General features: G+C 68.2%; 56 protein-coding genes and 1 pseudogene (2 of these 57 running past the window's edge). 15 read left to right on the forward strand and 42 right to left on the reverse strand.

The window, feature by feature from the left end; translation table 11 throughout:
* The 5 genes from ACY5J6_RS00805 to ACY5J6_RS00825 all read right to left on the reverse strand — a co-directional run.
* Positions 1-597, reverse strand: partial view of a carbohydrate ABC transporter permease gene (locus ACY5J6_RS00805; protein ID WP_462845533.1) — the 5' portion only. It extends 246 nt beyond the left edge of the window; 597 of the gene's 843 nt are visible here — the first part of the coding sequence; the start codon lies at positions 595-597; its stop codon lies off the left edge, out of view.
* On the reverse strand, positions 594-1,469 hold the full coding sequence (locus tag ACY5J6_RS00810; protein ID WP_462845534.1) for a carbohydrate ABC transporter permease: 876 nt from the start codon (positions 1,467-1,469) through the stop codon (positions 594-596). Before ACY5J6_RS00810 ends, ACY5J6_RS00805 begins: the two co-directional genes overlap by 4 nt.
* A 156-nt stretch (positions 1,470-1,625) precedes the next feature.
* Positions 1,626-2,915, reverse strand: a complete 1,290-nt coding sequence (locus ACY5J6_RS00815) for an ABC transporter substrate-binding protein (protein WP_462845535.1) — start codon at positions 2,913-2,915, stop codon at positions 1,626-1,628.
* Positions 2,916-3,041: 126 nt separating this feature from the next.
* On the reverse strand, positions 3,042-4,022 hold the full coding sequence (locus ACY5J6_RS00820) for an asparaginase (protein ID WP_462845536.1): 981 nt from the start codon (positions 4,020-4,022) through the stop codon (positions 3,042-3,044).
* Positions 4,019-4,300 (reverse strand): DUF309 domain-containing protein, encoded by a 282-nt coding sequence (locus ACY5J6_RS00825; protein ID WP_462845537.1) that lies wholly within the window; start codon positions 4,298-4,300, stop codon positions 4,019-4,021. The genes ACY5J6_RS00820 and ACY5J6_RS00825 overlap by 4 nt, the downstream gene beginning before the upstream one ends.
* A 22-nt stretch (positions 4,301-4,322) precedes the next feature.
* Between ACY5J6_RS00825 and ACY5J6_RS00830 the strand changes: the two genes are divergently transcribed.
* Genes ACY5J6_RS00830 through ACY5J6_RS00840 form a run of 3 tightly spaced genes read left to right on the forward strand, consistent with a single transcriptional unit; the run spans position 4,323 to position 6,416 of the window.
* Entirely contained in the window at positions 4,323-5,120 is a 798-nt protein-coding gene (locus ACY5J6_RS00830; protein ID WP_462845538.1) for an ABC transporter substrate-binding protein, read from the forward strand.
* Entirely contained in the window at positions 5,107-5,742 is a 636-nt protein-coding gene (locus ACY5J6_RS00835; RefSeq protein ID WP_462845539.1) for an ABC transporter permease, read from the forward strand. The genes ACY5J6_RS00830 and ACY5J6_RS00835 overlap by 14 nt, the downstream gene beginning before the upstream one ends.
* A complete protein-coding gene (locus tag ACY5J6_RS00840) occupies positions 5,739-6,416 on the forward strand; it encodes an ATP-binding cassette domain-containing protein (RefSeq protein WP_462845540.1) in 678 nt (225 codons plus the stop codon). The genes ACY5J6_RS00835 and ACY5J6_RS00840 overlap by 4 nt, the downstream gene beginning before the upstream one ends.
* A gap of 123 nt (positions 6,417-6,539) precedes the next feature.
* Here the strand turns inward: ACY5J6_RS00840 and ACY5J6_RS00845 are convergent, their stop codons facing one another.
* Genes ACY5J6_RS00845 through ACY5J6_RS00865 form a run of 5 tightly spaced genes read right to left on the reverse strand, consistent with a single transcriptional unit; the run spans position 6,540 to position 9,101 of the window.
* A complete protein-coding gene (locus ACY5J6_RS00845; RefSeq protein WP_462845541.1) occupies positions 6,540-6,938 on the reverse strand; it encodes a hypothetical protein in 399 nt (132 codons plus the stop codon).
* Between the two features lie 2 nt (positions 6,939-6,940).
* On the reverse strand, positions 6,941-7,225 hold the full coding sequence (locus ACY5J6_RS00850) for a hypothetical protein (protein WP_462845542.1): 285 nt from the start codon (positions 7,223-7,225) through the stop codon (positions 6,941-6,943).
* Between the two features lie 9 nt (positions 7,226-7,234).
* Entirely contained in the window at positions 7,235-7,510 is a 276-nt protein-coding gene (locus ACY5J6_RS00855) for a hypothetical protein (RefSeq protein WP_054637992.1), read from the reverse strand.
* A 2-nt stretch (positions 7,511-7,512) separates the two neighbouring features.
* The gene (locus ACY5J6_RS00860) at positions 7,513-7,989 is read right to left on the reverse strand and encodes a YbaK/EbsC family protein (protein ID WP_462845543.1); all 477 of its coding nucleotides are present in this window, start codon (positions 7,987-7,989) and stop codon (positions 7,513-7,515) included.
* On the reverse strand, positions 7,986-9,101 hold the full coding sequence (locus ACY5J6_RS00865; protein WP_462845544.1) for a M20 family metallopeptidase: 1,116 nt from the start codon (positions 9,099-9,101) through the stop codon (positions 7,986-7,988). Before ACY5J6_RS00865 ends, ACY5J6_RS00860 begins: the two co-directional genes overlap by 4 nt.
* A 200-nt stretch (positions 9,102-9,301) precedes the next feature.
* Here ACY5J6_RS00865 and ACY5J6_RS00870 point away from each other — a divergent pair, with 200 nt between their 5' ends.
* Entirely contained in the window at positions 9,302-10,900 is a 1,599-nt protein-coding gene (locus tag ACY5J6_RS00870; protein WP_462845545.1) for a 30S ribosomal protein S1, read from the forward strand.
* 94 nt (positions 10,901-10,994) lie between these two features.
* Here the strand turns inward: ACY5J6_RS00870 and ACY5J6_RS00875 are convergent, their stop codons facing one another.
* The 10 genes and pseudogenes from ACY5J6_RS00875 to thrS form a co-directional block, all read right to left on the reverse strand.
* Positions 10,995-12,257: a cytochrome b gene (locus ACY5J6_RS00875; protein WP_462845546.1), complete on the reverse strand. Its 1,263-nt coding sequence runs from the start codon at positions 12,255-12,257 to the stop codon at positions 10,995-10,997.
* A gap of 9 nt (positions 12,258-12,266) precedes the next feature.
* Complete coding sequence (locus ACY5J6_RS00880; RefSeq protein WP_462845547.1) at positions 12,267-12,896, reverse strand: QcrA and Rieske domain-containing protein; 630 nt, start codon at positions 12,894-12,896, stop codon at positions 12,267-12,269.
* A 10-nt stretch (positions 12,897-12,906) separates the two neighbouring features.
* Positions 12,907-13,389 (reverse strand): cytochrome C, encoded by a 483-nt coding sequence (locus ACY5J6_RS00885; RefSeq protein ID WP_462845548.1) that lies wholly within the window; start codon positions 13,387-13,389, stop codon positions 12,907-12,909.
* A gap of 12 nt (positions 13,390-13,401) precedes the next feature.
* Positions 13,402-13,791 carry a c-type cytochrome gene (locus ACY5J6_RS00890; RefSeq protein ID WP_462846474.1) on the reverse strand — a complete coding sequence of 130 codons (390 nt, stop codon included), beginning with the start codon at positions 13,789-13,791 and terminating at the stop codon, positions 13,402-13,404.
* A pseudogene (locus ACY5J6_RS00895) lies at positions 13,786-14,502 on the reverse strand (c-type cytochrome); the annotation flags it as partial. The gene ACY5J6_RS00890 and the pseudogene ACY5J6_RS00895, both read right to left, overlap by 6 nt.
* A 78-nt stretch (positions 14,503-14,580) precedes the next feature.
* Entirely contained in the window at positions 14,581-15,348 is a 768-nt protein-coding gene (locus ACY5J6_RS00900; protein ID WP_462845549.1) for a sugar phosphate isomerase/epimerase family protein, read from the reverse strand.
* A 54-nt stretch (positions 15,349-15,402) separates the two neighbouring features.
* A complete protein-coding gene (locus ACY5J6_RS00905; RefSeq protein ID WP_462845550.1) occupies positions 15,403-16,599 on the reverse strand; it encodes an ABC transporter substrate-binding protein in 1,197 nt (398 codons plus the stop codon).
* 48 nt (positions 16,600-16,647) lie between these two features.
* Positions 16,648-17,835 carry an ABC transporter substrate-binding protein gene (locus ACY5J6_RS00910; protein ID WP_462845551.1) on the reverse strand — a complete coding sequence of 396 codons (1,188 nt, stop codon included), beginning with the start codon at positions 17,833-17,835 and terminating at the stop codon, positions 16,648-16,650.
* A gap of 10 nt (positions 17,836-17,845) precedes the next feature.
* Complete coding sequence (locus ACY5J6_RS00915; protein ID WP_462845552.1) at positions 17,846-18,610, reverse strand: PaaX family transcriptional regulator; 765 nt, start codon at positions 18,608-18,610, stop codon at positions 17,846-17,848.
* Complete coding sequence (gene thrS / locus ACY5J6_RS00920) at positions 18,610-20,589, reverse strand: threonine--tRNA ligase (RefSeq protein WP_462845553.1); 1,980 nt, start codon at positions 20,587-20,589, stop codon at positions 18,610-18,612. Before thrS ends, ACY5J6_RS00915 begins: the two co-directional genes overlap by 1 nt.
* 334 nt (positions 20,590-20,923) lie before the next feature.
* Here thrS and ACY5J6_RS00925 point away from each other — a divergent pair, with 334 nt between their 5' ends.
* Positions 20,924-23,218, forward strand: a complete 2,295-nt coding sequence (locus ACY5J6_RS00925; protein WP_462845554.1) for a hypothetical protein — start codon at positions 20,924-20,926, stop codon at positions 23,216-23,218.
* A 131-nt stretch (positions 23,219-23,349) separates the two neighbouring features.
* Here ACY5J6_RS00925 and ACY5J6_RS00930 read toward each other — a convergent pair whose 3' ends face one another.
* Complete coding sequence (locus ACY5J6_RS00930; protein ID WP_462845555.1) at positions 23,350-24,573, reverse strand: MFS transporter; 1,224 nt, start codon at positions 24,571-24,573, stop codon at positions 23,350-23,352.
* Between ACY5J6_RS00930 and ACY5J6_RS00935 the strand changes: the two genes are divergently transcribed.
* Together ACY5J6_RS00935 and ACY5J6_RS00940 are read left to right on the forward strand one after the other, a co-directional pair.
* A complete protein-coding gene (locus ACY5J6_RS00935) occupies positions 24,530-25,495 on the forward strand; it encodes a hypothetical protein (RefSeq protein ID WP_462845556.1) in 966 nt (321 codons plus the stop codon). The two genes, ACY5J6_RS00930 and ACY5J6_RS00935, sit on opposite strands and share 44 nt — an antisense overlap.
* Before the next feature lie 114 nt (positions 25,496-25,609).
* Positions 25,610-26,002, forward strand: a complete 393-nt coding sequence (locus tag ACY5J6_RS00940) for a hypothetical protein (protein WP_462845557.1) — start codon at positions 25,610-25,612, stop codon at positions 26,000-26,002.
* A 92-nt stretch (positions 26,003-26,094) separates the two neighbouring features.
* Here the strand turns inward: ACY5J6_RS00940 and ACY5J6_RS00945 are convergent, their stop codons facing one another.
* A complete protein-coding gene (locus ACY5J6_RS00945; RefSeq protein WP_462845558.1) occupies positions 26,095-26,295 on the reverse strand; it encodes a hypothetical protein in 201 nt (66 codons plus the stop codon).
* Between the two features lie 4 nt (positions 26,296-26,299).
* The gene (locus tag ACY5J6_RS00950) at positions 26,300-26,935 is read right to left on the reverse strand and encodes a hypothetical protein (RefSeq protein ID WP_462845559.1); all 636 of its coding nucleotides are present in this window, start codon (positions 26,933-26,935) and stop codon (positions 26,300-26,302) included.
* A 23-nt stretch (positions 26,936-26,958) separates the two neighbouring features.
* Between ACY5J6_RS00950 and ACY5J6_RS00955 the strand changes: the two genes are divergently transcribed.
* The 5 genes from ACY5J6_RS00955 to ACY5J6_RS00975 are packed head-to-tail and all read left to right on the forward strand — an operon-like array spanning position 26,959 to position 30,008.
* Positions 26,959-27,681 (forward strand): metallophosphoesterase family protein, encoded by a 723-nt coding sequence (locus ACY5J6_RS00955; protein WP_462845560.1) that lies wholly within the window; start codon positions 26,959-26,961, stop codon positions 27,679-27,681.
* Positions 27,648-28,457, forward strand: coding sequence for a DNA polymerase III subunit delta' (locus tag ACY5J6_RS00960; RefSeq protein WP_462845561.1), 810 nt, complete (start codon positions 27,648-27,650; stop codon positions 28,455-28,457). The genes ACY5J6_RS00955 and ACY5J6_RS00960 overlap by 34 nt, the downstream gene beginning before the upstream one ends.
* Positions 28,454-29,221, forward strand: a complete 768-nt coding sequence (locus ACY5J6_RS00965) for a PSP1 domain-containing protein (protein ID WP_462845562.1) — start codon at positions 28,454-28,456, stop codon at positions 29,219-29,221. Before ACY5J6_RS00960 ends, ACY5J6_RS00965 begins: the two co-directional genes overlap by 4 nt.
* Entirely contained in the window at positions 29,218-29,754 is a 537-nt protein-coding gene (locus tag ACY5J6_RS00970; protein WP_462845563.1) for a flavin reductase family protein, read from the forward strand. The genes ACY5J6_RS00965 and ACY5J6_RS00970 overlap by 4 nt, the downstream gene beginning before the upstream one ends.
* Positions 29,751-30,008 (forward strand): hypothetical protein, encoded by a 258-nt coding sequence (locus tag ACY5J6_RS00975; RefSeq protein ID WP_462845564.1) that lies wholly within the window; start codon positions 29,751-29,753, stop codon positions 30,006-30,008. Before ACY5J6_RS00970 ends, ACY5J6_RS00975 begins: the two co-directional genes overlap by 4 nt.
* Here the strand turns inward: ACY5J6_RS00975 and ACY5J6_RS00980 are convergent.
* Together ACY5J6_RS00980 and ACY5J6_RS00985 are read right to left on the reverse strand one after the other, a co-directional pair.
* Entirely contained in the window at positions 29,996-30,907 is a 912-nt protein-coding gene (locus tag ACY5J6_RS00980) for an ABC transporter permease (RefSeq protein ID WP_462845565.1), read from the reverse strand. The two genes, ACY5J6_RS00975 and ACY5J6_RS00980, sit on opposite strands and share 13 nt — an antisense overlap.
* On the reverse strand, positions 30,904-32,718 hold the full coding sequence (locus tag ACY5J6_RS00985) for an ABC transporter permease (protein WP_462845566.1): 1,815 nt from the start codon (positions 32,716-32,718) through the stop codon (positions 30,904-30,906). Before ACY5J6_RS00985 ends, ACY5J6_RS00980 begins: the two co-directional genes overlap by 4 nt.
* Before the next feature lie 39 nt (positions 32,719-32,757).
* Between ACY5J6_RS00985 and ubiE the strand changes: the two genes are divergently transcribed.
* Entirely contained in the window at positions 32,758-33,462 is a 705-nt protein-coding gene (ubiE, locus tag ACY5J6_RS00990; protein WP_462845567.1) for a bifunctional demethylmenaquinone methyltransferase/2-methoxy-6-polyprenyl-1,4-benzoquinol methylase UbiE, read from the forward strand.
* Here the strand turns inward: ubiE and ACY5J6_RS00995 are convergent.
* The 5 genes from ACY5J6_RS00995 to ACY5J6_RS01015 form a co-directional block, all read right to left on the reverse strand.
* Positions 33,459-33,911, reverse strand: a complete 453-nt coding sequence (locus ACY5J6_RS00995) for an arsenate reductase ArsC (RefSeq protein ID WP_462845568.1) — start codon at positions 33,909-33,911, stop codon at positions 33,459-33,461. The two genes, ubiE and ACY5J6_RS00995, sit on opposite strands and share 4 nt — an antisense overlap.
* Positions 33,912-33,935: 24 nt before the next feature.
* Complete coding sequence (locus ACY5J6_RS01000; protein ID WP_462845569.1) at positions 33,936-35,627, reverse strand: M3 family oligoendopeptidase; 1,692 nt, start codon at positions 35,625-35,627, stop codon at positions 33,936-33,938.
* Between the two features lie 502 nt (positions 35,628-36,129).
* A complete protein-coding gene (locus tag ACY5J6_RS01005; RefSeq protein ID WP_462845570.1) occupies positions 36,130-36,954 on the reverse strand; it encodes a hypothetical protein in 825 nt (274 codons plus the stop codon).
* A 78-nt stretch (positions 36,955-37,032) separates the two neighbouring features.
* Complete coding sequence (locus ACY5J6_RS01010) at positions 37,033-38,451, reverse strand: hypothetical protein (protein WP_462845571.1); 1,419 nt, start codon at positions 38,449-38,451, stop codon at positions 37,033-37,035.
* A gap of 69 nt (positions 38,452-38,520) precedes the next feature.
* Entirely contained in the window at positions 38,521-40,785 is a 2,265-nt protein-coding gene (locus tag ACY5J6_RS01015; protein WP_462845572.1) for a hypothetical protein, read from the reverse strand.
* 58 nt (positions 40,786-40,843) lie between these two features.
* Here ACY5J6_RS01015 and ACY5J6_RS01020 point away from each other — a divergent pair, with 58 nt between their 5' ends.
* Together ACY5J6_RS01020 and ACY5J6_RS01025 are read left to right on the forward strand one after the other, a co-directional pair.
* Positions 40,844-41,281, forward strand: coding sequence for an acyl-CoA thioesterase (locus tag ACY5J6_RS01020; protein WP_462845573.1), 438 nt, complete (start codon positions 40,844-40,846; stop codon positions 41,279-41,281).
* 21 nt (positions 41,282-41,302) lie between these two features.
* Complete coding sequence (locus tag ACY5J6_RS01025) at positions 41,303-41,641, forward strand: DUF1640 domain-containing protein (RefSeq protein ID WP_462845574.1); 339 nt, start codon at positions 41,303-41,305, stop codon at positions 41,639-41,641.
* On the opposite strand, the gene ACY5J6_RS01030 is transcribed toward ACY5J6_RS01025, so the two are convergent.
* From ACY5J6_RS01030 to murI, 12 genes are all read right to left on the reverse strand, one after another.
* Positions 41,625-43,877: an endonuclease MutS2 gene (locus tag ACY5J6_RS01030; RefSeq protein WP_462845575.1), complete on the reverse strand. Its 2,253-nt coding sequence runs from the start codon at positions 43,875-43,877 to the stop codon at positions 41,625-41,627. The genes ACY5J6_RS01025 and ACY5J6_RS01030 overlap by 17 nt on opposite strands.
* Positions 43,878-43,899: 22 nt before the next feature.
* Positions 43,900-44,238, reverse strand: a complete 339-nt coding sequence (locus ACY5J6_RS01035; RefSeq protein WP_462845576.1) for a hypothetical protein — start codon at positions 44,236-44,238, stop codon at positions 43,900-43,902.
* Positions 44,239-44,243: 5 nt separating this feature from the next.
* Positions 44,244-45,956, reverse strand: coding sequence for a glycoside hydrolase family 13 protein (locus tag ACY5J6_RS01040; protein ID WP_462845577.1), 1,713 nt, complete (start codon positions 45,954-45,956; stop codon positions 44,244-44,246).
* The gene (locus ACY5J6_RS01045) at positions 45,953-46,288 is read right to left on the reverse strand and encodes a HepT-like ribonuclease domain-containing protein (protein WP_462842702.1); all 336 of its coding nucleotides are present in this window, start codon (positions 46,286-46,288) and stop codon (positions 45,953-45,955) included. Before ACY5J6_RS01045 ends, ACY5J6_RS01040 begins: the two co-directional genes overlap by 4 nt.
* On the reverse strand, positions 46,285-46,572 hold the full coding sequence (locus ACY5J6_RS01050; protein ID WP_462845578.1) for a nucleotidyltransferase family protein: 288 nt from the start codon (positions 46,570-46,572) through the stop codon (positions 46,285-46,287). The genes ACY5J6_RS01045 and ACY5J6_RS01050 overlap by 4 nt, the downstream gene beginning before the upstream one ends.
* Positions 46,573-46,576: 4 nt before the next feature.
* Positions 46,577-47,896 carry a sugar ABC transporter permease gene (locus ACY5J6_RS01055; protein ID WP_462845579.1) on the reverse strand — a complete coding sequence of 440 codons (1,320 nt, stop codon included), beginning with the start codon at positions 47,894-47,896 and terminating at the stop codon, positions 46,577-46,579.
* Positions 47,897-49,213 (reverse strand): ABC transporter permease subunit, encoded by a 1,317-nt coding sequence (locus ACY5J6_RS01060; protein WP_462845580.1) that lies wholly within the window; start codon positions 49,211-49,213, stop codon positions 47,897-47,899. It lies immediately after the preceding gene.
* A gap of 59 nt (positions 49,214-49,272) precedes the next feature.
* Positions 49,273-50,466, reverse strand: coding sequence for a sugar ABC transporter substrate-binding protein (locus tag ACY5J6_RS01065; RefSeq protein ID WP_462845581.1), 1,194 nt, complete (start codon positions 50,464-50,466; stop codon positions 49,273-49,275).
* 97 nt (positions 50,467-50,563) lie between these two features.
* Entirely contained in the window at positions 50,564-51,595 is a 1,032-nt protein-coding gene (locus ACY5J6_RS01070) for an RMD1 family protein (protein ID WP_462845582.1), read from the reverse strand.
* Complete coding sequence (rdgB, locus tag ACY5J6_RS01075; RefSeq protein WP_462845583.1) at positions 51,592-52,203, reverse strand: RdgB/HAM1 family non-canonical purine NTP pyrophosphatase; 612 nt, start codon at positions 52,201-52,203, stop codon at positions 51,592-51,594. Before rdgB ends, ACY5J6_RS01070 begins: the two co-directional genes overlap by 4 nt.
* Positions 52,204-52,208: 5 nt before the next feature.
* Complete coding sequence (locus ACY5J6_RS01080) at positions 52,209-52,853, reverse strand: LOG family protein (RefSeq protein WP_462845584.1); 645 nt, start codon at positions 52,851-52,853, stop codon at positions 52,209-52,211.
* A 74-nt stretch (positions 52,854-52,927) separates the two neighbouring features.
* A protein-coding gene (gene murI, locus ACY5J6_RS01085) for a glutamate racemase (RefSeq protein ID WP_462845585.1) crosses the window boundary here: on the reverse strand, positions 52,928-53,629 show its 3' portion. It continues 72 nt past the right edge of the window; 702 of the gene's 774 nt are visible here — the last part of the coding sequence; its start codon lies off the right edge, out of view; its stop codon occupies positions 52,928-52,930.

Below are 53,629 nucleotides of genomic sequence, written 5' to 3' on the forward strand. Positions count from 1 at the left end.
GGTCACAAGCCCGGGTCCCGTGAGGGGGAGCATCACCTTGAGGAGGGTCTGGACGGGCGTGGCTCCGTCCACGTAAGCTGCTTCCTCCAACTCCCTAGGGAGGCCCCGGAAGTAGCCCACCAACACCCAGACGGTGAAGGGCAGGGTGAAGAGCAGGTAGGAGAGGATAAGGCCCAGGTGGGTGTTGAAGAGGCCGGCCTGCCTCAGGAGCATGAAGAGCCCGCCCAGCACGGAGATCTGGGGGAACATCGTCATGGCGAGCACGAGGTAGAGCACAGCGTTTTTAGGCGGGAAGGGGAGCCTGCCTAGGGCGTAGGCGGCCATCACCCCTAAGGTGAGGGAGAGAAAGGTGGCCCCTCCGGCCACGATGAGGGAGTTGAGGAGGTTGCGGCCAAAGTTCGCCTGCAGGAAGACGTTTTTGTAGTGGTCCAGGGTGAAGGGCAGGGGCAGAAGGCTGGGATTGGTGGAGAAGAGTTCTCCCGAGGGTTTAAAGCTGGAAACCACCGCCCAGTAAAAGGGGAAGACGCTGTAGACCACCACGAAGAGCACCAAGAGGTAAAAGAGCGACCTTACCAGGAAGCGGTTCAAGCGCTTCACTTTAGGGCCTCCTTCCCGATGCTACGCATGTAAAGGACCACGAAGGCAAAGATAAGCACCAGGATGGCCACGCTGATGGCGGAGCCATAGCCCAGATCCTGGAAGTCTATGAGGGTCTGGCGGTTGTAGACGGCCAAGGAGCGGGTGGCCGGGTTGACCCCGCTCATGACGAAGATGACGTCAAAGACCCGGAGGGCATCCAGGGTGCGGAAGATGAGGGCCACCACCAAAGCGGGGGTGAGGAGGGGCAGGGTGATGGTCCAAAACTGCTGCCACCTCGAGGCCCCGTCAATGCTCGCCGCCTCGTAGAGTTCCTCGGGGATGAGCTGGAGGCCGGCGAGGAGGAGGAGGGCCATGAAGGGGGTGGTTTTCCACACGTCCACGGCGATGATGGAGGGCAAGAGGAGCTCGGGCCGGGCCAGGAAGGCTACCTTCTGGGAGAGGAGGCCCAGCTTGACCCCTAGGATGTTGACGATGCCGTAAACATCGTGGAGCATCCACTGCCACATCTTGGCCGAGACCACCGTGGGGATAGCCCAGGGAATGAGGATGGCGGTGCGTACCAGGCCCCGGCCCCGGAAGTTGGAGTGGATGACCAGAGCGATGGCTAGGCCCAAGGCCGTTTCCAGGCTCACGGAAATCAGGGTGAACCTAAGGGTGTTCCAAAGGGCCTGGCGGAAGTCGGGGTCTTGGAGGAGGAAGAGGTAGTTTTCCCACCCCACGAAGGCGGGGGGCTCCACGAAGGCGATGTCGGCCTTGAAGAAGGACCAGTAGAAGACCTGGGCCAGGGGGTAGCCCGCCACCAGGACCACCACCAAGAGGGTGGGCAGGACCAGGAGCCAGGCCAAACGGACTTGTCGCCGGGTGAGCATGGTGTCCTAAGGATAAGCCGGGGGCCCTTCACACCCCTTTGGCGTGGACCCTTCGCCCAAGCCCAGGTGTGGAGGCCCTGCGGGCCTTTTTTACCAGGGCCCCCATACTGGCTTGGGCCAGCATGGGGTGGTATCAGGCCCCCCGGGAGCACCCTTTTATCGCAGGATGCGGCGGAGGCGGGCCTCGAGGTCCCTCACCGCCTGCTCGCCCCGCTTTTGCCCGGTGAGGGCGCTATGCACCTCGGTCCAGATGGCCTCGGACACCTGGTTGTACTTGGCCCCGGCCACGTCGGAAGGACGGGAGACGGCGTTTTGGAAGACGGGGAGGAGGTCTTTGAACCAGGGGTTCTTGGCCAGGACGTCCCGGTCGGTGTAGAGGGCGGGCCGGGTGGGCAGGCGGGAAAGCCGCACGGCGTTGTCCTTCTGCACCTCGTAAGAAGCGAGGTACTTTACCAGGTCGGCGGCCTCCTTGGGGTAGCGGCTGTAGGCGGAGACCATGAGCTGCCAACCGCCTAAGGTGGCGGCGTTGGGGGCATCGGCGGCGCTTTTGGGAAGCACCGTGACCCCGAACTTGCCGCGGATGGGGCTCCCCTCGCTCTGGCCCAGGGCGTAGGCGTAGGGCCAGTTGCGCATGAAGAGGCTGTTCCCCTGCTGCCAGACGTTGCGGGCTTCCTCCTCGGCGTAGCTGGTGACCCCTTGGGGAGCGATGGTACCCACCCAGCCCCGGGCCCGGTTCAGGGCCAAGGCGGCGTTGCCGTTGTTGACGCTGATGGTGCCGTCGGGTTCCACGAAGCGCCCGCCCTTGTGCGAATAGACCCACTCCAAGGCATCGCAGGTTAAGCCCTCGTAGGCCTTTCCCTGGAAGACAAAGCCCCAGAAGTCCCGGTTGCCCGCTTTCCGCTCCCCCTCCATCACCTTCTGGGCCATCTGCTCCAGCTCGGCCCAGGTGCGGGGCGGGTTTTTGTAGCCGTACTTCTCCAGGAGGTCCTTGCGGTAGTAGAGGATGCCGGCGTCGGTGAAGAAGGGAATGGAGGTGAGCTTGCCGCGGATGGTGTTGTTCTGGACGATGCGGGGGAAGAACTCTCTAAGCTCGTTTTCGGAGAAATACTGCTTGAGGTCGGCGGCGTGGGGAGCCACGATCCCCGGCCAGATCACGTCGATCATGTAGACGTCCACGTCCGGGCTCCTGGCCGCCCAGTACTGCTGGTAGAGGGCCAGGCGGTCGTTGGTATCCGCCGGGGAGTCGATGTACTCCACCCGGGTGCCCGTCTTCTTGCCCCAGGCTTCCACCATCTCCTTCATCCAGCGGCCGCCCTCCCCCACGGCGGTGGAGTCCCCGGCCACCCGGATGGTGGGACCCCCCTGGGCCCGCGCGACTATAGGCCCCAAAACGAAGCTGGCCGCCAGTCCAACCCCTGCCTTCTTGAGAAACTCCCTACGCCTCATGGGTCACCTCCTGTGGAAGCTTTTCCAAGGGGGATTCTACCCCTCTCCCCCACACCCGTCAACCCGGTGTGGGCCTGCCTAATAAATGGCCTCGTACCCTGGAAGGCGGCGAAAGCTGGAGCAACGTCAGAGCCAGGCGAGCTCGAGGCGGGCCTCGAGGTGGCCCACCCGAAGGCCCCGGTGGTTCTTCACCTCGGGCCGGTCCCAGGGGGTGGGGCCGGGGTCCAGCCCCAGGGTCCGAAGAAGGGCCACCACCATCACCTCCCGGGTCTGGGCCGAGCCGTCCTCCACCTTCAGGGCGAGGCCCAGGGGCCCCTTGGGGCTTTCCGGGAGGGCGAGGCCGTAGTACCCGTCCGCCCCCCGCTTGGCCACCAGGGGAAGGCGCTCCATGAGGAGGGTGTCGATGCTCCCCGGCCCGGCCACGAGCTCGGGGTGGCGGCGCATGGCCTCCCGCACCCGCCTTAAGGGTTCCCGGTAGGCCTTGGGGGCTTCCTCTGGGGCCGCCAGGAAGTAGAAGGCCCGGGCCGCCCGAGCCAGGGGCAGGGCGAAGGTGGGGACGCTGCAGCCGTCGGTGGCTTGGAGGGGTTCGGCCCCGGAAAGCTCGGCGAGGGTTTTCCGGTTCAGCGCCTGCACCGGATGGTCGGGGCGCTCGTACCCCTCGGTGGGGGCCCCCAGGGCCAGGGCCGCCGCCAACATCCCAGCGTGCTTGCCCGAACAGTTGTGGTGCAAAGGGGTGGGGCGGAGCCCCTGTTCCTCCAGCGCCCTCCGGGCCTCCCGGGAAAAGGGCGGGTGCACCCCGCAGACCAGGTGCTCCGGACCAAGGCCGAGCTTGGCCAGGAAGCGGGCGGCCACCTCCACGTGGCGGGGGGTGCCGTCGTGGCTGGCGGTGGCCAGGGCCACCTCCTCTTCCGTGAGGCCGAACCGCTCCACCGCTCCCGTGAGGAAGAGGGCCAAGGCCTGGAAGGGCTTGGCCGAGGAGCGGAGGTAGCCCACCAAGGCCGGGTTGCCGGCGTAGGCCAAAAGCCCCTCCCTCCCGTGGACGGCCAAGGACACCCGGTGCCGGTTTTCCACAAGCTTGCCGCGGTAGACCAAGACCTCCGCGCTCACCCCCCAAGTCTACGCCGGGCCTCGGCCAGGAGGGGCTTCCAGTCCAGGCCCAGGTAGGGGGAGGGGAGGTCCCTAAGCCTCTCCTCGGCTTTTCTCAGGTTCCTGAGGCCCTTTCGGCCCTGGGCCCCTTGGTGGAGGGCCGCCGCCAGGAGGATGAGCCCCTGGAGGAAGCGCCGCTTTTCCCCTTGGGCCTTTAGCCAGGCTTCTTCCAGGACCTCGTGGGCCTCAAAGTAGCGGCCCTCCCGCAGGTGGGCCAGGTAGGTTTCCAGGGGGTCCACCCTTTTAGCCTAAACTTAGGCCATGCGCCTTCTGGGGTGGGTCTTCCCCCTCTTCCTCATGGCCCAGGCCTTGCGGCTGGCCACCACCACCAGCGTGTACGATTCCGGGCTTTTGGACCGGCTTCTTCCCCCCTTCCAGAAGGCCACGGGCGTCCGGGTGGAGGTTTTAGCGGTGGGCACGGGCCAGGCCCTAAGGCTTGCGGACAGGGGCGATGTGGACGCGGTGCTGGTCCACGCCCCCGAGCTGGAAGGAGAGGCCCTTAGGCGGGGGTATCTGGCGGAGGGGTTCTGCCTGGCGGCCAACACCTTCCTCCTGGTGGGGCCTCCCGCCGACCCGGCCCGGGTGCGGGAGACCAAGGGCGTCCTCGAGGCCTTCCGGCGCATCGCCCTAGCCAAGGCCTCCTTTGTTTCCCGGGGGGACCGTTCCGGGACCCACCTCAAGGAGCTTTCCCTTTGGAAGCAGGCTGGGGTGGAGCCTGTCCCCCCCTGGTACCTGGAATCGGGGGCGGGGATGGGGCAGACCCTGGTCCTGGCGTCGGAAAAGGGGGCCTACACCCTCTCTGACCTCGCCACCTACCTGGCGGTGGGGAGAAAGGGCGGCCTCGAGGCCCTGTACCAGAGGGAGGACCCCTTGCTCCTCAACCAGTACAGTTACTACCCGGTTTCCCGGTCGCCCAAGCTGGAGGAAGCCCGAAGGCTTCTCGGGTTCCTGGCCTCGGAAGAGGCCGCGGCCCGGGTAGTCTCCCTGCGGGTGGAGGGGGTTTCCCTCTTCCGCCCCCTTCGGGGACGGTGTATCCTCCCGGTGGGTGGAGGCCGCTGAGCTCTGGGAGATCACCCTGCGAAGCCTCTGGGTGGCGGGGGCGGCCACCCTCCTTGCGGTCCTTCCCGCCGTGCCCCTGGGGCTTTGGCTGGCCCTGAAGGGAGGGGGAGGCCTTTGGGGCCGGGTCCTCCTCTATGCGGGGATGGCCCTGCCCTCGGTGGTGGTGGGCCTTTTCCTCTACCTGCTCCTTTCCCGGTCGGGGCCCTTGGGGTTTTGGGGGCTCCTCTACACCCCCTACGCCATGGTGCTGGCGGAAGCCATCCTGGCCTTTCCCCTCATCGCCGCCTTCGTCCTCTCTGGGGCCAGGGCCAGGGTGGAGGAGGTGAGGCTGTTGGTGCGGAGCCTGGGGGGCAGGGAGGCCCAGGTCCTTCCCACCCTCTTTGGGGAAAGCCGCCGCACCCTGGCGGCGGCCCTCGCCGCGGGCTTTGGCGGGGCCATCAGCGAGGTGGGGGCGGCCACCTTGGTGGGAGGGGACATCCGCCACCACACCCGGGTGCTCACCACCGCCATCGTGGTGGAAACCCGCAAGGGGGAGCTGGAAGCGGCCCTGGCCTTGGGCATGGTTCTCCTCGGGGTGGCCTTGGTGGTCACCGCCCTACTGGTCCTCTTGGAGCGGGAGTGAAGCCGGTTCTTTGGGTGAAGGGGCTTTCCTACCGCCGGGGCGGGTTTTCCCTGGAGGTGGGGGGCCTCGAGGTCTACCCCGGGGAGATCCTGGCCGTGCTGGGCCCCTCGGGAAGCGGCAAAACCACCCTCCTCCGCTTGCTTTCGGGCCTTCTTCCCCCTGAGGAAGGCCGGGTGGAGGGGGGCTTCCGGGTCTACCTGCCCCAGACCCCCCTCCTCCTGCGGCGAAGCGTTTTGGAAAACGCCGCCTTTGGCCTCCGCCTCCACGGCGTGCCCAGGGGGGAAGCCCACCGGCGGGCCCAGGCCCTGCTAGAGCGGGTGGGCCTGGGAACCAAGGCCCGCCAGGCCGCCCACACCCTCTCCGGAGGCGAGGCGGTGCGGCTGGCCCTGGCCCGAACCCTTCTGGTGGACCCCGAGGTCCTCCTTCTGGACGAGCCCACTGCCAGCCTGGACCCCGCCAATGCCGCCCAGGTGGAGGTCCTCTTGCGGGAGGCCGCCCAGGAGGGCCGGGGGGTGGTCCTGGCCACCCACGACCTCTTCCAGGCCCGGCGCCTGGCGGCGCGGGTGCTCTTCCTCCTCCAGGGGCAGGTGGTGGAGCTTACGGAGGCCCAGAGCTTCTTCCAGAGGCCCCAAGACCCGAGGAGCCGGGCCTTTCTGGAAGGCAGGCTCTTTTAATACCACCCCATGCTGGCCTAAGCCAGCATGGGGGGCCCGGTAAAAAAGCCCGCAGGGCCCTTGCGCCCCGGCTTTGGCGAAGGATTCACGCTTGAAAGGCCCCTTGGGGAAAGAAGCGGGACATCAGCGAAAGAGGGCCTTGACCGCCCTTTCCAGCTCCTCTCCGGCCCTTTTGTCCAGGGTGAGCTTCACCTTCAGGGCTACCCTCAGGGCCTCTTCCTCCAGGCTTTCCCGGGTTTCGCACCCTTGAAGCCGTGCGATAAAGGGCTCCGCCCGGGGGCCAAGCCTGCTCTTGAGGAGATCCACCAGCTTGGCGCAAAGTTCCTTGGGGCCCTCCACCGGGAGGATCAGGCCCCGCTTCAGGAGGCTCGCCAGGGCCCGGTAGGCCTCTTCCCCCAGGCCGCTTTCCCGCACCACCTCCTCCTCCGTGCGCCGGCCGTCGCACAGGGTGTAGACCCGCCACTCCTCGGGGGTGGGCTTCCAGCCCTCCTCGGGGGGGGTGGGATTGCGGCGGAAGACCATGGCTACAGGGAGGCCACGATGGCGTCCACCAGGCGGAGGACCAGGTAGACGAAGACCGCCCCCAGGAGGAGGATGAGGGAGAGGAGAAGCAAGAGAAGGCTAGAGGGCTCGCTCCAGGTGAGGAGGATGACCCCCAGGTAGGCCACGGCGAAAAAGCCTATGAGGAAGAGCATCTGGCCCCCCCGCTCCCCCATCACCCCGCCCGGGATGGCCCGCTTGAGCCTCAGGCCGTAGAGGACGTTGTAGACCATAAGGGCTAAGCCCAAGAAGAGCAGGACTTTTTCCATGCCCTTACTTTACCCGATCCACTCCCGGATGGGTACCAGCTCCCCTCCCTCCACCGCCTTGCGCACGGGGCGGTAGCGGCGGTCAAACCAGATCTCCAAGACCGCCCGGTCCAGGCTCCTTGGGGCCACGATCTCCTTGCGCACGTAGTAGCCCTCTTCCGTGGGGGAGATCTCCATGCTCTTGGAGAGCCTGAGCTCCACCACCTCGCCGCCTTTCGTGCGCACCCGCACCCGGAAGGCCAGGGGGCCTTCCGGCTTCACGTGGGGGTCTTTGCGAAAGAACATCGCTAAACCTCCTTGAGGTCCGCCACCTGGGCCCCGGTAAGGGCGAGGAGCTCCTCGGGGGTGGCCCGGAAAAGGGCTCTGGGGGTGCCTCCGGCCGCCCAGACCTCGGGGTAGCCCAGGAGGTCCTGGTCCAGGTAGGCGGGTAAAGGCGTGCTGTGCCCTACCGGGGGAACGCCCCCGATGGCGAAGCCGGTGAGCCCCCGCACCTCCTCCGGCGTGGCCTGGCGCAGGGGGCCGCCCGCAAGGCGCATGGCCTTTTTGGGGTCCAGCCGGTTCTTCCCGCTCACCAGGAACAGGTAGGCCCCCTTTTCCCCCACGAAGACCAGGCTCTTCACGATCTGCCCCACCTCCGCCCCCACGGCCTGGGCGGCCTCCTTGGCGGTGCGGGTGGAGGCGGGAAGCTCCACCACCTTTAGGTGGCCAAAGCCCCGGGCCTCGAGGGCGCTTTGGACCCGCTTGGCCGAGGGGGAAAGGCTCATAGGGCGGCGAGAAGCTCGGCGAGGAGGGCGGCGCGGCGAGGGATCTCCGGCACCACCACGTACTCCGTCTTCTGGTGGGCGTCCCCGCCCAAAAGCCCCAGGCCGTCCAGGGTGGGCACCCCTAAGGCGGCGGTGAAGTTCCCGTCCGACCCCCCGCCCACCTTGCCCGGGCGCAGGTCCAGCCCCAGCTTTTCCCCGATGGCCTGGGCCTTTTGGAAGAGCGCCAGGCTTTCTGGAGTAGGCTCCATGGGGGGGCGGTTGAGGCCGCCGGTGAGGGCAAGCCGGGCTCCGGGGAGGACGGGGGTGAGGGCCTTAAGGCCTTCCTCCACCCGCCTGGCCTCCTCCAGGGTCCATACCCGGAGGTCTATCTCCACCTCGGCTTCCTCGGCCACCACGTTGGAGACCGTGCCCCCCCGGATGCGGTTGGGGCCCAGGGTGGTGCCCTTTTCCCGGTCCTCCAGGGCCGCCACCTTGAGGACCTGGTGGGCCAGCTCCAGGATGGCGTTGACTCCCTTTTCCGGCTCCACTCCCTGGTGGGCGGCCTTGCCCAGGGCTTTTAGGCGGTAGAGGCCCACCCCTTTCCGGGCCACCTTCAAGTCCCCCTCCCCTGTGGGGGGCTCGAGGACCAAGGCGGCCCGGGCCTTACGGGCGGCGGCCTCGATGAGGGGGCGGCTTTCCGGGGAGCCCACCTCCTCGTCGGGGGTGAAGAGGACCTCGAGGGCGGGAAGCCTCCTCCCCGTGGCCTCGGCGTGGCGCAGGGCGTAGAGGAGGGCCACGATCCCCCCTTTCATGTCGTAGACCCCGGGGCCCATGGCCTTTTCCCTCTCCAGGCGGAAGGCCTCGGGGAAGCTCCCCTTGGGGTGGACGGTGTCGTAGTGGCAGAGGACGAGCACGGGAGCTCCTTCCCCTTCGCGCCTCAGGAGGAGGATGGGGCCCTTGGGGGTGTCCTTGCGGGAAAGCCGGCCTGCCAGGGGCCCGAAGGCCTCTTCCAGGAAGGCCGCGGCCTCCTGGAGGCCGGAAAGGTCCCCCGAAGGGGACTCCCGGCGCACGAAGGCCTCGAGGTCCTTGAGGAACTCGGGAAGCTTGGCCTTCATCCATTCCAGGGTTTCCATGGCCCCATTATGCCCTGGCTCCCGAGGGCCCGGTGCCCCTTGGCAGGAAGTCCATCCCGTGGTATAAAGGAGGGGTATGCCCTTCGGGGCTCGTTCCCACGGAAGCGGGGAGTGAGGGTTCTCCCCCGCCTTTTCGTGTGGACGCGCGCGCAAAGCGCCCGCCTTCCCGAGGGAAGGCGCGTAAGGAGGAAAGAGGCGGCATGGAAGAAAAGGCGACCCAGACCCCAGAAAAGACCTTCAGCATGGAAGAGGCCCTTCAGGAGACCGAGGCCCGCCTGGAGAAGCGCGTGCGCCCCGGCCAGGTCCTGACGGGCACGGTGGTCTTGGTGGGTTCCGAAGGCGTGGCGGTGGACATCGGCGCGAAGACCGAGGGCATCATCCCCTTCAACCAGCTCACCGAGAAGCCCCTCCCCGAGGAGGAGCTCAAGAGCCTCCTGAAGCCTGGGGATACCGTGCGGGTCCAGGTGATCAAGGTGGACCCCGAGACGGGGCAGGTGCTCCTTTCCCGCAAGAAGGTGGAGGCCCAGGAGCACTGGGACCAGATCCAGGCCCTTTACGAAAAAGGGGAGCCGGTCACCGTCACGGTGAAGGAGAAGGTCAAGGGGGGCGTGGTCGCCGACCTGGATGGCGTGGAGGCCTTCATCCCGGCCTCCCAGCTGGACCTGAGGCGCACCCCTAACCTGGACGCCTACCTGGGCCAGCAGATCCTGGCCAAGATCATTGAGTTTAACCGCAAGAAGGGGCGGGTCCTCCTCTCCCGCCGGGTGCTTCTGGAGGAGGAGCAGAAGAAGGCCAAGGAGGCCTTCTTGCAGAGCCTTGCGCCCGGACAGGTGGTGGAGGGCACCGTGGCCGACGTCACCGACTTCGGGGCCTTCGTCAACCTGGGTCCCGTGGACGGCCTGGTCCACCGCTCGGAGATCACCTGGGGCCGCTTCGGCCATCCCCGGGAGGTCCTCCAGAAGGGGCAGAAGGTGCGGGCCCAGGTGCTCTCCGTGGACCCGGCCAAGGAGCGGGTCAACCTCTCCATCAAGGCCCTCATCCCCGACCCCTGGTCCACGGTGGCGGAGAAGTACCCCGTGGGCACCCGGGTCCGGGGCAAGGTGGTGGGCCTCACCCCCTTCGGGGCCTTCGTGGAGGTGGAGCCGGGCCTCGAGGGCCTCATCCACATCTCCGAGCTCTCCTGGACCAAGCGCCCCAAGCACCCCTCCGAGGTGGTGAAGGAGGGGGAGGAGGTGGAGGTGGTGGTCCTCAGGCTGGACCCCGCCGAGCGCCGCCTCTCCTTAGGCCTCAAGCAGACCCAGCCCGACCCGTGGCAACAGCTCACGGAGAAGTACCCTCCCGGCACCGTGGTTAAGGGCCGCATCACCGGGGTCACCGACTTCGGGGTTTTCGTGGAGGTGGAGCCGGGCATGGAAGGCCTGGTCCACGTCTCCGAGCTGGACCACGGGCGGGTGGAAAACCCCGCCGCCCTCTTCAAGAAGGGGGACGAGATGGAGGTGGTGGTTCTCAACATCGACCCCGTGGAGCAGCGCATTTCCCTTTCCCGCAAGCGCCTCCTTCCGCCACCTCCCCCCAAGGCGGAGGAGGAGCGGCCCCGCCGTCCCAAGGGCAAGGAGGCCCGGGGCAAGCGCAAGCCCACGGGCCGCCGCGAGGAGCGCCGGGAGTACGAGTACGGCGCCGTGGCCGAGTACAACCTCTACGATGCCTCCGCCGTGCCCACCGCCACCGCCAGCGTGAAGCTGGGGGACCTCTACGGCGACCTTCTGGCGAGCCTGGGGCTGGAGGAGGAAAAGAAGTAAGCTTGCTTGGCCGAAAGCCCCCGCCTCTGGCGGGGGCTTTCTTCGTCCAAGCCCCAAGGGCCCCCATGCTGGCTTGGGCCAGCATGGGGGGGTATCAGAGCGCCCTCTCCCCTTCGCTTTTCCCGTAGAAGATGCGCATCAGGGTGTAGGAGAGGAAGAAGGTGAGGAGGGGCCCCCCCAGGACCAGGGTCCAGAGCACGGCGTTGTTCCCCAGGAGGAGGCCTTGCTGCTGGAAGTCGATCTTGTACCCGGCGAGGCTCGCCATCAGGAAGAAGACCAAAAGGGCCAGGATGGCGCTGGTGCGCACCGGGTGCTCCGAGGGGAGCTCCATGTAGCGCATCTTGTCCTTCCGGGTATCCACGAAGGGCAAAAGGAGGCCTATCAGCGCCAGGACTCCGGGAACCAAGGCCCCTCCGATGAACTCTGGGCCGATGGTGGCTCCTAGGAGGCGGAACTCCCAGCTGGAGGGGATGAGCTGCAGGATGCCGTAGATCCAGAGGAAGTACCAGTCGGGCTTCACCGCCGGGGTGTTGGGGGTGGGGGGACCGAAGGCCTCGATGGGGTGGGCGAGGAAGGCCCCGGCGATCATGGTCATGAGGCCCACGTAGAGGGCGAAGAGGACCAGCATCATGACCATCTGCTGGGGGTACATGGGGACCCCCAGGATCTTCCCTGGGGCCACCCTTTGGGCGTAGGGGGGCTGGGTGTGCTTCTGCTTGATCATGATCACCAGGTGGAGGCCGATGAGGGCCATGAGGAGGAGGGGAAGCCAGAGGACGTGGAGGCTATAGAGCCTAGGGATGGACCTCTCCGAGCCCGGAAACTCCCCTCCGAACATCACCTCCGCCAGGGTAGCCCCGATCCAGGGGATGGAGCCCGCGATGCCGTAGCCGATGCGGGTGGCGGTCACGGCGTAGTTGTCGTAGGGGAGGGCATAGCCGGTGAAGGCGGTGACCACGGCCAGGCCCAAGAGCCCAAGCCCCACCAGGTAGTTGAGCTCCCGGGGTTTCTTGTAGGCCCCCGTGAGGAGGATCCGGAGCATGTGGAGGAAGGCGGCGGCGATCATCACGTGGGCCGACCAGTGGTGGAGGCTCCGGATCACCGCCCCGAAGGGGAGGCTGTCTATGTAGAGGACGCTCCCGTAGGCGGCGGGTACCGTGCGCCCGTCGGGGAGCCTGACCTCGCGGATGGAGGGCTCGTAGTTCAGGGTGAGGAAGATGCCGGTGAGCACCAGGACCACGAAGGCGAAGAGGGTGATCTCCCCCAGGAAGAAGGAGTGGTGCACGGGAAAGGCCTTGCGGAGCACCTTTTGGTAGAGCCCCGTGAGGTCCAGGCGTTCGTCTAGCCACTTGTACATGCTTCCCTCCTAGGTGCGGCAAAAGAGGCCGGCCTCGGCCTTAACCCCCACCTCGCCCAGGAACTCCCCGGCCGCCACCAAGAGGCCCTCCTCCACCTTAAGGGGAAGCTGGGGCACGGGGCGGGGCGGGGGACCGGCGATGATGCGGGCCCCGTGGGCCAGGTCGTAGACCCCGCCGTGGCAGGGGCAGAGGGCGGCCTTTTTGTCCGCCACCCACTGGCTCACGATGCACCCCAGGTGGGTGCAGACCGCCGAGTAGGCCACCACGCCCTCCACGGCGTGCTGGGCCACCTCGGGGGCAAGCTCCTCTGGGGCGAAGCGGGCCACCAGGACGGTGTTCTTGGCCTCCCCGTTCTTCACCACCTTGGTCTTGGGGTCCATGGGGTAGGCCAGGACGAAGGGCTCTCCCGGCTTTAGCTCCTCCAGACGGATGGGCTTGGGTTCCCCTCCCCCTTGGGCGTAGACCAGGATATCCCCCTCCTTCAAGGGTTCCTTCTCCGGGGTCACCTCTTGCTTGGGACGGAGGCTCGCCCCCACGTAAAAGGCGGAGACCAGGGACAGGCCGATGCCGGTGCCGATGGCCGCCTTGAGGAAAAGCCTCCTTCGGGACTGCCTTAAGCGGATCTCGCGTTCGTCCATGCTCTACCTCTTACCAGGGGAAATGGCTCTTCTCCTCCTCGGTGATGACCTCGTCCCGGCCGAAGAACTTCTTGTAGATGCCCAAGAGGGCCGCCACCACCAGGCTGATGGACCCGAAGATCAGGCCCTGGAGCCAGGTGGGGTTGTGGCCGGTCTGGGCGGAGTAGATGAGGAGCCGCACGAAGAAGCCGGAGAGGGCGGTGAGGAGGAGGACCAGGATCACCCCCCCGGCCACCGGGGCGGTGGCAGGGGTGGGGAAGTGGCGCCCGGGGCGGAGCTCTATGCCCTCGAGCCAGTAGGAGACCAGGCCGATGAGGCCGTAGAGGAGGAGGACGGCCCCGAAGGCCATGAGGCCGATCTGGCCCACGGAGAGCTCTTCGGGGGTGTGCCCCAGGAGGCGGGCGATGTAGAGGCCGTCCAGGTAGGCGGCGTAGAAGAGGCCCGCCGCCAGGATGAGGGCGAAGGTGGGCAGGATGGGGTCGTTGCGGTACATCCTCTACCTCCCTTAGCGGGCGGCCTTGACCTCGGCCTCGCTCACGGGACCAAAGTCGTTACCCCAGGAGGTCCGCTCGTAGGTGAGAATGGCGGCGATTTCCCGGTCGGAAAGCTGGGCGAAGGAGGGCATGACCCCCTGGTAGGTCTGCCCGTTAACGGTGATGGGCTTGTTCTGGAGCCCCTGGAGGACCACCTTGATATGGTAGGCCTTGTCCTTCAGGTTCGGGTTCCCGGCGAGGGGCGGGAAGGCCCCGGGGAGACCTTGCCCGTTCGCCTGGTGGCAGGAGGCGCAGTGCTGGGCGTAGAGGGCTTCCCCTTCCTTGGCCAAGGCGGCCGCCTCCCCGGCCCCGGTGGCCGGAGCCGCCGTGCCCTGGGAGGCTGGGGCGCCTTGGCCTTCCACGGGGCCGAAGCTGTTGCCGAAGCTGTTGCGGATGTAGGTGGCCACCGCCTTCAGCTCCTCCTCGCTGAAGCCCGCTCCCACGGCGGGCATGGCGCCGCGCCCGTTCTTCACCACGTTCAGGATGAGGTTGGCGTCCTTCAGGTTGGGGTTGCCCGCCAGGGCGGGGAAGGCCGGGGGCATGCCCTGGCCGTTTTGCTGGTGGCAGGCGGCGCAGTGCGCCTCGTAGACGGCCTTGCCCTTCTCCATGAGGGCCGGGTCCACTCCCGCGGGCGCCGCCGCCCCTTGGGCCTGGGTTTCCTGGGCGGGCGGGGCCACCTGCTCCACGATCTTCTCGGCGGCCGGGGAGAGGGCGAAGTAACCCCAGACCCCTCCCAGGACCACCAGGAGGGCCACGGCGTACCAGAGGGGGTTGAAGCGGGGGGTTTCCACGGGGAGCTCCGGCTCGCCCACGCTCAAGCGGAGCTCCACCTCCCCCGCCACCTCGCTTCCCTCGTCCACGCCCAGGACCAGGACGTCGGGGTAGTTGTTGACGGTAAAGGGGATCTCCCGTATCTCCTGGCCGCCCCCGCGAAAGTGGGTGACCACCCGCAAGGTGTGCTCCCCGTCGGGGAGCTTTTTGGTGTCCAGCTTGAGCCGGTAGGGGGGTTCCTTGAGCACCGCCAGGGGCTCCTGGGCCCCGTCCAGGTACACCTCAATCCGGTCTACGACCATTCTGCCTCCCTATGTGAAGGGGGGTACAAACCCCCACCCCACCACTATAAGGCTAGCCCCGCAAGGACAGATGTCCCCTCAGGAGGCGAGGAGGGTCCGCAGGCGGCGGACGCTTTGCCGGACGCCCTCCTCCTTCCCGCCCACCTCCAGGGCCGCCGTCCCCGGAAAACCCCGGAGGAAGGGGGCCAGGCCTTCCCAGGGGACGCTCCCCGCCCCCACGGGGAGGTGGTCGTCCCGTCGGCCGTGGTTATCGTGGAGGTGGAGGTGGAGAAGCCTCTCTCCCAGGGCTTCCCAGTAGAGGAGGGGCCCTCGAGGCCCAAGCTCCACCAGGGCGTGGCCCACGTCCAGGCAGAAGCCAAGCCCGGGGAAGCGGTCTAGGAGGGCCTTAAGCTCCTCGGGGCCCCGGAGGAGGTCCCCTTCCTCCAGGGCCAGGTTTTCCAGGGTCACGGGGAAGGGGGAGGCGGCGAGGAGGGAGAGGGTTTCCTCCAGGGCCTCCCGGGCCAGGGCGAGGGCCAGGGGGTGGCGGAGGGGGACCTGGCCGGTGTGGAGGACCCCCACCCTGGCCCCCAGGGCCTCCCCGAACTCCAGGGCCCGGAGGAGGCGCTCCTGGGAGAGCTTGCGGACGCTGGGGATGAGGCTTGCCGGGTTTAGCTCCACGAAGGGGAGGTGGAGGGTGAAGCCCACCCCCAGGGCTTCCCCCGTGGCCCGGAGGTCCTCGGGGCCCGGCAGGGGCAGGACCTCGTGGAGGTCGTAGGCCACCTCGAGGTCCGTCCCCAGCTCCGCCGCCAGGGAAAAGGCCTTCTCGTAGCCCAGCTCGGCGTTGAAGGGGCTGAAGCCTAGGCGCATGGCCTCCATGCTACTTCCCGGGGAAGAGGGTTTTCTTAACCCTCGCCTGCGGCCCTACCGGACGGCTTCCGCCTTCCTCTGGGCCTCCTCCAGGGCCCGCTGGGGAGGGACACCCCCTTTTAGGCTTTTCTCCAAGGCCTCGGCCAAAAGGCTCGCCCAGGTGGAGAACTGGGGAAGGCGGGGGCGCTCCTGGGCGTAGGCGATCTGCTCAAAGGCCACCTTGCGGAAGGGGTTTTCCCGGTAGAAGCCCTCCAGGAGGGGGATGGCCGACTTGCGCACGGGAACGTAGTAGCTGGCCTCCACCCAGCGGGCCACGTTCCGGGGCTCCATGAGGTACTTCCAGAACTCCACCGCCCCCCGGACCTGGGCTTCCCTGGAGCCCTGGAGCACCACCAGTTGCGCCCCGCCCATGGGCACCCGGCCCCCAGGCTCCCGGGGCACGGGGGCCACCCCCAGGGTGAAGGCGAAGGAGAAGTTCTCGGCGGCGGGCCAGTTGGCGATGGAGGCCATGACCATCATCCCCTTGGTGCGCACGAAGTCCAGCTGGGCGAAGGTGGCTTCGGCCATGCTCCGCGCCGAGAGGGCCCCCCCTCGGTTCAGGCGGTGGAGCATCTCCAGGGCCTCCAGGGCCTCCTTGGAGGTGAAGTTGGGCCTCCCCTCCTTGACCAGGCTCCCCCCGCGGCTGGTCACCATGGCCTCAAAGAGCCAGGCCTGGGGGTCGGTGACGAAGATGAAGCCCTTGGCCTGGCGGGTGGTGAGGGCCCTGGCGGTGTCCTCAAACTCCTTCCAGTTCCTGGGGACCTTGAGCCCCTTGGCCCGGAAGGCGTCCAGGTTGTAGAAGAGGACCGGGGTGGAGGTGTTGAGGGGCAGGCCATAGCGCTTCCCCTCCACCACCCCGTAGTTCCAGGCGGGCTCGAAGAGGTCCTCGAGGAAGGCCGGGTCCAGGGCCAGGTAGGAATCCAGGGCCACCGCCTTCCCCTCGGCCACCAGGCGGGGAAAGAAGGAGATCTCCGCCTGGAAGAGCACCGGCCCCCCTCCCGTGCGCAAGGCGGACACCAGCTTGGCCTCGGCGTCCCGGTAGTCCCCGGCGTACTGGGGCAGGACGCGGTACTGGCCCTGCCGGGCGTTGAACTCCTGGGCGAACTGCGAAAGGAGCCTTCCCGCCGGGCCGTCCATGGCGTGCCAGAAGGGGACCTCCGTCTGGGCCAGGGCGGGGAGGAGGAGGAAGACCAGGGGCCAGGGCTTTCCCATGGGGGCGATTCTACCACCCCTATTGTCAGCCCCGGGTCAGAAAGGGCCTCAGCGCCGTTCCGCCGCCAGGGCCTTCCGCTGGGCCTCCGCCAGGGCGGCCTCGGGCTTTACCCCCTGCTTGAGGCTCCGCTCCAGGGCCTCCTCCAGGAAGCCGTACCAGACCACCATCTCCGGGTCCTGGCTCCAGGGGCGGGCCACCTCGGCCTGGGCGAAGACCGCGCGCCCCTCGGGGTCCTGGAGGAAGTCCTTGAGCTCCCCCTCGGCCGCCCTCCTCAAGGGCAGGTACCAGGTGGTGCGCACCCAGTCCGCCTGCCTCCTAGGGTCCAGGAAGTGGAGCCAGAAGGCCACCGCCCCCCGGGCCTCCTCGGGGCCCGCCCCCTTGAGCACGGCGAGGACCGCCCCCGAGAGGGGCACCGTCCCCTCCCGTTCCTTGGGCAGGGGGGCCAGGCCCACCCCGAAGGGAAGGGAGGTCTGGGCCAGGACCACGGGCAAGGCGGTGGTGGGGGCGAGGCCCATGAAGGCCTTGGTCCGAAGGAAGTCGGCCACGGCGAAGGGGGCCTCCGCCAGGTTCCTGGCCTGGGCGTGGCCCTTCTGCACCATGCGGTAAAGCCTCTCCAAGGCCTCCACCGCCTCCTTGGAGGTGAAGTTGGGAAGGCCCTCCTTCACCAGGCTCCCCCCCAGGCTCATGACCATGGCGTTGAAGCTCCAGATGTCCGTGGAGACCACCAGGCCCTTGGCGGTGCGGCTGGTGAGCCTGGCGGCGGCCTCTTCCACCTCGGGCCAGGTCCTAGGGGGCTTGAGCCCCTTGGCGCGGAAGGCGTCCTTGTTGTAGTAAAGAGCGGGCACGGAAAGCCCCAGGGGCAGGCCGTAGGTCTTCCCCCTCACCTGGCCCGCCTCGAGGGCCCTGGGATAGAGGTCCTGGGGGAGGCCCTGCAGGTAGGGGTCCAAGGGGAGGGCCACCCCTTCTTGGGCCAGGCGGGCCAGGAAGGAGAGTTCCCCGTGGAAGAGGACCGGGGCCCCGCCGGAGCGCAAGGCGGAGAGGAGCTTCACCCCGGCTTCCCGGTAGTCCCCTGCGTAGCGGGGCTCTACGCGGTAGGCCTTCTGGCTCTCGTTGAAGCTCCGGACCGCCTCCAGGAGCACCCGATCCCCGGGAGGGCCCGCCGTGTGCCAGAAGGGAAGGGCCACCTGGGCCTGCGCCGTTCCCCAAAGGGCCAGGGCGAGGAGGAAGCGCCTCATCCCCCCGAGCCTACCAGGAGGCGGGTGAAAAGTCTGAAAGGGGAAGCCCTAGCTCCTTAAGGAAGGGAAGAGCCCTCCGGTAGAGGGCTTCCCGGGTCCTGAGGAAGGCCTCCCGGGGAAAGCCCTGGGGGCCGAGCTCCGGGGGAAGAAGGGGGTCTAGGAAGAGCACCTTGCGCATCTCGTGCACCAGGCGGGTGAGGGCCCTATAGGCCTCCTCCGGACCCTCGGGCACCTCGAGGGGGAAGAGGGCCCGGTAGTGGGCCAGGGCCCTTTCCAGGGGGAAGGCCTTCAGGACCTCCTCCTTGGGGCCCAGGTGGGCGGCGCGGAAGAGGGTGGCCTGGAGGCCGTAGAAGCCCAGCAGCTCCCGGGTGGCCTCGAGGTCCGCCCTCGCCCCCAGGTAGACCCCGCTTTGCAGGCTCCCAAAGCCCAAAAGGGCCATCTCCCGCCGAAACCGCTCCCGCTCCCCCCGCGTCCTCGGGCCCTCGGGCAGGACCAGGAGGAAGGTGCCGTCCCAGGGGGGTAGGGGCCCGTAGAGGCGGCGGCGCACCTGGCGCACCTGCCAAAAGACCCGGTCGGAGAGGGCGTAGTGGGCGGCCCGGCCCTCCTTTAGGGGCACCACCCAGCCCCGCTTGGCGCTCCGGGAAAGCGCCGCCCGCACCGCCGCCTCGGAGAAGCCTAGGGCCTCCATCATGGCGATGAGGGTTCCCACGGGGGCCCTGCGGTCGGGGTAGACGTATTCAAGAAAAATCGTGAAGAGAGTAGACCTCGCCCGCATCAGAAGGCCGACTCCAGAAGCCTATCCCGGTATTCCCTGAGGACCCCTTCCAGAAAGGTGGCGAGGGGCATGCTCCCCAGGTTCCCCCGGTGCCGCCTGCGCACGCTCACCGTGCCCTCGGCCTTCTCCCTCTCCCCCACCACCAGGACGTAGGGCACCTTCCTGAGCTCGGCGTCCCGGATCCGGGCCTGCATCCTCTCGGGGCGGGTGTCGGCCTCGGCCCTAAGGCCCGCCTCCTTGAGCCTTTGGGCCACCCAAAGGGCGTAGTCCTCCTGCTTCTCCGAGACCGGCACCACCAAAACCTGCTCCGGGGCGAGCCACAGGGGGAAGTCCCCGGCGAAGTGCTCGATGAGGATGCCGATGAAGCGCTCCAGGGAGCCGAAGGGGGCCCGGTGGAGCATCACCGGGCGGTGCTCCTCCCCGTCTTGGCCCACGTAGGTGAGGCCGAAGCGCTCGGGGAGGTTGTAGTCCACCTGGATGGTGCCGAGCTGCCACTCCCGCCCCAGGGCGTCCTTCACCACGAAGTCCAGCTTGGGGCCGTAGAAGGCGGCGTCCCCCTCCTCCACCGTGTACCGGAGCCCGGCCTCGGCCGCCGCCTCCTCTATCTGTCTTTCCGCCAAGGCCCACTTGGCCTCGTCCCCCACGTACTTGTCGCTTCTCGGGTCCCGCACCCCAATCCGGGCCCGGTAGTCCTTGAGGCCCAGGGTGGCGAGGACCTTCAGGACCAGGTCCAAGACCCCCAGGAACTCCCCCTTCACCTCCTCGGGGGTGCAGAAGATGTGGGCGTCGTCCTGGGTGAAGCCCCTCACCCTTGTGAGGCCCAGAAGCTCCCCCGCCTTCTCATAGCGGTAGACGGTGCCGAACTCGGCGAGCCTCAGGGGAAGCTCCCGGTAGGAGCGCTTGCGGTAGGCGTAGATCCTTATGTGGTGGGGGCAGTTCATGGGCTTGAGGAGGTACTCCTCCTCTTCGCCCCGCTCCTTGAAGCTTATGGGGGGGAACTGGCTTTCGGCGTAGTAGGGGTAGTGGCCGCTGGTCTTGTAGAGCTCCAGGCTCCCGATGTGGGGCGTGGCCACCAGCTGGTAGCCCCGCCTTATCTGCTCCTCCCGCATGAAGGCCATGAGCTCTTCCCGGATGGCGTTCCCCTTGGGAAGCCAGAGCACGAGCCCCTTCCCCACCATGGGGTCTATGAGGAAGAGCTCCAGCTCCCGCCCAAGCCGCCTGTGGTCCCGCTTCTTGGCCTCCTCCAGCTGCCAGAGGTACTCCTTAAGCTCCTCGGCGGTGCGGAAGGCCACCCCGTAGACCCTTTGCAGCATGGGGCGCCGCTCGTCCCCGCGCCAGTAGGCCCCCGCCACGTGGGTGAGCTTGAAGTGGGGGGGGATGCGGCCCGTGGAGGGGACGTGGGGCCCGCGGCAAAGGTCGGTGAAGCCATAGGCCTCGTCCCCCTGCTGGTAGAAGCTGATCTCCTCCCCTTCGGGGATCTCCAGGATGAGCTCCGTCTTGTAGGGGTCCTTTCCCCGGTAGCGGGCCAGGGCCTCCTCCCGGGGGAGGACGAAGCGCCTCAAGGGGAGGTCCCGCCTCAGGATCTCCCGCATCTTCTCCTCTATGGCGGGGAGGTCCTCCTCGGAGAGGGGCTCGGGGGCCTCTATGTCGTAGTAGAAACCCTTCTCAATCACGGGCCCCACCCCGAGCCTCACGCTTTCCGGGTCGTAGCCCTTCTCCCGGAAGTGCTCCTTCACCGCCTGGGCCAGGACGTGGGCCAGGGTGTGGCGGAAGAGGCGCTGGTACTCGGGGTCCTTCTCCGTGAGGAGGCGCACCTTCGCCCCCTCGGGGAGGGGCTTGAGGAGGTCGTAGAGCTCCCCGTCCACCAGGGCCCCCACCGCCCGTTTCTCCCAGCCCCCGCCTAGGGCCTTGGCCACGTCCCAGGCGGTGGCCCCTTGGGGCAGGTCCAGGGCCTTGCCGTCCGGCAGGTAGACCGTCATGCCCTCTACTATACGTTCCCCGTTCACCCCCCGTTCAGGGGTCGTTCAGCCCCTTCCGGCTACCCTGACCCTGCCCTGACGGGGGCGTGGTACCCTCTAGGGGAGAAGGAGGTGGGAGCAAGTGGAAACCGCTAGGAAAAACCCGGCTAAAGGAGGCCTTAAGGAAGGCCAGGCCAGGCTTGACATGAGGGGGCGGTGTGCGTAAGATTAGCCTCGGATGCCGCGCGAGGAGGGGCTTCAGGCAAGGCGGGCCCGGCCCGCGCGGCGCCGGAGCCGGAAGGGGCAACGCGGAAACCCTTTCGGAAGCAGAAAAAGGAAAGGGAGGTAAGAGGCTATGAAGGGAAACAGGCTTAAGACGCTAGGCTTCGCCTTGGTGGGCGGCCTCGCCCTGCTCTTCGCGGGGTGCGGGCAGCAGGCGCAGACGCCTCCGCCGCCGCCCGGCACGCCCACCACGGTCGCGGTGGAGGGGCTGTATAGCGCTACTACCTCCACGCCGGTGGACCCCAACAACGTATCGGGGCTCGTCATCGTGCGGGCCAAGGTGGCCCTGGGCTCCGTGGTGCCGGACAAGGTCCAGTTCCTGCTGGACAACAACGTGGAGTACGAGGTGAACTTCGGCGCTGCCACCCAGGGTATCCGGCCCCAGCAGGCCACCTACACCTTTGAGTGGAATCTGAACACTGCGGCCCTGGCCAACCTCGCGCCCAAGTACCCCAACGGCGCCCACACCGTTCAGGTCCGCTTGGTCAAGGGCGGCAACCCGGTGGCCACCAGCACCGCTACGAGCGTCCAGTTCAATAACACCGACTTCACCGTCCTCAAGATCTCGGGCAACGCCCTCAACGAGGGGGGTAATCGCTACTACGGCGGAGGCCCGGTGACCCTGGAGGTGGTGCCCGTTCTCTACTCGGGCAAGGGCGTGCAGAGCGTTGAGCTGAATCTAAGTGGGGTTGGCGGCGGTGTTGACCTTGACGCGAGCACCCCTGGGTTCCAGTCCACTGCCACCCTTACCAGCGCTCCCTACGTCTTCACCATCCCCTACAACAGCACCAACAAAAACTCCTCTCTAGATGGCGCCGCTCTGGGGGCGATGCAGGTCACAGTTACCTACACCGATACGACTTCCTTCTTTGGCCCTCCTAGCGCTGTGTTGGATGGCTCGCAAGTCCTGGTGGACGGCACCGGGCTCTTCTCCAACAACCCCCCCTTCATTCTGAACGACTTGATGCTTGACTTCTACGTGCCGAGCGGGACCGGTGCCCTGGTGTGCAAGGGGACTACCGCCCTTGGCCCCGGGCAGTTCGCCACCTCGGGCAATCTGCTTGTCGGGTTCAGCAGCTACACCCCCGACGCTGGCGTGGGCGGCGACCAGATCGTGGTGGACGTCAAAACCACCACCAACACCCCGGTTCTCGCCGGTCAGGCGGTGAGCATCACCGGCGGTGGGTGCCCGAACGCCGGGGCGCTCGCCGGCCTTTCCGAGGGCGGCTTCTTCCAGGTCTACGTGAAGGCGGTGAAGGATGCCCTGGGCAACACCTACACCTACTCCACTCCCCCCGCGAGCAACCCCTTCGGCATTGACAACACCAAGCCCACCCTCGCCCTGAACACGGGCCGCGACAACCGGGCCTACTTCAACTCCGCGTCCCTGAACACCGGGAGCCTTTCTGGCAATGACCTGAACGGCAACAGCGTGGGCGCCACGATCGTTGGTTGGCTCACGGACAACGATCCGGCCAGCGGGACGCCGCCCGTGGCCTCCGGGATCGCGATTGCGGGGTACATCTGGAAGGTGAACGGGCAAACCATCACCACCGTTACCACCAACTCTATCCCCGGCCTGAACGACATCGCCGCCACCCTCGGTAGCGCGCCCCAGGGCTACTACACCCTGACCGTGCAGGCCACGGACAACGCCGGGAACGTCTCCGACCCCGTCACCCTCAACGTCCTCTACGACAACACCGCGCCCAACGTGGTCTTCACCCAGCCCACGGTCACGGCCCTCACCGGCGGCACTAGCTTCACCGCCACCGCCCAGGCCACGGACAACGTGGACCTGCGCCAGGGCCTGATCTACTGGAGTACGGGCACCATCCGCTTCACCGCCCTTACTTCCACCCCCAAGGCCTTCGGCGCACCGGGTGTCACCAGCGCCGACTATACCGGCACCCTCACCGCCCTCAAGCCCAGCAGCCTCATCGGGAACTTCACCCTCTTCGCCTGGGTGCAGGACATGGCGCGCAACGCGCCGGCGACCAGCACGCTGGCCATCACCGTGACCCCGGCCAACACCAACACCGCCGGTACTCTGGGGAGCTTTAACGAAGTTCCGGACATTACCCAAGTATCCGGTGGTAGCACCACGCTCACCTTCACCCACACGGGCGGTACCGCGCAGGTCAAGGCGGTGCACGTCTACCTCTGGAGCAGTAACGACGGCACCTACGATTACTACAACTACGTGGCCGACGCTACCCCGATCGGCGGTGGGCAGTACGCCGTGGTCTTCTCCGCGCCCGCCAACTTGAGCACGCCCCAGGTCTTGGTGGTCGTGGAGTACGACAACGGCTTGGCGTTAGGCTACACCTATGACTACGATGCGGGCAGCTCTAACTCCGTCTTCTAGCCCCTAGGCCTGTCTCCGGGCCCCCGGCACCGCCGGGGGCCCGGGCCTTTGGGCGCCCCCTCCGACGCACCGGGGCGGGGCGAGCAACCCCTTTCCCCTGGCATCGGCGAGGGGTTGGCGTTCCCAGGCCCTTACCCTTCCTCGGGAAGCCCCCTCCCCAGGAGGAGGGCCAGGGCGTAGAGGAGGGCGGCCAGGAGGAAGAGGAGGGGAAACCCCAGGCGGTCCGCCAGGTACCCCCCGAGCACCGGGGAGAAGGCGAAGAGGCCCGCCAGGGTGTTGGCGAGGCCGATGGCGGCGCTACGCTCCCCGGGCGGGGCCAGGTTGAGGAGCAAGGTGGCGGTGGAAAGGCCCAGGGCGGCCAGGTAGGCCCCCTGGAGGAGGAAGACCAGGCCGAAGAGCCCGGGGGGAAGGAGGAGGGCGGAAAGGAGGGCCAGGACGGCGAGGCCCGCTCCCACCTGGAGCACCCTCCTGGACCCCCTTTCCGCCATGCGGGCCCAAAGGAGGTTGGAGAGGGTGAAGGCCAGGGCTTGGAGGGAGAGGTAAAGGCCAAGCTCCTTCCCCTGCCCCAAGGCCCTCACGGCGTAGACGGCGTAGAAGGGTTCGGCGAGGCCCGCGAGGGCCAGGAGGAGGCGCACCCCCAGGTAGCGGCGGAAGGCGGGGGAGAGGAGGGGGGCCCTTAGGTCCATTCGGGCTTCCTGGGGTGCCTCCTCGGGTTCGTCGGTGAGGCCGAAGAGGTACCAGCCAAGCCCGTAGGCCAAGGCCCCCAGGGCGAAGAGGAGGGCGTAGGGCAGGGGAAAGGGAAGGGGGAGGGAAAGCACCTCCCGCACGAGAAACCCCGCCAGGAAGGCCAGGAAGCCCCCCACCAGGTTCCGGGCGGAGAAGAGTTGGGCCCGCTTATTTGAGGGCGTGGTCTTGGCCACCACCTCCCAGAAGGGGAGGCTGGAGACCCCGGTGAAGAGGGCGTTCAGGAGGAGCCCGAGGAGGAAGCCCAGGAGGAGGAGGGAGGGGTTTTCCCCGAAGAGGAAGGCGGAAAGGGCCATGAGGAGGACCCCGGAAAGCCTCAGGGCGGCCACCCTCCGGTAGAGGACGATCTTCCGGGGAAGCCTCGCCACCCAGGGGGCCAGGAAGGCCTGGGGCACCATTCCCCCCGCCTGGAGGAGGGCGGGGAGGAGGCCGATCAAGGCCCCGGGGGCGCCTAGCCTCGCGGCGAAGCCCGCAAGGACGATGTTGGGGTTTAGAAAGGCGTCCCCGAGCCACACCAGCCAGCCGTTCACCACCGCCAGGCGGTAGTTCCTCTCTCCCAGGTCTAAGATGGAGAGGATGCTTCTCCTGCCTTCCCTCGGGGCCTTCCACATCCTGCACCCACGCTACAACGCGGCCACGGTTTTGGCCATGCTGGAAGAGGCCCGGCCCGCAAGGGTTTTCCTGGCCTCCCACTCGGAGGAGGGGCTAAAGGAGGGCCGCTGGCGGGAGGAGGACCCGCTCCTCTTCCACCTCCTCCCTTGGGCGGAGGCGAGGGGCATCCCGGTGGTGCCCCTGGACGAGGAGGCCCACCTCAAGGCCGAGGCCGAGGCCTTCCGGGAGGCCCTGGCCGCCCACCCTCTGGGCAAGCCCCACCTGGAGCGGATGGCCGCCTTTGACGAGGCCCTCCTCGCCCTCCTAAGGGAGCCCCTGACCCCCGAGGCCCTGGGCTCGGAGGCCTTCCTGGGGCGTCTTCGGGAGGTCTACGGGGGCTTCGCCCAGGCCTTCGGGGAGGGCCCGGCCACGGGGTTCCGCAAAAGGCGTATGGCACGGGTGGCGGAGGCCCTGAGGGGGAAGGAGGGGGCGGTGGTGGCGGACCTTCTGGACTACCCCTTCCTGGCCGAGGCCTTCCCCGAGGCCCTGCCCCAGGCCCACGAGCCGGGGGAGGCGGAAAGGCAGAGGGCCCTTCTGGACCGGGCCTGGCAGCTTAAGGAGGAGGACGACTGGGGGAAGCTTTTGGAGGGGCTTTTCGCCTTGGGAAGCCCCGAGGCGCTCTACCTCGCGGCCCAGGTCTACCTGGCGGCGGGGGAGTGGCGGGAGGCCTTAGGGCTCATGGAGGAGGTCTTCCGCATGGACTTCCAGCACCCGGAGTACCTCCCGGGCTACGTCCTCGCCCGCTTTGGGCAGCTTCTGGACCTGGCCGGGGAAAGGGAGAGGGCCCTTAGGGCCTACCGGGGGGTGCTGGCCCTCTCCTGGGCCCCGGAGGAGGCCCGGGCCATCGCCCGGGCGGGCCTGAGGAGCCCCTTCCGCCTGTAATAAGTACCCCACCGCGGCTTTCGCCGCGGCGGGGGCCCTAAAAAGGTGGCTCCGGGAAAGCCCGGCTTGGGCTGGGGGTCATTTGTCCCACCGGGGAAGGGGTATCCTCGAGGCATGGAGGTGGAGGTCCGCCGCGCCCGCCACGCCCAGTACCTGCGCCTGGCGGCGGCCCACGCCGGGCCTTTGGGCATGGCCCTCCTGGGCCACCCGGAGCTCGCTCCCCTTTACGAGAAGGCCTACGCCGGCTGTTCCGGGGCCGAGGGCCTGCCCTGCCAGGGGGTGGGGGGGGAGCCCCGGGTCTGCCTGGTGAGGCGGTTGGAACGCCTGGCCTGGAGCGCCCTAAGGGGGGGCAGAAGGCGGCGGGAGCAGGAGCGGGGGGTGGTGGAGGGGCTTTTGCGGTGCCTGGTCCACCTGAAGGAGGAGTTTCCCTTGGAGTTCAGGCCGGTCCTCGAGGCCACCCAGGACTTCTTGCACAAAGACCTGGAATACCTCCGGGGTTCAGGGTAGGGGGCTAAGCGCCCGCACCTTGTTTTCGCGATGTGGGACACCCGAAACGGCGTCAGGAGAAGGCTCTTTGGGAGCCCCCGCCGCGGTGGGGGTTAAAGAAGGTGGTACATCTTTCCCAGGATCAGCATGAAGGCCACGGTGGAGGCGGCCAGGACGATCAGGATCAGCATGAAAAGGATAAAGCGCAGGTCAAAGGTCTCCCCCTCCGTGGTGAGGACCCGGGGGTTGAGGATCAGGTAGAAAAGCAGGGTCACGAGGGCCGCCCCTAGGCCAAACAGGACGATATACACCATAGGTTCACCTCCCACGCCGCCCGAGGCCGAGCACCGCCTCCAGGCTTGCCCTCAAGTTTACCAGCCCCACCCCGTAGGTGGGAACCCCCAGGGCCCAGCCCACGCCTCCCAGGTAGGGGCCTTCCCCCTGGGGGAGGGAGAGGGGGAGGGGCGGGCTTTCCCAGGGGGCGTAGGCCCGCACCTCCGGGTAGGTGAGGCCCGTGGGGGCCTGGACGTGGAGGACCACGGGCTCGCCCTCCGCCTCGAGGGGGCGCCATCCCCCCTCGGTTTCCTTGCCCCCCGGGAAATAGACCCCAAGCCCCTCCCCGGGGAAGGCCAGGAGGAGGCGGTGGGGCTTTTGGACCTCGAGGAGGCGCTCCAGGGGGGCGCGGGTGGGCCCGGTGAGGGGGAGGCCCTCCAGGGTGGGGGAGAGGGGGGAGGGGTCCAGGGCCAGGAGGAGGCGCCCCCGGAAGGCGAGGCCGTTCAGGGCCTGGAGCACGGGGAGGGCCTCGGTGTAGGGGGCGTGGAGGAGGACCGTCCCCCCGCCCCTTCCCCCCTCCAGGTAGCAAAGGAGGGTGCCGAACTCGTCCAGGCCTGCCCGGAGGTGCTCCGAGAGGACCTCGAGGTCCAGGGAAAGCCTTTCCAGGAGGGCCGAAGCCATGCCCCTATGGTATCCTAAGCCCCGTGCGCTACCTGGTCCTCTCGGACATCCACGGGAACTGGCCCGCCCTGGAGGCCGTCCTGAAGGGGGCCCCGGCCTTTGACCGGGTGCTCTTCCTGGGGGACGCCGTGGGCTACTACCCCGACGGGGACCGGGTCCTGGACTGGCTTTTGGAGGTGGGGGCGGAGTGCGTCTTGGGCAACCACGACGCCTGGCTTCTGGCCCTGGACCGCCTGCCCCGGGAAGGGGCGGTGATGGAGATCCTGGCCTGGCAGCGGGAGAGGCTTTCCCTCAGGCAGCTGGACTTCCTGGCCTCCTGGCCCTGGCAAAAGGAGGTGGAGGGGGTCCTCCTGGTCCACGGAAGCCCCTGCGACCCCCTGGAGTACCTGGACGACCTCCCCCTGGCCCGGGAGGCCTTCGGCTGCACCGAGGCCCGCCTCGCCTTCCACGGCCACACCCACCTGGCGGGGGCCTTTTTGGAGCTCCAGGGCCCCCGCCCCTGGGTGCGCTACCAGGCCTTCGCCCAGGGGGGGGAGCTGAGGCTTCCCCCTACGGTGCGGGCCCTGGTGAACCCGGGCTCGGTGGGCCAGCCCCGGGACGGGGTGCCCGGGGCGGCCTTCGCCCTTTGGGAAGAGGACCGGCTGGAGTTCTTCCGGGTGGCCTACCCCCTGGAGGAGGTGGCCCACCGCCTCGCCGAGGAGGGGTTTCCCACATGGCTCTACACCCGCCTCACCCTGGGGGAATAATCGGCCACGAGAAGGTCCTGGAGCTTCTGCCCAGGCTCAAGGCCTCCACCCTTCTCTTCTCCGGTCCCGAGGGGGTAGGAAGGCGCCTGGTGGCCCGCTGGTACGCCCTAGGCCTCAACCGGGGCTTCCCCCCGCCCTTCTTGGAAACCCATCCCGACCTCTTGGAGGTCGGCCCCCAGGAGGCGGGGCTCAAGGGGCGGAAGGAGGTGCGCCTGGAGGAGGTGGAACCCCTCTGGGACTGGCTTGCGAGCCACCCCCGGGAACGGGTCAAGGTGGCCATCCTGGACTCGGCCCACCTCCTCACCGAGGCCGCGGCCAACGCCCTCCTCAAGCTCCTGGAGGAGCCCCCCTCCTACGCCCGCCTCATCCTCATCGCCCCGGGCCGCGCCACCCTCCTCCCCACCCTGGCGAGCCGCGCCCTGGAGGTGGCCTTCGGCCCGGTGCCGGAGGAGCGCCTCCGGGCCCTCACGGAAGACCCCCACCTCCTGGCCTACGCCGCCGGGGCCCCGGGCCGCCTCCTCCGGGCCCTCGCCGAGGGCCAGGCCTTCCGGGAACGCCTGGAGAAGGCGAGGAGGTTCCTGGAAAGCCCTCCCCTGGTCCGCCTGGCCTTCCTCAAGGAGGTCCTGGCCGAGGAGGAGGGCTTCCACCTGCTCCGCGCCCTTCTCGGCCACCGCCCCCGGGCCCTCCTCGCCTTGGAAAGGGCCCGGGAGGCCCTGGAGGGGTACGTGAACCCCGACCTGGTCCTGGCCCGCCTGGCCTTAGACTTAGAGCCATGACGGTAGGCGTCCGCTTCCGCACCCCCGTCCTCCGCTACTTCCGCTTCCACGGGGAGCCCCCGCCCCTCGGGGCCTACGTGGTGGTGCGTAGCAAGAGGGGCCTCGAGGTGGGCCAGGTGCGCACCCCTCCCAGGAAGGGCCTCGAGGCCGGGGAGGTGGTGCGCCTGGCCAGCAAGGAGGATCTGGACAAGGCGGCGCGGCTTAGGGCCCGGGCGGAGGAGGCCCTCTTCTACCTCCGGGCTCGCCTGAAGGAGGAGGGGGTGGCGGCCAAGGTCTTAGGGTGCGACTTCACCCTGGAAGGGGGCCACCTCACGGTGCGCTACGCCGCGGAGGAGCGGGTGAACCTCAGGCGCTTCAGCCGGGAGCTCATGGAGCGTTACCGGGTGCGGGTGGAGTTTCTGGCCGAAGGCCCCCGGGAGGAGGCCCAGTACCTGGGGACCTTGGGGGCCTGCGGCATGGAGTCCTGCTGCTCCACCTGGCTCCAGGGCTTCGCCCAGGTGTCCATTAAGCTCGCCCGGGACCAGCAGCTTCCCCTGAACCCGGAGAAGATCTCGGGCCCCTGCGGCAGGCTCCTCTGCTGCCTCACCTACGAGCACCCCGTGTACCAGGAGCTTTTGGCCGGGCTACCCCGGGTGAACGCCCGGGTCTGCACCAAGGCCGGCCTCTGCGGCAAGGTGCAGAAGGTCCATCCCCTGAAGGGCACGGTGGAGCTCCACCTGGAGGACGGGAAGGCCTTGGAGGTTTCCAAGGAGGATCTGGCATGAGGTCCTACCGGGCGCAGGGTCCTTTGCCGGGCTTTTACCACTCCTACCCCGGCGTCCCCGCCGTGGTGGGGGTGCGGGTGGGGGAGAGGGTGAACTTCTGCCCGGCGGTGTGGAACACCGGGCTTTCCGCCGACCCACCCCTCTTCGGGGTCTCCATCGGCCCCAAGCGCTTCACCCACGGGCTCCTCCTAAAGGCCCGCCGCTTCTCGGCGAGCTTCCACCCCTATGGGCAAAGGGACCTCGTCCAGTGGCTGGGAAGCCGCTCGGGCCGGGAGGTGGACAAGGGCCAGGCCCCCCACTTCCTGGGCCATACCGGGGTGCCCATCCTCGAGGGGGCTTACGCCGCCTATGAGCTTGAGCTCCTCGAGGTCCACACCTTCGGCGACCACGACCTCTTCGTGGGCCGGGTGGTGGCGGTCTGGGAGGAAGAGGGCCTCCTGGACGAGAAGGGGAGGCCCAGGCCTGGCCTCTCCCTTCTCTACTACGGCAAGGGCCTCTACGGGCGGCCTAGCGAGGAGGCGTCCGCGCCGTGAGGGAGGCGGAGGCCTGGGGGAAAAGGGCCCGCCGCCTGGTGCGCAACTGCCAGGGGACGGAGGCCCAGGTCTTCTTTGAGGAAGGCTTCCTCTACCTCCGGGCCGACCCCCACGCCCGCTTCGCCCAAGGGGTGGGGGCGGAGCGCCTCCGGGGCTTCGCCCTCCTGGAAAACGGGGTGGAGCTCGTCTTCCGGGATGGGAGCCGCCTTAGGCTCCTCTACCGCCTGGGGCGGCTTCGCGCCTACTTTTCGTAGGGCTTGCCCACGGCGGCCGGGGGGCGGCTTTTCCCGATGAAGCCCGCCAGGACCAGCACCGTGACCACGTAGGGGAAGGCCTGGACCAAGACGGCGGGCAGGATCTCGCTCCCCTGGAGCTGGATGGCGAGGGCCGAGGCGAAGCCGAAGAGGAGGGTGGCGAAGAGGATCCCCACGGGGTGCCACTTCCCGAAGATGAGGGCCGCCAGGGCGATGAACCCCATCCCCGCCGACATCCCCCGCACGAACTGGTTCAAAAAGCCGATGGAGAGGTAGGCCCCGGCGAGGCCCGCGAGGACCCCGGAGAGGACCACCCCGGTGTAGCGCAGGCGGTGGACGTTCACCCCCAGGGTGTCCGCGGCCTCGGGGTGCTCCCCCACGGCCCGCAGGCGGAGGCCGAAGGGGGTCTTGAAGAGGACCCACCAGGCCACGGGCACCAGGAGGAAGGCCAGGTAGACCAGGGGCGAGAGGCCGAAGAGGAGGGGGAGGCGGTTCGCCACCTCCTTGGAGCTGGTGGCGTTGCCGTAGAAGTAGGTGAGGACCAGGCTCGGGGCCCCCAGGGCCAGGAGGTTGATGGCCGTGGCGCTGATGATCTGGTCGGCGCGGTACTTGATGGAAACCAGGGCGTGCACGAAGGCCACCAGGCCCCCTACCCCCATGGCGGCCAGCACCCCCACCCAGGGGAGCCAGGGGTGGGGCCCGGGGCCTAAGGCGGCCTCGAGGCGCTCCACCACCACCGCCGCCGTGAGGGCGCCGAAGAGGAGGATGCCCTCGAGGGCGATGTTCACCACCCCGCTCCTCTCCGAGAACATCCCCCCGAGGGCGGTGAGGAGGAGGGGCGCCGTTTGGCGCAGGGTGGAGAGGAGGAGCGCGGTGAGGAAGGCGGCGTCCAGGCTCATTCCTTCACCTCCTTTTCCGCCTTGAGCTCCACCTCCGCGGCCCTTAGGGGGTCGGTGAAGTACCGGGGGAGGAAGCCCCCGGCAGCGATGAAGAGGACGATGAGGGCTTGCAGCACCGCCACCAGCTCCCGGCTTATGCCGAGCTGCAGGTTCACCTGGAGCCCCCCGGTGAGGAGGATGCCGAAAAGCCAGGCGGCAAGCCCCACCCCAATGGGGGTGTTCTGGCCCATGAGGGCCACGGCGATGCCGTCAAAGCCCACAGAGTAGGGAAGGGACTGCTTCAGCCGGTACTCATCAATCCCGCCGCCCAGCACGTAGTGGGTGGCGGCCAGGCCCGCCAAGGCCCCTGCCAGGAACATGATCCAGACCACCTTTCTTCCCGCGTCCACCCCACCGTACTCCGCCGCTTTGGGGGCGAGGCCCATGGCCCTAAGCTCGTACCCCCCCACGTGGCGGAAGACGTAAAGGTGGAAGAAGAGGAGGGCAAGGAGGGCGAGGAGGAAGGCGCCGTTTAGGCGCACCGAGGTGAGGTCGGGCCCGAAGGCCACCTGGGGCCCAGGGAGAACCCCCCCTACCCCGTAGCCCAAGGCCCCTAGGAGAAAGGCGGCCAGAACCCGGTGGCCCAGGCTCTTCCGCACCAGGAAGTAGCCCAAAAGGCCCAGGAGGAGGGCCAGGGGCAGGGCGAAGGAGAGCTCCCCCCCGGGGGCCACCAGGCCGGTCCAGTGGGGAATGCGGGCTTCAGGGCGAACCTCGTAGCTCCGGGCCTCGTAGCCCGGGTACTTGAAGGGGAGGTAGAGGGTTTTCCCGAAGAACTTGTACTCGTTGGCCGAAATGAGGAAGAGGAAGAGGCTTGCGGCGATGTAGTTGAACATGATGGTGTTGATGACCTCGTGGGCCCCAAAGCGGGCCTTGAGCCAGCCCGGGATGGCCCCCCAAAGCCCCCCGGCCAAGGCGGCGGCGAGCACGGCGAGGGGCAGGACGAGCCACCTGGGGCCCGGGAGGTAGACCCCCACCAGCATGGCGGCGATGGCCCCCAGGATGAGCTGCCCCGGGGCCCCGATGTTGAAGAGCCCCCCCCGAAACCCCAGGGCCACGGAAAGCCCGGTGAAGACCAGGGGAGTGGCCAGGAGGAGGCTTTGCAGGAACCCCGAGGGGTTCACCAGGGGGCTAAAGAGGAGCTGGTAGGTGTAGGTGATGAGGTCCAGCTCCAGCATGACCCTTTCCCTTAGGCTTTGGGCTTCCCCTGGGCTTTCCTTGAGGAGGGCCACCAGGACCCCGCCCAGGAGGGAGGCGAGGAGGAGGGAGAAGAGGGGCACCACAAGCCCCCGCCTGCGCACCAGAAAGGCGAGCCCTCCCGGGGAAAAGACCCGGGCGAGGAGGAGGAGGTAGAGGCCGTAGGCCAAGGTGGCGTAGCTCCCGAGGCCCAGGCTGTAGCGGCGCAAGGGGGGCCTTTCCGCCCCGGCGTTCACCTGGGCCACGCTTTCCTGGAAGAGGAGGTAGGCCAGGAGGAAAAGGAGAAGGCCCAAGGCCCCGGCAAAGTAGAGCCCCCGGGCTCCCGCCTTGGTCCAGGGGAGGAGGAGGCTTACGCCAAGCCAGGCTAGGGAGAGGTAAAAGAGGGTATAAAGCCAGCCTTCCCGATAGCCCTGGGGCAGGCTTCCTTGGGGCAGGTGGTGGCCGAAGGGGTTGAGGAGCACCCCCTCCCCGCCGAAGATCCGGTGGGGCACGGCCCAGGGGGCCAGGTACCAGAGGAGGAGGGTGAGGCCTCCTCCCAGGAGGACGAGAAGCCCCAGGCGGTTGCGGTCCGTCAACACGCCGAGGATTTTACCCCAAGGAGGTGGTAGACTCCCCTCGTGGCGGCTTTTCCCGAGGAAAAGGCGCAAAGGGTGCGGCGGATGTTCTCGGAGATCGCCCCCCGCTACGACCTTCTGAACCGCCTCCTCTCCTTTGGGGCGGACCTCCGCTGGCGCAGGCGGGCGGTGGACCTGGCCCTGGGGAAAGCCCCAAGGCGCATCCTGGACCTGGCCACGGGGACGGGGGACCTGGCCCTCATGCTCAAGGAAAGGGCCCCTGGGGCGGAGGTGGTGGGGGCGGACTTCGCCCCGCCCATGCTGGCGATCGCCCGCAGGAAGGCGGAGGCGAGGGGCCTCGAGGTCCGTTTCCTCGAGGCGGACGCCCTCGCCCTCCCTTTCCCCGAGGGGGCCTTTGACGCGGTGACCATCGCCTTCGGTTTCCGCAACTTCGCCGATTACGAAAAGGCCCTAAGGGAGCTTTACCGGGTCCTGGCCCCTGGGGGGAGGCTCGTCCTCTTGGAGTTCCCCCCGCCCCCCAAGGGGGCCTTTGGCCTCGTCTACCGGGTCTACTTCCAGCGGGTCCTCCCTTTCCTCGGGGGGCTTCTTTCGGGGAACTTCGGGGCCTACCGCTACCTGCCGGAAAGCGTCTATGCCTTCCCCGCCCCTGAGGCCCTGAAGGCCATGATGGAGGAGGCGGGGTTTTCCGTGCGCTACGAGCTCCTCACCTTCGGGGTGGCGGCCATCCACGTGGGGGACAAGCCCTAAAGCCCGGCCGCTTCCCTCAGCTCCTCGTCGCTCGGGAGCCTTCCCTCCTTGAGGGCTTCCACCAGGAAGCGGGCCATCCGCCCGAGGGCGTCCCGCACCTCCCGCCACGCCTCCAGGGGCCTGCCCGTGGGGTCGGGGAAGGAGACGTGGCGCTTTTGGGTCTTTGCGGGGTAGGCGGGGCAGGCCTCCTTGGCCTGGTCGCAGACGGTGAGGACGAGGCCGAAGTCCCAGGGGTCGGGGACCTCAAAGAGGGTCTTGGAGAAGTGGCCCGAGAGGTCCAGCCCCACCTCGGCCATCACCGCCTTGGCCTCCTCCTTCACCCGGGTCTTCTCCGTGCCCGCGGAGTGGACCTCGAGGTCCACCCCGAGCTCCCTCGCCCAGTGCCTAAGCCAGGCCTCCGCCATCTGGCTCCGGGCGGAGTTGTGGGTGCAGAGGACGAGGACCCGCATCCTCCAAAGCCTAGCCCCCCTCGGTCAGGGGGAGATCATGCGCTCAAGCTGGGCCACCTTCTCCTCGAGGACCCGGACCCCCCGGCGCCAGAAGTCCACGCTTTCCAGGTCAAAGCCGAAGCGGAGGGCGAGCTCCTTGGCCCGGTACCGGCCGGACTCGGCGAGAAGGGCCTCGTAGCGCCCGGCGAAACCGGGGTCCTCCTTGGCCTCCTGGTAGACGGCGAGGCCGAAGAGGAGGCCGAAGGTGTAGGGGTAGTTGTAGAAGTCGGCCCCGTAGTAGTGCCCCTTCACCGCCCACATGTAGGGGTGGCGGGTGCGCAAAGCCTCTCCGTAGGCCTCCTCCTGGGCCTTGAGCATGAGCTCCTTGAACTCCCTTGGGGAAAGCTCCCGCGCCTTGCGCTTTTGGAAGACCCAGGACTCAAAGAGGAAGCGGCTATGGATGTCCACCACCACCTGAGCCGCCCCCTGGAGGTAGGCGTCCAGGATGAGGAGGCCCTCCTCCGGGGAGGCCTCCTTGAGGGCCGCCTCCACCACCAGGGTCTCGTTCGTGATGCTGGCCGTCTCCGCCAGGGTCATGGGAGTGCGGCGGAGGGAAGCGGGGGCCTCCTTGAGGGCGAAGTTGTGGTAGGCGTGGCCCAGCTCGTGGGCCAGGGTGGAGACGGACTCAAAGCTCTCCTCGTAGTTGGCGAGGATGAGGCTCTTCCCCCCGCCCCGGGCCATGCAGTAGGCCCCGCCCACTTTGCCTTTTCGGGGGAGGAGGTCCATCCAGCGCTCATGGAAGGCCATCTCCGCCACCTTGGCGGCGTTCGGCACCAGGGTGGCGAGCTTTTCCACGATGAAGCCCCGGGCCTCCTCCAGGCTCCAGCGCCTTCCCCGGCCCAGGGGAGCGAAGAGGTCCCACCAGTCCAGGCGCTCCTTGCCGAGGGCCCGGGCCTTGAGGAGGAGATAGCGGCGGAAGAGGGGAAGGCTTTCCCTCACCGCCTCCTGCATGGCCTGGAGGGCCCTCCTCGTGATGCGGTTTGCATGGAGGGTGGGCTCGAGGTCGTCCCTGTAGCCCCTTCTCCGGTTCAGGACCGAGGCCTCCCCCTTGACCCCGTTGAGGGCGAAGGCCAGGGGCACCTCGTGGGCCTCCCAGGCCTTGAGCTCGGCCTCGTAGGCCTTCTTCCGCACCGCCTCCTCGGGGTGGAAGTAGAGGTTCCGCACCTTGGTGATGGGCATCTCCTCCCCGTCCACCACCGCGGTGATCTGGCTGGTGAGGCTTTCGTGGAGCTTGTCCCAGGCCTGCCTCCCCGAGAGGGAAAGCTCCGCCGCCAGGACCTCCTCCCCCTCGGGCATCAGGTGCAGGGCCTCCTCCTTGGCCTCCTCCACCAAAAGGCGGTAGGGCCCGGCCTCCTCGGGGTCCTTCAGGGCCAGGTAGTGGGTGAGGCGGGGCCTCAGGCGCTGGAAGTCCAGGAAGAGGATCTCCAGCTCGGAGAGCTTGGCGAGGGCGGCCTCGTCCCGGGTGTCGGCGCTGTAGCGGGCGTAGAGGTAGGCCCGGAGCGGGGTGGCCTCCTCCAGAAAGGCGTCCAAGGCGGCGAGGACCTCGAGGAGGGGGGCCTCCCGCTCCAAAAGCCCCTTGAGCTCGCCGATCCTCCCCTTCAGGCCCTCCCAGGCCCTTTGGAACTCGGGGCTTTCCAGGCCGGGGAAGAGGGGGGTCAGGTCCCAGGTGGTTTCCATGGCCCCACTATACCTGACCCACCGGTCAGAAGCCGGGGGGTTCCAGGTAGATGCGGAGCCTTAAAAGAGCGATGAAGCCAAAGCCTAGAGCGTCCATGTCCACCCCCTCCCAGAAGGCAGGGCCCAGAGGGAGGGCCACCCCGCCCCAGAGGGGAAGGTCGGTGTTCCAGGAGCGGTCGGCGAGGCCCAGGGTGGCGGAGACCAGGGGGTACCCTGCGGCCTCGTGGTGGGGGTGGAAGAGGAGCCCCCTGGAGGACGCGGCCCCCCTCTAAGTAGACCCCGCCCTCGAGGCCCACGAAGGCCCCGCCCAGGAGCTCCCAACCGGCCCGGGCCTCGAGGGGGTACCCCCCTGCTCCAGCCGGGCGAAGCCCGCAAGGCCGATGGGGAGGAGCTGGCCCTCCAGCGCCAGGCCGAGGACCAGCCTCTGGGCGAGGGCGGGAAGGAGAAGGGCGCGAGCCTACGCGTAGGAGACCTTCCGAAAGGGGCTTAGGGGGTGGTGCCCCTAGAGGCGCTCCACCCTGAGGTCGTCAAGCTGGAAGGTGACGCCTACGGGGCCGATGCCGAACCCGCCCCGGTTGTAGTCGGGGTCTTTCCAGCTTATTACCTCGGTCCCATCCACAAAGACCCGCACCGTGCCGTCGCTGCGGAGCTCAAAGGCGAAGTCGTGCCAGTTTTTGTCGCGGAGCACGGCATCGGCTGTGGGTCTAAGCTCTCTGCGCTGGAGGAGCAAGAAGCGCTGGTCGCCTGCGAGCTTGTAAAGCCCCGCTCCGTTGATCGGGTCCCAGCCGAGGAAGAACTCTAGCGAGCGGGAGCTGGCTCCGTTCAGGAAAAGGCGGGCTCGGATGTGGCTACCTGCGCAGCAGACTTCCAGGCTCTTGAGCCGGAAGCTCACCCGGTAGTCCGTCCAGTCCTCGGCGCCGGTGGTGAGGAACCCCTCCCCATACCCTCCTTCCATCCGGACCGCCTTGTCTAGCTTGCCTTCGGGGGTGAAGGCCTCCTCCACCGAGATCTTCTGCCAATCTCCACCGGTGCGGAGGAGACCGTACCGCTCCGGAGCGACCACGGGAAGCACGGCCCCCGTGGGGTAGGCGGAGAAGTCGTCCACGAAGGCGCTTCCCGCCGGGGGAAGGGGGTTGCCCGGGAGGACCTTGATGACAGGGGCGGTCACGCCGCCTTGGGCCTGCCCGGCGGGCTGGGAAGGACCGCCGGGCAGGGGCACCTGCACGGGCACGTCCACCCGCACCCCGGGAAGGGGCTCCGCGGTGATCCTGGGGGCGCAGGCCCCGAGCAAAGCGCCTGCCGCCAGAAGCCACAACCCTTTCCTCATACCTGCACCTCCTTTGCCTCACCTTGTTGTACCATCCTGCCGGTTAAGGCCTGGTTAAGGAAAGACCCGGAGAAAAGCCTAGGGAACAGTGACGACGAAGGGCTCCGAGCGCCACCCCTCGGGGGAGCGGAACTGGAGGCGGAGGGCGAGGGGCGTCCCGGGCCCGAGGAGCCTCCGGTGGGTGTAGAAGGCCTGGACCAGGGGGAGGCTCGGGCACGTGGCCCCGGGGGGAGGGTTGAGGGGGGAGAGGGCCTTCCCTTCCGCCTCTTGGCAGAGGGTGAGCCGGGCGAAGAGGGTGAAGGTGTGGACCTCGGGCTGGAGGATCCAGAGGAAAAAGCCTCCGGGACCTTCGTGCAGGCTCAGGGCGTAGCGGGGCTGGGTGGGGTCGCGGTCAAAGCCGTAGTAGGGGAAGGCCACCGCCCGCTCCCCGCCCGGAAGCCGGGGCGGGTCCAGGGTGTAGAGGTCCAGGGGGACGTCCCCCAGGGGCAGGGGGTGGAGCCGGACCTGTAAAACGAGCTCCGTGGGCCCGGCCTCCGCCCGCAGGACCTCCACGCTTTGGGGCTCCCGGCGGAGGAGGCGGGCCGGGTACAGGTCCAAGACCAGGGGGCCGAGGGCCTCAGGCCTTGGGTCCTCGGCCCCGTAGAGGCAGGCCACGTAGGCCCTTCCCGGCTCCCTGTCCGGGGGTAGGGGCCTGTCCACGAGGCCGTGGCGCTGGTTCAGGGGGACGAAGACCTCCTTAAGGGTGAGGACCTGCTCCAGGAGGCTTCCCCGCGCCTCCCGGGCCAGGTCCTCAGGCGTCCGGTCCGTGAGGGCGCAGAGGGGGGTCTCCTGCCCCCTGAGGAGCCAGTGGGGGAGGTCCAGGTAGAAGCGGCTTCCCTCCTTCCCCGTGGTATAGAAGACCTCAAAGGTTTCCTCGTGGAGGCGCACCAGGTTCCGCCCCAGGTAGGGGCCGTCCCGGTAGACCTCCTCCCAGCGGGCCACCACCCCGTAGGGGTCCCCCACCTCCTCCGCCCTGCCGGAGGTGGCCACGGGGGGGCGGACCCTGGCCCGGTGGAGCACCCGGCCCTCCGGGGTGTGGAAGACCACCTCAAAGGGGAAGGGGGGAAGGTCCGTGAGGGGCCTGAGGTCCAGGGGGTAGGTGTAGCGCACCTCTCTTGGCCCCGTGGGGCCCCAGGTTTGGACCTCCACCTTGAGGGTCCTTCCCTCCCGCACCGCCTTCCTGAGCCGGACCCCGTACCCCTCGCCTGGGGCGGTCCCCAGGAAGGCGAAAAGGAGAGGAAAGCCGGGAAGCTTCGCCCGCACCGCCTCGGCCGCGGGAAGGGGGAGGGTGGGGAGGTTCTGCCGCAGGGTTTCCGGGTCCAGGTAGAGGCCGAAGTGGGCGTCGGGGAAAGGGGGGACGCCCGGCTTCCCGGCAGGCGCCTGGGGCCCCGGGATGGGGACGCAGGCGGGGAGGAGAAGGCCGAGGCCGAGAAGCAACAGAACCCAGGCCTTGCGCATACGCCATCACCCCCTTCTGCTCGAGGCCCCTGGCTTTTGGACCTCACCCCACCTATAGCACGGGTCCGGTTAAGGGTCGGTTAAGTGGGCCTGCGGGGAAAACCTTCCCGGAAGGGCCTCTTCCACCCGGGCTTGGGCCCGGGGGAGGCCCAGGCGCCGGGCCCAGCGGACGAGGTCCTTCTTGACGTGGGCGTCCCACCAGACCCCAGGGGGGAGGTAGGCCCGGTAGGCCTCCCCCTCCAGGCGGACGAGGTCGGGGTCCAAAGCCTCCCTTAGGTGGTGGACCGCCACCTGGAGGCGCTTCTTGGGGTTTTTGCTCCCGGGGAAGAGAAGGCGGGCGAGGGCCTCGGCTTCCAGGGCTCCCCGGCGCCAGAGGAGGAGGAGGAGCAAAAGCTCTTTCCGCGAGGGAAGGGGGAGGGGGCCTTCCTCGGTGCGGGCCTCGAGGGCCTTGAGGCTCCGCACCCGAAGCCACCCCGCGCCCGCGAGGAGGGCCTCCAGAAGCCCCTCCTCCCCGGCCTCAAAGGCGAGGAGGGGAAGGGGGAAGGCCCTCTCCCAGAGCCAGAAGTCCTGGAAGCCCCCCTTCAGGACCTCCCGGGCCAGGGTTTTGGCCTCCCCTGGGGAGGGGTTTTTCAAAAAGAGCTCCAGTCGGGCGAGAAGCCGAAGCCTTCCCGCCCCCGCTTTCTCGGCGAGGTGGAGAGCCTTTTGGAAGTGCTCGGGCCTGCCGCAGAGCTTGCCCGCCACCAGGTGCCACTCCGCCAGCTCTCCAGGGCTTCCCCCCTCCTGAAGGAAGGCGCGGGCCCGCTCCAGGCTCCCCTTCGCCCCGAGCTGGGCCAGGCCCAGGTGGACGAGGCCCAGGGCGTAGGGGTCTTGGGCCTTCTCCAGGTGGGCCTCGGCCTCCCGGTAGAGGCCTTCCGCTTCGGGGAGGCCCGCCTCCCGGTAGAGGTCGGCGAGGTTGAGGAGGGTGTAGCCCATGGCCCGGTAGTCCCCGGAGGCCCAGGCCTCCTCCTTGGCCTGAAGAAGGGCCTTTTTGGCCTCCAGGAAGCGGCCGAGATAGCGCAGAGCCTCCCCCAGGGAAAGGAGGGTGTAGGCCCGGGAGAGGGGCGCGGTCTTCAAGGGGAGGACCTCCCGGTAGAGGCGCACCGCCTCGGCGAGCTCCCCCAGGTGGTGGCGGGCGATGGCCAGGTTGTGGAGGGCGAGGGCCTCCACCTCTTTGAGCCGCTCCTTTCGGGAGAGGAAGAGGGCCTCTTCCAGGTCCTCCGCCGCCTCCCGGTAGCGGCCCAACCGGATCCGGGCCGCCCCCCGGCTGGTGAGGAAGCGGGCCCGCAAAGGGGTTTCCCCCAGGGCCACCCCCTGGGAGAAGACACCCTCGGCCTCCCCGTGGGCTCCCTTCAGGCCCAGGAGGGTGCCCCGGGCGAGGAGGGCCTCGGCCAGGAGGGCGGGGTCCTCCTCGGGGAGGCCCTCCAGGACGGCGAGGCCCCGGTCCAGCTCCCCCCGCATCCGGTGCCCCAGGGCGAGGAGGAGGCGGAGGCGGGGGGTGGGGTGCGCCACCCGCTCGGCGTGGCGGAAGAAAAGCTCCACCTTGCCCCTTTCCAGGAGGGGCCTTCCCGCCCGCTCCAGGGCCCAGAGGAGGAGCCCACCCCCGTAGCGCCCGGCGGTCTCCAGGGCCTCCTCCCAGGCCCCGAGGGCGAGGGCGGCCTCGAGGAGCCTCCTGGCCGTTTCCTCGGGCGGCAAGGGGTGGGTGGCCTTAAGGTAGCTCTCCAGGGCGGGGAGGAGCCTGAGGGGCACCCCCTGGGCCAAGGCCTGCGCCAAAAGGGCCTCCACCGCCTCCCCGAACCCCGCCTGGCGGAAGGCGGCCTCGGGGAGGGGAAGGAGGAAGGGGCGGAGGTCCAAGGGGGGAAGGAGGCCCTCTAAAAAGGCGCGAAGCTCGGGGGTCCAGGCGGCTTCTCCCTTCTCCAGGGCCTTCCGGGTGAGGTGGGGCCAGCCCCCGAAGAGGTCGTAGACAGGCCGGGCGAGCTCCCTTTTCCCCAGGCGGCGGGCGAGCTCCCCCACCTCCTCCGGGGTGAAGGCCAGGGCCTCGGGGCCCAGGCGGTGGAGGGCGGGAAGCCGGGCTTGCCGGGCGGCCACCACCTGGCCCGCCAGGACCTCGGGCGGGGGCTCCCTCAGGTCGTAGCAGCCCGGCTCCGGGCCCCAGGCCCGGCGGTAGGGGAGCCCCTCGGCTTCGGCAAAGCTTTTTAAGAGGAGGCTTTTCCCAAAGCCTGCCGGAGCGTGGACCAGGACCCCTTCAGGGAGGCCTTCCTGAAGTGCCCGGAGGAGCCTAGGGCGGTGGAGGTACACCCCCTTTAGAATATTAGAATAGCCCTTTCCCGGGAGGGCGGGGGTATAAACTAAGCCCGTGGAAGGATTTCCGGTTAAGGTTCGCGTGGACGTCCGCTTTCGGGACCTGGACCCCCTAGGGCACGTGAACAACGCCGTGTTTCTCTCCTACATGGAGCTTGCCCGGATCCGTTACTTCCAGCGGATCTCCCCAGACTGGTTGGAGGAAGGCCACTTCGTGGTGGCCCGGATGGAGGTGGACTATCTTAGGTCCATCTTCCTGGAGGACGAGGTGGTGGTGGGGGTGCGCACCTTAGGGATCGGCCGCTCCAGCCTCCGGATGGAACACCTCATCACCGCCAACGGGGAACCGGCCGCCAAGGGGCTGGGCGTCCTGGTCTGGCTGGAAGGGGGTAAGCCGGCTCCTATCCCCCAGGGGGTGCAAGGCCGCATCGCCGAGCTGGAAGGAAGGTCCCTTTCGGAGGTGCCCCCCGAGAGCGGTCCGGGAGGGCCCTGATTCTGCTATCCTGAAATCCGGATGACCGTAGAGGAACGCCTCTACAAGCTGGAGGGCATCGTGGAGGGGGTGATGGCCGTCCTCCCCGACCGGGTGTCCGCCCTGGAGGCGAGGATGGACCTTCTCCGCCAGGAGGTGAAGGCCGAGATCGCGGGGCTCCGTCAGGAGGTGAGGGCGGAGATCGCCGGTCTTCGCCAGGAGATGGAGGAGAGGTTCAACGGGCTTCGCCAGGAGGTGAAGGCGGAGATCGCGGGGCTCCGCCAGGAGGTGAAGGCGGAGATCAACACGGCCTTCAACAAGGCCATGCTCTACTTCACGGCGATTGCGGTGGTTCTGGGGGTTCTCACCCTTTTCCGCTAGCCGAGCCCTTGAGGCGCACCACCGTGACCCCGTGCCCCCCTTCGTGGGGGGACGCGTCGGCCAGGCCTTCCACCCGCTTGTCCCGGCGGAGGGCCTCCCGGATGGCCTGCCTCAGGGCCCCCGTGCCCTTGCCGTGGAGGAGGCGGAGGGTGGAAAGGCCCAAGGCGCGGGCCTCCTCCAAGGCCTGGTCCACCTCCAGGAGGGCCTCGGCCACCGTGAGGCCCCGGAGGTCCACCTCCTTCACCTCCCGCCGGGGCTTGGCCAGGAGGGGCTTGCCCGGTTCGGCCTCGGGAAGGGGCTTCACCTCCTGGGGTTTGAAGCTCATCCTTAGGGGGCCCACCTGGACCAGGACCTCCTCCCCCCTAAGCTCCGCCACCCGGCCCCGCTTGCCCAGGGAGGGCACCTCCACCAAGACCCCAGGGGCGAGGCCCGGGGGGGGCGGGGGCGGCGGGGCCTTTTTGGCGTAGCGCTCCTTTAGGGCCATGAGTTCCCGGAGAGCGTCCCGCTTGCCCTCGGTCCGGGCTTTTTCCTTCAGGGCCTTGAGCTCGGCCTCCACCTTTTTGAGCTCGGCCCGCACCTCCTCCTCGAGGGCCTTGAGCCTTTCCGCCCGCTCCTCCTCAAAACGGGCCTCCCGCTCGGCCAGGGTCCTCCTGAGCCTCTCCACCTGGGAAAGCTCCCGCCTCAGGCGCTCCCGCTCCGCCTCCAGGGCCAGGCGCTCGGCCTCAAGCCTCTCCAGAAGGGCCTCGAGCCTCCCCCCCTCGGGAAGCAGGGCCTCGGCCCGCTTAAGGACCTCCTCGGGGAGGGAAAGCCTCCTGGCGATGGCCAGGGCGTAGCTCCGCCCCGGCACCCCGAGGACGAGCTCGTAGGTGGGGCGGAGGGCCTCGAGGTCAAAGCGCATGGAGGCGTTTACAATCCCCTCCCTTCCCTGGGCGAAGGCCTTCAAGGGGGAGAGGTGGGTGGTGACCATCCCCTTGACCCCCTTTTCCAGGAGGGCCTCGAGGATGGCCTGGGAAAGGGCCGCCCCCTCCTCGGGGTCGGTGCCGCTTCCGAGCTCGTCAATGAGGACGAGGCTATGGGAGGTGGCCCCCTCCAGCATCTCCTTGAGGCGCCTTAGGTGCCCGGCGAAGGTAGAGAGGTTCTCCTGGAGGGACTGCTCGTCCCCGATGTCGGCGTAGACCCGGTCGGGCCAGGCCAAAAGGGCCTTCCCCGCCGCCACGAAGAGGCCCGATTGAGCCATGAGGACGGCGAGGCCCAGGGTCTTGAGGAGGGCGGTCTTTCCCCCCATGTTGGGCCCGGAGATGAGGAGGATGCGGTTTTTCTCGTCCAGGGCGAAGGAGTTCCGCACGGGGTCCGGGATCAGGGGGTGGAAGGCCCGGTAGAGCTCGTACCCCTCCCCGAAGCGGGGCCGGGAAAGGGAGAGGTCCCGGGCCAAGGCGGCCTGGGCCTGGGCGAGGTCCAGAAGGCCCAGGGCCTTCAGGGTCTTCGGCACCCCCTCGTCCTTGGCGAGCCTCTCGGAGAGGTCCCGGAGGATGCGGTTCACCTCCTCCTCCTCCTTTAGCCTCAGGGCCTGGAGGCGGTTGTTGAGCTTGACCACGGAGAAGGGCTCTATGAAGAGGGTCGCCCCCGATTCCGACTCGTCCAGGAGGATCCCCGGCACCTTCTGGGCCATCCCCGCCCTCACGGGGACGCAGTACCGGTCCCGCCTTAGGGTGACGAAGCGGTCCTGGAAGGCCTCCCTGTGGCGGTCCATGAGGGCGTAGAGGCGGTCCAGGATCTGCTGGCGGAGGGGCCTAAGCTCCTTTCGGATCTGGGCAAGCCTCGGGCTCGCCTCGTCCTTCACCGCCCCTTCCTCGTCCAGGGCCTTTCTCACCCGCTCCAGGAAGGGGGTGTGGTCGGCGATGCCCTCCGCCACCTGGCTTAGGGCGTTCCTCAGGGGAAGGAGCTCTTCCCTTAGGCCCATGGCCTCCTCCAGGGCCTTGGCCGCGCGGAGGAGCTCGGGGCCGGAAAGCCTCGCCCCCGACAAGGCCCTCCCGTGGGCCTCCCTCAGGGCCCCCGCCTCGGGGAGGGCGTAGGGGTAGCTTTGGGCCTCCTGGGTGAGCTGGTGGCGGCGCTCGGCCTCTTCCCGCTCCAGGGGGGAGAGGCTTAGGGCGAGCTCCCGGCCCAAAGGGGTCCTGGCCCTTTCCGCCAGGAGGGCCCGCACCCGGGGAAACTCCAGGATCTCGAGGACGCCCCGCACAAAGAAAGAGTATAACCTGGGGTTAGCGCTTTAGGAGCTTAAGGAGAAGGGAAAGCACCTCCTTCCTCGCCCCGAGCTGAACCCCCTTGGCCACCAGGAGGCCCAGCCGGCCAAGCCTCCCCGCGGGAAGCAGGGCCAGGAGGGCCGTGACCTGGGAGAGCAGCTGCTCCCTCTCCTCGAGGCTCAGGGCCTCCCAGCGGCGCTGAGCCCCTTCTATCAGGGCCCGTAGCCGCTCCCGAAAGCCCTGCGCACCGGCGCCCTCCTTATGGGGGGCCTCCGCTTCAACAAGGAGGTCCACCGGGGCCTCAACCTTCTTTCGCGCCACCCGCCGCACCTTCCCCCTAAACTTCTTAAGGCGCATCCCCTTTATTTTAAAGGCTCCAGGAGCAGGTACCGCGCCCCCACCTCCCCCGCCACCTCCTCCCCCCTTAGGAGGTCCACCCCCCGGGGGACGGAAAGCCGCGCCTCCTCCTTGGCGAAGTAGGCGAAGACCTCCCGCCTCCCAAGCCTCCTCCGGAAGGCCAGGACCCCCGGGGGGGCCTCGAGGGGCAGGAGCCCCCCGAGCCTCAGCACGGGGTGGGTCTTCTTGAGGCGCACCAGGCGGCGGAAGAAGCGAAGGAGGTCCTGGTCCCAGAGGGCCTCGTCCCAGGGGAAGGGGGCGCGGCAGTAGGGGTCCCCCCGCCAGACCTCGTAGGGGTTGGGCTGGGAGAGGCCCACCTCGTCCCCGTAGTAGACGGCGGGGCTTCCGGGAAAGGCGAAGAGGAGGGCGTAGGCGGTCTTGAAGCGCTCCTTGTCCCCCCTAAGGCGCCAGAGGGCCCGGGGGATGTCGTGGGAGGAGAGGAGGGTGTACATGCTGTGGCGGAGCTGGAGGGGGAGGGCGGCGTAGTGGTCCAAGAGGACCCCCCAGGCCTCCCCCGCCTCCAAGGCCACGGGGTTCCCGTGGAGGTCCCTTCCCGAAAGCCACTCCATCACGGGATGGGCGAAGCCGGCGTAGTGCATGGCCCCGTCCAGGGTGTGGGCCCTCAGCGTGGGGACGGTGTCGTAGGAGAGCTCCCCGAAGACCAGGGCCTCCTCCCGCTCCTCCTTGGCGGCCCGGGCCAGGGCCCTAAGCCAGCGGGCGTTTTTCCGGTTCGTCCCCCCCTCCCCGAGGGAGTGGGCCACGTCCAGCCGCCAGCCATGGGCGAGGCGCATCCAGTAACGTACGGGGGCCTCCTTTCCGAAGACGAAGCGCTCCTGGGTGAGGGCCGAGGCGTAGTCCAGCTTGGGCATGTGCTTCACGCCCCAAAAGCTGGCGTAGGCGCCCTCGGGATAGAAGGTGAACATGCCCCTTTCGGGGGAGGCGGGGTCCAGGAGGGCCTTCCGGAACCAGGGGTGGGTCGCCCCCACGTGGTTGAAGACCCCGTCCAGGATGAGCCTCATCCCCCGGGCCTCGAGGGCCTCGTAGAGCGCCCTTAGCGCCTCCTCCCCGCCCAGGTGGGGGTCCACCCGGCCGTAGTCCTCGGTGTCGTAGCGGTGGCTGGAGGGGCTTTGGAAGATGGGGGTGAGGTAGAGGGCCTCCACGCCCAGGGCCTCCAAATAGGGAAGGGCCTCGAGGACCCCCCAGAGGTCCCCCCCGTAGAACTCCCGGGCCCCGTCCTCCCCGGGGGGCTCGTGCCAAGCTTTTCTGCGGATGGGCCTTCCCCCGTAAAGCCAGGCCCCGTCCTTGGGGGCGAGCCCCGGGCGCCCCTGGCGGAAGCGGTCGGGGAAGATCTGGTAGAAGACCGTCCCCAGGGCCCATTCCGGGGGGAGGGGTTTGGCGAGGAGGTGGAAGAAGCGGTCGTAGCGGGGAAGGGTCTTTTCCAGGCCGTGGCTTCCCAAAAAGCCTTGGGGAAGGCGGAAGCAGTAGCGGAAGGGGCTTGTGTGGACGGGGACCCGCGCCCTTAGGCCCTTTTCCCAGGGCTCCATGGGCTTTTTCTGCAACTCCCCGTCCCGCTCGTAAAGGATAAGCCCCTCCCGGGCCTCGGTTTCCAGGAAGAGCTCCACTTCCTCCCCCAGCTCGGGAAAGGGAGGGTCAACGTGTTCCAGGTCGTGGTGGTTCAAGAATCAACCTCCAAGAGGGCCTGTACCTGAACCTTCAGCGCGGGCAGATCCCGGACCACAGTAGACCAGACCTCTTCCAAGTCCACGCTGAAGTACTCGTGGACGAGGAGGTTGCGCATGGCCACCATCTCCCGCCAGGGGATGTGCGGGTGGGCCTCGTGATACTCCCGTCCCAGCCTGGCCGCAGCCTCCCCGATGCGCTGCAGGTGGTGCACGATCCAGACCTGAACCAGCTCGTCTTGCAAAAAGCGTGCCTTTCCCAGAGCGGCGTACCGTTCAATACGGGCGATGGCCTCCAGGATATCCAGAAGCCTCTCCCGGGGGTTCCTCATAGGGGGATGGCCTCCTGCAGGACCTGCTCCCGGAGCCTAGGGGTCAGGCCCCTCTCGCTCACAATATCTACCCGCACCCCCAAAAGCCCCTCCAGGGCCAGCTTTAGGCGGGCGTGGTCCAGAAGGGTGCGCCCCTCCTCAAAGGCCACCAGGAGGTCCAGGTCGCTGTCTTCCCGGGCTTCCCCCCGGGCCACAGAGCCAAAGACCCGCACCCTCACCGCCCCGTGGCGGGCGCAGAGGCTTAGGACGGCCTCCCTTCTGGCCCTGAGGGTCTCCAGGTCCATGCCCTTATTCTTTCACGGCCCCTGCGGTGTAGCCGGAGACGAAGTACTGCTGGAACCCGTAGAAGAGGAAGAGAATGGGCAGGGAGCCCAAGACGCTCGCCGCGGCGAAGACGCCCCACTTGGTCTGGAACTGCCCCGTGGTGAAGCTCCTAAGCCCCACGCCCACGTTCCAGCTCTCCACCCCCGTGAGGACGAGGTTGGCCAGGACGAACTCCGAGTAGGTGCCCACGAACTGCAGGAGGAAGATGAAGACGAACATGGGGGCGGAGAGGGGAAGGAGGATCTTGGTGAAGACCTGCCACCTCGTGGCCCCGTCCACCATGGCCGCCTCCTCGAGGCTCGGGCTGATGCTCTCCAGATAGCCCTTGTAGACCCAGGTGCCGAAGCTGATGATGCCGCCAGAGTAGGCCAGGACGAGCCCGGTGAAGGTGTTCAGGAGGTCCAGCCGGGAGAGGAGGTAGTAGATGGCCACCAGGGCCAAAAACCCCGGGAACATCTGCACGAAGATGAAGAAGAGGAGCATGGGGTAGCGCCCCGGGAGGTGGCGGAAGCGGGCGAAGGCGTACCCCGCCGTGGCGGTGAGCAAAACGGCGAGGAGGCCCGTGAGGCCGGAGATGAGGAAGGTGTTCCGCACCCAGAGGAGGAACTTGGTCTCCGTGCCCTGCCCGGTGAACTGCTTGGGCGATAGGGAAAGGGCGAGGGCGAAGACGAGGAGGGCCATGAGGAAAAGGAGCCTCCCCTGCCAGAAGTCCATCCACGCCTCGGGGGCGAGAAGCCTGCGGAGAAGGCCGATGGTCCCCACCCCCAGGAGGGCGAGGCCCGCGAGGAGGGCGAGGGCCACCTGGTAGGGGTAGAGGACCACCCCTTCCACCAGCTTGGCGTAGTTTTCCAGGGAGGGGTTGGGCAGGTAGGGGATCACCTTGGCGTCCAGGAGGAGAAAGCCCGTGGCGGGCCTCTTGAAGCTAAAGAGGTTGTTGGTGGGGTCAAAGCTGGCCGCCACCACCTGGACCACCGGGTAGTAGACCAAAAGGATCAGGACCCAGAGGAAGAGGTGGGTCACCCCCTGGAGGAAAAGGGGCCAGGGGCTTCGCCGCCTCCCCTGGAGGCGGTTTGCGAGGGCGGTGTAGAGGAGGCTATAGAGGAGGACGAGGAGGACCAAGGCCCCGAGGAAGGCCAAAGCGTAGGCCCAGCCATAGGGCACGAAGACGCTCCCGAAGGCCACCTGCTTGCGGTAGGAGCCCTCGTCAAAGAGGCGGTTCGCCGCGAACCAGTAGACCCCGTAGAGGGCGAGGCCCGTGAGGAGGAAGCCCAGGACCTTACGCATCTACCGCACCTCCCGAAGCGCCCCTGTGACGCGGAAGTTCACCAGGCTGATAGCCACGGTGATGGCGAAGATGAGGAGGCTAATCGCCGCCCCCAGGCCGTAGGCCGACTGCCCCTCGGCGCTGAAGGCCGTCTTGTAGGCCCAGGAGATGAGGATGTCCGTGGCCTGGGCCGTGGCGAGCCTTCCCTCCTGGGCCGGGCCGCCCCCGGTGAGGAGGTAGATGAGGTAGAAGTTGTTGAAGTTGAAGGCGAAGGAGGAGAGGAGGATGGGCAGCATGGGCTTCTCCAAAAGGGGGAGGGTGATGCGGAGGAGGGTCTGCCAGGGGGTGGCCCCGTCCACCCGGGCCGCCTCGTAAAGCTCCTCGGGGATGGTGGAAAGGGCCCCCAGGGTGGCGGTCATCATGTAGGGGAAGCCGAGCCACAGGTTGACCAGGAGGACGGCCACCTTGGCCCACTCGGGGTCGTTGAGCCAGGGGATGGGGTAGAGGCCCAAGACCCCGAGAAGGCGGTTGACGGCCCCGAAGTTGTAGTTGAGGAGCGCCACCCAGACCTGGACGGTGATGACCCCGGGCAGGGCCCAGGAGACGATGAGGAGGGTGCGGTAGAGGTTGCGAAGCTTCAGGGCCCGGTTGTTGAGCACAAGCCCGAGGACGAGCCCCACGAGGCCGTTCAGGACCACCGTGGCCAAGGCGAAGACGAGGTTCCATAGGAAGACGGGAAGAAGGGCTTGGCTCGCCTGGGAGAGGATGAAGGCGAAGTTCCTAAGGCCCACGAAGCGGAAGGCGTTCACCTTGGCCACGAACTCCGCCCTGAAGGGCGGGACGCGGTCCAAAAGAAGGGTTTCTCCCTCGGCCTGGGCGATTCTCGCCCGCAGGCGATGGCCCTCGGCGTACACCTCCACGGGCTCGCCCCGGCAGGGGTCGCAGCGCAGGGCCTCCGCCACCCTCGCCTCGAGGGAAAGCCTCGCCCCCTCCTGGGCCACCACCCGGGTCTCGGTGGAGCGGTCGGGGAAGCCGTTTCTCTGGCCCGAGTAGTTGGTGAAGGCCAGGTACACCGTGAGGCCCACGGGGTAGAGGGTGAAGACCAGAAGGAAGGAGAGGGCGGGAAGAAAGTAGTACCAGTCGCTAAGCCAGGGAAAGAGCCTGCCCACCCCCACCGCCCCGGGGACCAGGACCAGGAGGGCCACTCCCAGGATGGTCCAGCCGGGCGGGGCGAAGTGGACCTGGAGGAGGAAGTAGGCCAGAAGTCCCGCCCCCGTGGAGAGGAGGAGGAGGCCCAGGGCCAGGAGGAAGCCTTTGAGGCCGGGAGGGTGTCTCATGGTCTAAAGATACGCCCCCCACAGGGGCCGCGTGTCCCGTGGGGGGCGGGCATGGGGGTTTACTTGCCGATGGCCTTCTTGATCTCGGCCACCATGTCTTCCACGATCTTCCTCACGTTAGAGTCGGGCTTTTGGATGGCCAGGGAGATGGCGTTCCCCCAGGGGCCCCAGACCTTGCCCATCTCGGGGATGTTGGGCATGGGGGTGCCCAGGGGGAAGACCCGGGAGAAGCCCGCCACCACCGGGTCCTTCTCCAGCTGCTTCACCGCGCTCTTGGAGACGGGGATGCGGCCGCCCGCCTGGTTGAAGGAGACCAGGTTCCGCCCGCTCACCAGGGTCTTGGCGAAGTTCACCGCCTGGGTCTTGTTCTTGGAGTAGGCGTTCACCACCACCCCCTGCACCCCCAGGAAGGGCCCCCAAGGCCCCTTGGCCCCGGGCGGGGTGGGGAAGGGGGCGATGCCGAAGTCCACCTTGGCCTTCTTGTAGTCGCCAAGCGCCCAGGGGCCGTTGATGATCATGGCCAAGGCCCCGTCCTTAAAGGCCCCGTCCGCCACCCCGTAGTCCACCCCCTCGGGCACCAGGTTGTGCTTGAAGCGGAGGTCCTTGATGAACTGGAGGGCCTTCTCCCCCACCTCGCCCCCGATGAGGAGCTTGGCGGGGTCCAGGTTGCCCTTGGCGTCCTTGCCGAAGACGTTCTCGGCGCCATAGGCCTTGAAGAAGCCGAAGTTGAAGTAGGGATCGCCGATGTTGTAGAGGAAGCCAAAGGTGGCGCCCGTAGTGAGCCTTTGCGCCAAGGCGAGGAACTCCTCCCAGGTCTTAGGAGGCTCCTTGACGTACTTCTTGTTGTAGATGAGGGCCACGCTCTCGGCGAAGGCGGGAAGGCCCATGAGCTTGCCCCCAAAGGTGAAGGCCTCCACAGCCACGGGCTGGAGGTCGGAGAGGTAGCTTGGGGTCGCGTACTTGCCCATGGGCTCCAGGACCCCGGCCTGGGCCATCTCCCCGAGCCAGTCGTGGGGGATGGAGACCACGAGGTCCGCCGCCTGCCCCTGGGGGGCCCCCAGGATGAACTTCTGCTTGATCTCCCCGAAGGGGACCTCCACCACCTCCACCTGGGTCCCCGAGGTTTTGGTGAAGGCCTGGGCCTGAGCCTTGAGCCACTCCAGCTCGGGGCCGCCGAAGTGGGTCCAGACGGTGATCTTCCCCTGGGCGAGGGCCAGGGAGAGGCCAAGGAAAAGGGCCAGCGCTTTTTTCATATCCCACCTCCAGGCGCGTGGTAGCGTTTCCGCTTAGGTTTTTCAGCGCGCCCTCGGCGCCAAGTATACCATCCGATGCCGGAGCGCAACCCCCTACCTAAAGGAGGGCCCGCACCACCTCAAAGGCGATGAGGGCCAGGATCCCCACCTCCACCGCCTGGCTTCTAAGGTGGACCACCTCCTCGGTCACCATCTCGTAGGTGGCCTCGAGGGCCCTAAGCTTCTCCTCCACGCTCCTTTCCAGCTCGTGGGCCCCGTAGAGCTCCAGGGCGGCCCGGTAGATCTTGGCGTAGAAGAGGTCCTCGGTGATGCGCAAGGCGCCCTCCATCCGGGCCTTCACGTCGGCGATCTCCGCGTGCCGGGCCATGAGGCGGCGGCGGAGGCGCTGAAGCCTCCCGTAGCCCCAAAACCCCCGCTCCCTTAGGACCTGAGGCACCAGCTCCAGCTCCTCCGTGAGCACCCGGTCGTAGTAGGAGAGCTCCAAAAGCTGGGCGTGGACGAACTCCACCAGGTCGGCCACGTCCCAGATCCCCTCGGAGTCCAGGATGAGGACCCGGTCAAAGCCCAAGAGGGCCAGGTCTTCGGTGGAGTAGCTGTAGCGGTAGCGGTCCATCTCCCGCCGCACCTCGGGGGCGAACTCCTCCTTGGCCCCCATCCAGAGGGGGGTGAGGTCCACCGAGGGGCGGAAGGCCTGCTCCCCTTCCAGCCCCAGGGCGTGGTAGACCACGAACTCCTCGGAGAGGCGCTTCTCCTCGGGGCGGAGGAGGGCTCCCTGGAGGTAGGGCTCGAGGGCGGCGAGCTCGGCCAAGAAGAACCCCTCCCAGAAGGGAAGCTCGGGCAGGGAGAGGGCCTTTTCTAAAAAGGCCTCCCAGGGAAGCCTCTCCCCCAGGTGGACCCGGAAGGAGAGGGAGGCCACCCCGAACTCGTAAAGCCTGGCGGTGAGGAGGCCCGAGACCCCCTCCACGCTCCGCACCCCCAGCTCCACCTGGGCCGGGGGGTTCTGGAAGCGCACCGCGCCCAGCCTCGGCCGGGAGAGGCGGAGGCGGGGGGTGGCCAGGCGGCTTAGGTCAATCTCGTCCGCCAGGTCGTAGAGGCGGTAGAGGGCGATGTGGGGCGAGATGAGGTTCATTCCAGCTTGGAGATCTCCCGAGGGGGAGGCCCGTGTTTGTAGGCCTCCAGGAGGGCCTGGAGAGCCCTACCCCGGTGGGAGTGGCGGGCCTTTTCCTCCAGGCCCATCTCGGCGAAGGTCTTCCCCGCCTCGGGGACGTAGAAGAGGGGATCGTAGCCGAAGCCCCCCTCGCCCCGGGGGGCCTCCAGGATCACCCCCTCCACGCTCCCCTCGTAGGCCTCGGCGTGCCCGTCGGGGTAGGCCAGGACCAAAACGGCCACGAAGCGGGCCCTCCGCTCTTCCCCTTGGAGGTGGCGCATCCTCTCTAGGAGATAGACGTTCCTTTCCCGGTCCGTTTCCCTTCCCCCGTAGCGGGCGGAGTAGACCCCGGGCTCCCCGCCCAGGGCGGGCACCACCAGGCCCGAGTCGTCGGCGAGGGCGGGAAGCCCCGTGGCCTTGGCCACGTAGGCCGCCTTGAGGAGGGCGTTTTCCAGGAAGGTGGTCCCCTCCTCCTTGGGCATGCGCAAGGGGAAGTCCGCCAGGGAGAGGAGGGTCCAGCCCAGGGGCTTTAGGCCCTCCTTGAGCTCCCGCACCTTCCCGGGGTTGGAGGTGGCCAGGACGAGGCGCATCCTCCTTAGGATACCGCCTTTAAGGCCGCCACCACCTCCTCGGGGGTGTCCAAGGGGGTGAGGAGGTGGAGGTCCTGGGGGTCTATGGCCCCCTGCTCCTTCAGGAAGGCCATCCAGGAGAGAAGACCTTCCCAGTAGCCCCGGTCCAGGGCGAAGACGGGGAAGGGGTGGACCTTCTCCGTCTGGATGAGGACCAGCACCTCGGAGAGCTCGTCCAGGGTGCCCAAGCCCCCGGGCAGGAAGACGAAGCCCACGGCGTAGCGCACGAAGAGGACCTTGCGCACGAAGAAGTAGCGCAAGGAGAGGGCGTGGGTCTGGTAGGGGTTGGGCTTTTGCTCGTGGGGAAGCTCTATGTTGAGGCCCACGCTCACCCCGCCTGCCTCGTAGGCTCCTCGGTTCACCGCCTCCATGACCCCAGGGCCACCCCCCGTCACCACCCCGAAGCCCGCCTGGGCCAGGGCCTTCCCCAGGCGGTAGCCCAGGGCGTAGGCGGGGTGGTCCTCGGAAAAGCGGGCCGAGCCGAAGACCGAGACCAGGGGCACCTCCACCTCCGAGAGGGCCTCAAAGCCCTCCACGAACTCCGCCAGGATGCGGAAAAGCCGCCAGCTGTCCTCGTGGTGAAGCTGGTCTATGAGGGGCTTCTTGGGCATGGTCCTAGCTTAGCCCAGGGAGGGAAACCCCCTCCCCAGGCTTTCACGCCGGCCCGAGCCAGCATGGGGTGGTATTAGAGCTCCTCCAGGCTCACCCGCCTGAGGTCCTCCACCCTCTCCCCTAGGCGCTCGGCCAGGGCCCGGTAGCTCTCCGGGTCCCCGGTCACGTAGTGGACCACCCGTCCCCTTCCCTCGAGGTTCAAGAGGCCCTCCCGTTCCAGGGCCTGGGCCACCCGCCGGGCCGTGGCCTCGGCAGAGTCGATGAGGCGCACCCCGGGGAGGACCTGGGCCAGGGTGTTCTTCAAGAAGGGGTAGTGGGTGCACCCCAGGATGAGGGCCTCGAGGTCCTTGGGGGCTTCCTCCAGGTAGTGCCGGGCCACCAGGAGGGCCACGGGGTCGTCCCAGAGCCCCTCCTCCACCAGGGGCACGAAGAGGGGGCAGGCCTTGGCCCAGGCCAGGTCCAGGTGGCGCTCGTAGGCCCGGCTTTCCACCGTGGCCTGGGTGCCGATGAGGCCCACCTTCCCGTAGGCCCTCGCCTCCTCCGCCGCGGGCTCCAAGACCCCGAAGACGGGCACGGAAAGGTCCTCGGCGAGGTCCGGAAGGGAGGCGGAGCTCGCCGTGTTGCAGGCCACCACGAGGGCCTTCACCCCTTCCCTGAGGAGAAACCCCGCGATCTCCCAGGCGAAGCGCCGCACCATGGAAAGGGGCTTGCCCCCGTAAGGGACGCGGGCGGTGTCGCCGAAGTAGAGGAAGTCCTCCCGGGGGAGGGCCTGGCG

It is taken from the genome of Thermus sp. H19.2 (genome assembly GCF_054979525.1).

Excerpts from the sequence above, each read along its gene's own strand:
- ACY5J6_RS00875 (WP_462845546.1), bottom strand. The coding sequence starts at position 12,257 with ATGTACAAGTGGCTAGACGAACGCCTGGACCTCACGGGGCTCTACCAA.
- ACY5J6_RS00950 (WP_462845559.1), bottom strand. The coding sequence starts at position 26,935 with ATGGCTTCGGCCCTCCTGGAAAGGCTTTCCCTGGACCTCGAGGTCCTC.
- ACY5J6_RS00995 (WP_462845568.1), bottom strand. The coding sequence starts at position 33,911 with ATGCGGGTCCTCGTCCTCTGCACCCACAACTCCGCCCGGAGCCAGATG.
- ACY5J6_RS01050 (WP_462845578.1), bottom strand. The coding sequence starts at position 46,572 with ATGGACCTGGAGACCCTCAGGGCCAGAAGGGAGGCCGTCCTAAGCCTC.
- ACY5J6_RS00855 (WP_054637992.1), bottom strand. The coding sequence starts at position 7,510 with ATGTTCTTTCGCAAAGACCCCCACGTGAAGCCGGAAGGCCCCCTGGCC.
- ACY5J6_RS00850 (WP_462845542.1), bottom strand. The coding sequence starts at position 7,225 with ATGGAAAAAGTCCTGCTCTTCTTGGGCTTAGCCCTTATGGTCTACAAC.
- ACY5J6_RS00880 (WP_462845547.1), bottom strand. The coding sequence starts at position 12,896 with ATGGACGAACGCGAGATCCGCTTAAGGCAGTCCCGAAGGAGGCTTTTC.
- ACY5J6_RS01000 (WP_462845569.1), bottom strand. The coding sequence starts at position 35,627 with ATGGAAACCACCTGGGACCTGACCCCCCTCTTCCCCGGCCTGGAAAGC.
- ACY5J6_RS00870 (WP_462845545.1), top strand. The coding sequence starts at position 9,302 with ATGGAAGAAAAGGCGACCCAGACCCCAGAAAAGACCTTCAGCATGGAA.
- ACY5J6_RS00910 (WP_462845551.1), bottom strand. The coding sequence starts at position 17,835 with ATGAGGCGCTTCCTCCTCGCCCTGGCCCTTTGGGGAACGGCGCAGGCC.
- thrS (WP_462845553.1), bottom strand. The coding sequence starts at position 20,589 with ATGACGGTCTACCTGCCGGACGGCAAGGCCCTGGACCTGCCCCAAGGG.
- ACY5J6_RS00905 (WP_462845550.1), bottom strand. The coding sequence starts at position 16,599 with ATGGGAAAGCCCTGGCCCCTGGTCTTCCTCCTCCTCCCCGCCCTGGCC.
- ACY5J6_RS00915 (WP_462845552.1), bottom strand. The coding sequence starts at position 18,610 with ATGCGGGCGAGGTCTACTCTCTTCACGATTTTTCTTGAATACGTCTAC.
- ACY5J6_RS00940 (WP_462845557.1), top strand. The coding sequence starts at position 25,610 with ATGGAGGTGGAGGTCCGCCGCGCCCGCCACGCCCAGTACCTGCGCCTG.
- ACY5J6_RS00900 (WP_462845549.1), bottom strand. The coding sequence starts at position 15,348 with ATGCGCCTAGGCTTCAGCCCCTTCAACGCCGAGCTGGGCTACGAGAAG.
- ACY5J6_RS00970 (WP_462845563.1), top strand. The coding sequence starts at position 29,218 with ATGAGGTCCTACCGGGCGCAGGGTCCTTTGCCGGGCTTTTACCACTCC.
- ACY5J6_RS00860 (WP_462845543.1), bottom strand. The coding sequence starts at position 7,989 with ATGAGCCTTTCCCCCTCGGCCAAGCGGGTCCAAAGCGCCCTCGAGGCC.
- ACY5J6_RS01035 (WP_462845576.1), bottom strand. The coding sequence starts at position 44,238 with ATGCGCCTTAAGAAGTTTAGGGGGAAGGTGCGGCGGGTGGCGCGAAAG.
- ACY5J6_RS00965 (WP_462845562.1), top strand. The coding sequence starts at position 28,454 with ATGACGGTAGGCGTCCGCTTCCGCACCCCCGTCCTCCGCTACTTCCGC.
- ACY5J6_RS01065 (WP_462845581.1), bottom strand. The coding sequence starts at position 50,466 with ATGAAAAAAGCGCTGGCCCTTTTCCTTGGCCTCTCCCTGGCCCTCGCC.
- ACY5J6_RS01025 (WP_462845574.1), top strand. The coding sequence starts at position 41,303 with ATGACCGTAGAGGAACGCCTCTACAAGCTGGAGGGCATCGTGGAGGGG.
- ACY5J6_RS01070 (WP_462845582.1), bottom strand. The coding sequence starts at position 51,595 with ATGAACCTCATCTCGCCCCACATCGCCCTCTACCGCCTCTACGACCTG.
- ACY5J6_RS01005 (WP_462845570.1), bottom strand. The coding sequence starts at position 36,954 with ATGAGGAAAGGGTTGTGGCTTCTGGCGGCAGGCGCTTTGCTCGGGGCC.
- ACY5J6_RS00830 (WP_462845538.1), top strand. The coding sequence starts at position 4,323 with ATGCGCCTTCTGGGGTGGGTCTTCCCCCTCTTCCTCATGGCCCAGGCC.
- ACY5J6_RS01060 (WP_462845580.1), bottom strand. The coding sequence starts at position 49,213 with ATGAGACACCCTCCCGGCCTCAAAGGCTTCCTCCTGGCCCTGGGCCTC.
- rdgB (WP_462845583.1), bottom strand. The coding sequence starts at position 52,203 with ATGCGCCTCGTCCTGGCCACCTCCAACCCCGGGAAGGTGCGGGAGCTC.
- ACY5J6_RS00865 (WP_462845544.1), bottom strand. The coding sequence starts at position 9,101 with ATGGAAACCCTGGAATGGATGAAGGCCAAGCTTCCCGAGTTCCTCAAG.
- ACY5J6_RS00945 (WP_462845558.1), bottom strand. The coding sequence starts at position 26,295 with ATGGTGTATATCGTCCTGTTTGGCCTAGGGGCGGCCCTCGTGACCCTG.
- ACY5J6_RS00845 (WP_462845541.1), bottom strand. The coding sequence starts at position 6,938 with ATGGTCTTCCGCCGCAATCCCACCCCCCCCGAGGAGGGCTGGAAGCCC.
- ACY5J6_RS01010 (WP_462845571.1), bottom strand. The coding sequence starts at position 38,451 with ATGCGCAAGGCCTGGGTTCTGTTGCTTCTCGGCCTCGGCCTTCTCCTC.
- ACY5J6_RS00980 (WP_462845565.1), bottom strand. The coding sequence starts at position 30,907 with ATGAGCCTGGACGCCGCCTTCCTCACCGCGCTCCTCCTCTCCACCCTG.
- ACY5J6_RS01080 (WP_462845584.1), bottom strand. The coding sequence starts at position 52,853 with ATGCCCAAGAAGCCCCTCATAGACCAGCTTCACCACGAGGACAGCTGG.
- ACY5J6_RS00925 (WP_462845554.1), top strand. The coding sequence starts at position 20,924 with ATGAAGGGAAACAGGCTTAAGACGCTAGGCTTCGCCTTGGTGGGCGGC.
- ACY5J6_RS01055 (WP_462845579.1), bottom strand. The coding sequence starts at position 47,896 with ATGCGTAAGGTCCTGGGCTTCCTCCTCACGGGCCTCGCCCTCTACGGG.
- ACY5J6_RS00935 (WP_462845556.1), top strand. The coding sequence starts at position 24,530 with ATGGAGAGGATGCTTCTCCTGCCTTCCCTCGGGGCCTTCCACATCCTG.
- ACY5J6_RS00885 (WP_462845548.1), bottom strand. The coding sequence starts at position 13,389 with ATGTACCGCAACGACCCCATCCTGCCCACCTTCGCCCTCATCCTGGCG.
- ACY5J6_RS00960 (WP_462845561.1), top strand. The coding sequence starts at position 27,648 with ATGGCTCTACACCCGCCTCACCCTGGGGGAATAATCGGCCACGAGAAG.
- ACY5J6_RS00815 (WP_462845535.1), bottom strand. The coding sequence starts at position 2,915 with ATGAGGCGTAGGGAGTTTCTCAAGAAGGCAGGGGTTGGACTGGCGGCC.
- ACY5J6_RS01045 (WP_462842702.1), bottom strand. The coding sequence starts at position 46,288 with ATGAGGAACCCCCGGGAGAGGCTTCTGGATATCCTGGAGGCCATCGCC.
- ACY5J6_RS00810 (WP_462845534.1), bottom strand. The coding sequence starts at position 1,469 with ATGCTCACCCGGCGACAAGTCCGTTTGGCCTGGCTCCTGGTCCTGCCC.
- ACY5J6_RS00930 (WP_462845555.1), bottom strand. The coding sequence starts at position 24,573 with ATGTGGAAGGCCCCGAGGGAAGGCAGGAGAAGCATCCTCTCCATCTTA.